Genomic DNA, 50,871 nt, shown 5'->3' with positions numbered 1-50,871 from the left:
ATCTGACTTTTTACCACCATCCTTCATTTTTGGGGTTGACTTCTAATAGTTAATCTTTCTTGTAAGACCGCCGCCGAGGTGACGGCCGTGATAACAGGCACCATATAAATATACACGCTCGTCCGAACCGACCCCAATATCTTTACCGCAAAATTCCACGTCACAAAGCATAAGGCGGATGCGCCCAATCCCAGGAACAGCAGATTCAGAAGAGTTCCGGCATGATAAAGCTGCTCTAATTCCACCTGAAACCCCATTACCGCCAAGACCGGGAGCATAAACAGCAGCCCGTAGAAAAAGGTGCGCCGTGTCGTCAGGATCGTGTGATATCCAAACCCGCTGATCTTTTTTGTGATAGTGGAAAACGCCGCCCAGACAACCGCCGCGACCACCGCAAGCAGATCCCCCAGCGGATTCATCCGCAGCGACGCTCCACCGCCAAAGCTGATCATGCAGATTCCGGCTATTGCGATCAGGAAACCCAGGAAAAAGCGTGCATTCGGACGTCCCTCCCGCAAAAACAACGCCGTAAAAATAGCTGTGAAAAATGGCGCAACAGATATGATCACGCCTACATTGGAGGCCAGCGTATAGGTCAGCGCAATATTTTCAAACAGGTAGTACAGCGTCACGCCGCAAAGCCCTGCGGCCGCGAAATACCACTCCTGCCGCTTGTCCGCCATCTGAAGCCGGCGCGGGCAGACGAGCCACAACGCCAAATAGCCGATGATAAAACGGATAAACAGGATCTCTATCGGTGTGAACACCCGGAGAAGCACCTTTGTGGAAATAAATGTCGTGCCCCAAATCAAGATTGTGACCAGCGCGGCCAGATGGCCCGCAGCAGTTTTGTTCGTCATGCGGTCACTCCTCCGCCGGCGCCGCGGGCAATGGCGCTTTGGTGAAAATCTTTTGATACTGTTTGGGCGTCAGTCCAATAAAAGTTTTGAAAAAGTTTGTGAAATGGCTTTGATCCGCAAAGCCCGACATATTTGCAGCGTCGACCGGCGCAACGCCCTGCTCCAGCAGCTTTTTGGCCTTGTCCAGCCGGATGGTCTGCAAATAGCGGTACGGAGATACGCCGACCTGCTTGGTAAACGTGCGGAGCAAATAGGATTTCCCAAAATCCGCCATCTTTAGCAGGTCGTCCAGCGTGATATTCTCTGCAAAATGGTTTTCCATATACGTGCATAACGTTTGTATCTGTTGGTTTGGGACGGATATCTCCGCCTCGTCAAATGGGCTTGCATACTCTTGAAGCACCTGTTCCAGCAGGAAGAAGAACGCCTCTTCCTTTTCCATTTTAGGCGCGTTTGAAACAATAGCCTGATAAAGCACGCCGACCAATTGTGCGGCATCGCTTTTGTATACGACGTTCACAGTGAACCGTGGGGCATACGCCTTTCCCGTGATCTCTTTTACCATTGCGCGCATAACCCCGGGCTCTATATTGACCGCCCTATAGTCCAGCAGTTCCCCGTTGACCGGCGCACAGTAATGGTTGTCCCGCGGGTTAAACAAAATCAAATCGCCGGCGGAAAGATCATATTCCCGGCCTTTGCACCAGAGGTGCCGGTTTCCGCCCTCCACAAAGCCGATCACATAATACTCGTGAAAATGGTTGGGAAACTTTTGGACAATGCCGCTCAAGTTGTAAATCTCAATGTTTAAATCCCGGTCGTAATAAACGCGGCGCTGTTCCTGCTCCTGCATCATAGGCGCTGCCTCCTTTTGCTGTTGTTTTATTGTAGCATGAAACCCGCCCGTATTCTTGCATGATATGACACCAAGTAAAAAAGCCGCCGTCCCCTTGGGACGGCTGGCTCTCCGGCGGCATATCTTTGATATGGATAGCAGCGCCGTGGTGCGATATGCGGCATTTAAGGTGTGGTACATCGAAGTTGTTTTGCCAAGCCGCTGCTCATATAGTTTGACATATCAATCGCCAGCCGCCGGCATATGGGGGCGATATCCACAAAAACCGTGTAATTTCGCGCGTGCAGGCTGGTAGCGATTTTATCCAAGAGGTCCGCTTCGTGGTTGATCATGGCCGTCCATTCTGCCGTCCGCCAATAGGGGTTCATCCTGCACAGCAAACGCGCAATCTGTTGTCCATTTTCCCTCCATTGCCGCTTTAGTATGCCCGAGTGTCCGCTGCCCTGCATTACACTGTCAGCATATGCAACGAACAGACGGTTGTTTTTTGCCATTGCTTCCACCAATTCTCCACCCTCTCCAGATGGATAGAAGCTGGAAATGATCGTGCCGCACATTTTCTTCATGCCCAGGAGCTTCTCCTTGGCTTCGATTTTAAGCGGCGTTTGAAATATCGCATTGTTTAAATAGACCAATTGCCAGAACAGGTTTTCTGTCGCAAAATTCGTGACTGCCAGATAGATCGCCAGTTCGTCCTGATTCATAATACATCTCCTTTCATGTCATTTTATGACAGCCAAAGAAGATGGGTTAAGCCGCGCCGGTTTTGCGCCAGAACAAAGGCCGCCCGATATAGGCGGCCTTTGCTGTTACCAATGATTATAGCGCAGAATGTCTTCGAGGGATTTGCGGGCTTTGGTTCTGGGCTTTCCCGCCGCTGCCGGATAACCGACCGTAATGATCAGGCGCACCGGACGCTCCGGTGGAATACCGAAAGAGTGGTGCAGCTTTTCCTGGCTCATTGTACCAATGATGCAGGTGCCCAGCCCCAGCGCCGTCGCTTCATAGCACAGCGCCATAGCGGCCATGCCGATATCCATTTGCGCAAAGTGCTGGGTGCCATACCGCTCTCCTACGCGCGGCATCAGCCGCGCTTCGTCTTCACAAATTAAAATGAATGCAGGCACATTTTCTCCCCATGGACAGCCCGTCAATCCGTCGTCGTCAAATGCGTCGATCAGCTTTTCCCGCGCTTCCGGCTCATCCACGATGATAAAGCGCCACGGCTGGGCGTTGCATCCGCTTGGGGACAGCCGCGCTACATCCACTAGGTGCGTCAGTGTTTCTCGGGAAACCGGCTTGCTGCTGTAAACTCTACAGCTTTCCCGCGCTGCCTGCAATGCCTGAAAATCCATACAAAGCTCCTTTTCTCCGTTGATCGATCATTATTAAAATTGGAATAGATTCAGACCCACTTCCTGATTAAAGCACCGGTCTACCGTTCCTTCAAAAATATGAATGACCATCTCACAGGTCGCGCTTACGACCGCACGGTTCAAATGCCCGCCGAACACTTCTCCTTTTTCATTCCCTGCGCTCATATGCAGATGACAGTAAAACTTGTCGTCCATGGTATTGATCGTCCCCGTCAAAGAAACGATTTCATAGTCGCCCGAAAACTCATTGGAAAGGTATTTCTTTTCTTTTGTCTTAAACACACCCACTGTAAACTGGCCGACAGCACCAAGCGCACTTACATCCGCGAGTTTTATATGCTCTGCTTCGGCAAGCTCTTTCACTTTTTCAACAATTTCTTCGCCCTTATCTATTCTTGCAATAATCGTTTGATCAAACCGCTTATATTCCATGTTTCAACACTCCATTGTCTGTTTTGTTTCAAAATCAGCCCGCCTGCTTTTGATACATAGTCATTTTAATCTCAATTCAGGAACTTGTCAAACAAGGAACAAGCAAAAGGCCGCTTCGGTTCCAGTCCAAAGCGGCTTTTTTTATTTTACACAACCGCTCGTTTCTTCGCCATAAACAGCACATAAGCGGCTAACAAGAAAATAGCTGAGGAGAGCCATGCGGCGCCATCTATAAAATACAGCCCTTTCGCTCCGATCACACGGGGCAGGAGCAGCGCCACGCCGACGCGCCCGGCAAACTCCACAAAGCCAGCAGCTGTCGGCGCCAATGCCGTGCCCATCGCCTGCAAAGTCGCCCGGAACGTATGCATAATATAGGCCGAAAACAGAAAAAGGCTCATCACAACCAGATATTCGTAAGCAATGTTTAATACCTGCGCTGCGTTTTCGGCTGAAGAGGAAATAAACAGGCTTACAATCTGTCGCCCGAACAACAGCATGATGACGGTGAGCACAAGCGAAAACAGTACCGATAACATCAGCGTTTTTCGAACTCCATCGCGGATGCGGTCCATCCGTTTCGCCCCCCAGTTCTGTCCGATATACGTTGATGCGGCGAAACCAAAAGCGGATGCGGAGCAATCCAGCAGTCCGTGCAGCTTGTTTGTCGCGGTAAACCCTGCAACAAACAGGAATCCGCAGCCATTTATGACCCACTGCGCAATGATGCCGCCTATCACAACGACCTGTTGCTGCAAAGCAAGCGGTATGCCCAGGTAAATCAGCTTTTTGATAATGATATAATCAATCATCCAGTCCGGTCTGCTAAAATGAAAAATTTCATTCTTACAAATCTCAGCCAGACAATAAAGAAAGGCCGCCAGTTGCGCCAACAGGGTCGCCAACGCCGCGCCGCGAATGCCCCATTTGAACACCACAACAAATACGATATCAAGACCGACATTCAAGGTACCCGCGATGCCCATTGCTATAAGCGGACTTTTGCCATCGCCGACCGATCGCAGGAACGCTGCCGACATATTATATGCGATTACAATTAACGTGCCTGCATACATCGTGCTGAGATAGGTAAATGCCTGATCCAATATATTATCCGGCGTGCTGAGCGCCAACAACAGCGGCTTTGAAACGCCAATGCTCAAAACTGTCAGCCCGGTGCCAATCACAGCGCAAAGAAGGATCGACATGGTGATCGTTTTCCTCATTTTTTCCCGGTCCTGAGAGCCAAAACACTGAGAAAACAACACTGAAAAGCCCTGAGTCATAGCCTGCACAGCCCATAAAACAAGCCAGTAGAGCCAATCTGTGGCACCGAGCGCGGCCAGCGCCTCCATGCCGATCCCCCGGCCGACGATAGCGGCATCCGTGATCTGATACAGCTGCTGTCCAATATTGGTCAATATTAGTGGGAACGCAAACCGGGCGATCAATTTTGTCGGATTGCCCGCTGTCATGTCCGTTGTTTTTGCCATATTTATGTCTACCCTTCCCGGGCCTGTGAGATTTTTTCTGTACCCGGCACTGATACTATTATAATAGCAAATTTATACATTGCAAGCCAAAAAATCAAGAAGTCCATATGCGATACCGGTTCAGACGGTTATACCCCACCACAGGCCACCGCACCTTTAGATCGTTCAAGTTCCTCTGATCAGCTATCAAGATGCCCGGATCGCCTATCTTATCGTGCGCCCCGAGACATGCGTCAAGCCGGTGGCCGCCGATTCCAGTTCGGACAGCTTTCTCTTTTCCTCCTCAACTTCCCAGTTCAGCCAGCATAGCAGGAATAATTCTTTTGAGGTCACATGTCCTCCTTTTCCATTTTTCCGCATACCTTTTACGGGGTGATTTAAATGGACGGAAATCAATTAGCCACTGCCATAACCGCGCTTGCCGTTGCCGTATCCAGCGCCAATACTGCCGAAGATACCGCAATGCTTGGCCTTATTTTTACACAGCTTGGCGATACGCTGGCAACGATTTCTGCCAAGCGCATTGCGGATGTCGACGTCGTCTCTCCACCCCGTCCATAAAGGACGAGGTGGTTTTATCCAGCGATTTCAATTTCTGTAATTACCGCAAAGACTGGGAAAAACTGCGGCGGCGTGACCATATCGCCTAGCGACCGCAGCCTATATTAATGAAATTATGGTTGGCTAGATTATTGCAGCATACGTCACATATGCACTGATTCATCGTCCCTAGCTGCGCTCGGCATCATGTGTATATCACGATCAATCAAATTATGGAATCGGTAGTCCAGAATGAATTGTGTGGGAAAAGCCCGTGTCGCGAAATCGGCATCGGGACGGATGACCCATTCCATGACCCCTAAAATGACCCATTTAAAATGTTTAACCATTATAAACAACAAAAAGCACCCAAAACGGGTGCTTTTCATAACTGGTGGGAGGTGGTGGATTCGAACCACCGAAGTCATAGACGACAGATTTACAGTCTGTTCCCTTTGGCCACTCGGGAAACCTCCCATATTTACTTAGCGCCGACATCCTGCCTAAAAAAGTGGTGGAGCTGGTGGACGGACTTGAACCCCCGACCTGCTGATTACAAATCAGCTGCTCTACCAACTGAGCTACACCAGCATTTCCGCAGGTTTTATTGCCGTTCGGCGACGTTAATTATGATACCATAACAAGCGCATGTCTGTCAACAGGTATTTTCGTTTTTTGTCATTTTCGCGCTTGTAGCCCGCCGCTGATGGTGTCGGACACTTGTTGGAGCACTGTCAGCAGCGAATTGGCAATAGCAGGATAACGCTTGCTGAGCTCGTTCGGGGACATAGGCTGATATTCCAATTTCTCAGCTTGCAGGCCAAACCCGCCTTGTCCCACGGCCGCAGTGCGGATGCGCAACTCATGCTGCTTCAGGCGCGCGTCGCACAGATAGTCAAACTGTTCCTTGCTTGTGCGGAACACCGCCTCTACGCCGCACGGGTCGGCAAGATATAGGTATCGATAGGCCTTATAGATCACGATCGACAGATAGGACTCGATCTCGTGCGGCAGCTGCACGCTTCCGGTCTGTTCCGCAAGCTCCAGCAGCAGCGACGCCGCCTCAACCACTTGGTTTTTCTTGGCTTCCTCGGTACGCTCCGCATCCAGCCGCTCTGCGGGCACAGCGGAACCGTCCCGTGCGAGCGATCGGCCCAGCAGATAGTCGCACGAAACGCCGTAATAATCCGCCGCACGTACCACAAACGGCAGCCCGGGCTCGCGCAGGCCATTCTCATAATGGCTGAGCAATGCCTGCGATACCGCCAAGTCGCCCGCGGCTGTTCTCTGGCTTATTTTCTTTTCCTTTCGCAGCAGCGCGAGCGTGCGAGAAAAATCACTGGCCATTTCTGTTACCCCGTCATAAAACTGTATCCATTATACTCGCTGTATTACCGTTTGTAAAGTGCAGAAAATATGCATTTTCTCTTTATTTCCCTCGTTTTTCCTGCGTTTTTCGTGCCATTGGCACCCTATTTTGCGACATCCAGCGAAGCCGTTCACTACATGTAGGGGCATATCGCGCGCAAAAAATTTTCCGCCAGCCGCCGCTCTTGACGTGCCTTGCGCCAGCCGATATAATATTTATATTAAGAAAAACCGGGCGCGGCAGCGGCAGGATAGCCGCCTGCCGCGCCGCGCTGTGTAAAAGGAGCGTTTCACTTATGATGACGACACAGGAAATCCTTAAATGGCGGCAGCAGGCCAGTGGGCTCAACCGCCTGATGAATATGCAAATCACCGAACTCAGCGAGGGGCACGCGGTCGTCGAGCTTTCACTCACGCCCGAGCTTTTAAACCCGCTTGGCATGGCGCACGGCGGCACGATCTATTCGCTGTGCGACGTGGCGGCGGGCACGGCGGCGGCTTCTCGCGGCCGGGTGGCGGTCACGCTGAACAGCTCGACCAACTATCTTCGTCCGGGCGGCCCCGGCCGCACGCTCCGCGCGGTCGCGACCGAGCGTAAGACCGGCAGGCGCACCGGTGTTTACCTTGTCGAGGTGTTTGACGACAAGGATACCCATATCACGGACGCGACATTCACCATGTACTATACCGGACAGACGCTGGAGGACCTGATATGCCGTCCGGCGGAATAAGCGCCAGCCTGACCGCGCCGCTGCTCAGCTGGTACGACGCCGGACACCGCGACCTGCCATGGCGCGCCGAACCCACGCCCTACCGGGTCTGGGTGAGCGAGATCATGCTGCAGCAGACACGCGTTGAAGCGGTGCGCGGCTACTTCTCCCGCTGGATGAAGGCACTGCCCACCGTGCACGCGCTTGCCGAAGCACCGGAGGACGTATATCTCAAGCTTTGGGAGGGGCTAGGCTACTACTCCCGCGTACGCAACCTGCACCGCGCGGCGGTCGAGCTCTGCGAGCGGTTCGGCGGCGAGCTGCCCGCAGATTATGACGCGCTTCTGAAGCTTCCTGGCATCGGGGAATATACCGCGGGGGCGGTCGCGTCCATTGCTTTCGGGCTGCCCGTGCCCGCGGTAGACGGCAACGTGCTGCGCGTCGCCGCGCGGGTCACGGACGACCGGACGCCGATCACCGACCCCAAATACAAAAAAGCGGTGCGCGGACAGCTTGCCGCCGTCATGCCGGGCGACCGGCCGGGCGACCTCAACCAGGCGCTGATGGAACTCGGTGCAACGGTCTGTGTCCCGAACGGTGCGCCGAAATGCAGCGAATGCCCGCTTACGCATCTGTGCGCCTCCTTTCATCACGGCACCACCGGGCTCGTTCCGGTGCGCTCGCCCAAGAAAGCGCGGCGCATCGAACGGCGCACCGTGCTGCTCGTTCGGTGCGGCAGTCTGGTTGCCCTGAACAAACGTCCCGCGGACGGTTTGCTCGGCGGATTATGGGAGCTCCCCTCGTTGGAGGGCCATCTGCCGCCCGGCAAGACCCGGCAGTTGCTGGAATCGCGCGGCTGGCAGATTCAAAAGCTGCTTTCGCTGCGGCCTGCAAAGCATATTTTTACGCATGTGGAATGGCATATGAACGGCTATTATATCGAGCTTGGCGACGCGCCCGAGGGGCTGACGTTGGTCACGCCCTCCGCATTGCGGGTGGATTATGCGCTGCCCAGTGCGTTCCGTGCTTTCTTAACTATCATCGAGGACGAAGTATGAAAACAGAAACCGTCATCCACAACATCCCGCCGCTCTTTGACGAAAATTCCCGTGTGCTTTTGCTGGGCTCGATCCCCAGCCCCAAATCACGCGAGGCCCATTTCTTTTACGGCCATCCCCAAAACCGCTTTTGGCGCGTGCTGGCGGCTGTTTTGGGCGAGCGCGCGCCGGAGACCATCGAAGAAAAGCGCGCCATGTGCCTTGCGCACCGGGTCGCGCTGTGGGATACCATCGCCCGCTGCGACATTGCGGGCGCGTCCGACGCGAGCATCCAAAACGCCGTGCCGAACGATATCGGCTGGCTGCTCTCACAGACCAAGATCGACCGCATTTTTGCCACCGGCGGAAAATCCGCCGCGCTTTACCGGAAGCTGATCGAGCCCCATACCGGCGTGCCCATCACGCAGCTCCCCTCGACCAGTCCGGCCAACGCCGCGTGGACGCTCGACCGGCTGATCGAAGCCTACCGGGCCATTCTGTGAAAGAAGGCGAAAAAAACGAACACCGAACTTTTTCCCAAGCGCGCGCTGCAAATGCTGATTTGGCCGCTTATTCTGGAGCAGGTGCTCGCCATCACGATCGGCCTGGTCGATACGATCATGGTTTCGTCGGTGGGCGAAGCGGCGGTGTCGGGCGTATCGCTCGTCGATATGGTCAATGTGCTGATTATCAACATCTTTGCCGCGCTGGCGACGGGCGGCGCGGTCGTCGTCGCCCAGCTGCTCGGTGCGAGGGAGCGCGAGCGCGGCTGCGGCGCGGCAAAGCAGCTTCTGTTCGTCGTCACGCTGATTTCACTGCTGATCACCGCGCTCGTTCTGCTGTTCCGCGCGCCGATCCTGCGGCTGCTGTTCGGCGCGATCGAAGACGATGTCATGCAAAGCGCTCTTACTTATCTGACCATCAGCGCATTTTCCTACCCGGTGCTTGCGCTGTATAACGCCGGCGCAGCGCTCTTTCGCGCGCAGGGCAATTCTCGTGTGTCCATGCTGATTGCCGGCTTGGTCAACGTGATCAATATCGGCGGCAACGCTCTGCTCATTTACGGGTTCCGCTGGGGCGTCGCGGGTGCGGCGCTCGCTTCGCTCTTCTCCCGCGCAGCCGGCGCGGTGGCCATTTTGCTGCTGCTGCGCGACCCGTCGCACGAGATCTCCATCTCCCGCGGCGAACGCTTCCATCCGGACGGCGCGCTGATCGGCCGCATCCTCAACATCGGCATCCCAAACGGCCTGGAAAACAGCCTGTTCCAGCTCGGGCGCGTGCTGGTCGTCAGCATCATCGCGCTGTTCGGCACGACCCAGATCGCGGCAAACGCCATCGCCAACAATTTAGACGGCGTGGGTATCATCCCCGGGCAGGCGATCAACCTCGCTATGATCACGGTCGTCGGCCAATGTGTCGGCGCGGGCGACGCCGCACAGGCGCGGCGCATGGCGAAAAAGCTGGTCAAAATCACCTATCTGATTCTCGGCGGCACCTGTCTGCTCACCATCCTGCTTTGCCCGCTAATTCTGAAGATCTACAACCTGTCCCCCGAAACGCTGCGTCTCGCGCGGACGCTGGTGCTGATCCACAACGGCTGCGCCATCCTGCTCTGGCCGGTATCGTTCACGCTGACAAACGCGCTGCGCGCCGCGGGCGACGTGCGCTACCCCATGGTCTGCGCCATCGCCTCGATGATGCTCATCCGGCTGGGCGGGGGCTATGTGCTGGCCGTGCAGTTTGGGCTGGGCGCGATCGGCATCTGGATCGCCATGGTGGGCGACTGGCTTTGCCGCACCATCTGCTTTACCGTCCGGTTTGCAGGGAACAAATGGCTTTCTTTTGCGCCGGAGCTGCAAAAAACGGAATAAAAGAACGAGCGGGAGGCGATCGCCTCCCGCTCGTTTTTCTGTTCTCCGTTAAACGGCTTCCCGCTCCCTTGCGGGCAGCATGTGGTAAAATTTCAGCACCAGCTTCATGCCAAAATAGGTCAGCGCGATCTCCAGCGGCAGCAGGAGCAGGTTTTTCGGCACCCGCGCTGCCAGCAGCAAGCGCATCGCGTCGCCGCCTGTGATGGTCAGCCAAAGCGTATTCAGCCCAATATTGCAAAGACAGTTGATGCAGGTTTTCGCGCCGACCGCGCGCCACACCGTCACTTTCCTCGGATACAGCCACAGGCCCCACAGCAGCCCGCCGACGACCGCGGTGAGCGTATAGCCCGGAAAATAGCCGCCCATCGTGAAATTTCCCGCAAAATAGCCCAGCACATCGGTCGCGACGCCGCCCATCATGCCGACCGCCGGCCCAAACAGCATGCCGATCGACGCGTTGCACAGAAAGCCGAAGCCAATGCGCAGGTTGGGCGGAATCCGGATAGTCAGCCCGAGCAGATCGAGCGCGATGTTGACCGCGATAAGCAGCGCGGTCAGTGCGAGGCAGCGCGTGCTTTTTAGCTCGCGCAGCGAACGGAGAAAAATATTCTGCTTTTTTTGCATGGAAAAAGACACCTCCAATCAAAAATTTCTGTTGCCACAGCAATTTAGGAGATGCCTAAACAGTTGCAGCAGCGGGATGCGACCACGATACCGCAAGGAAACGTTCCCTTTCGTCCGCCGGACAACTCCCCGTTCCGTCGGCACTTAACGCATCATGGTCTACTCTGCTTTTTCCGTTTTCATTGTATCACGGAATTTTCACTTGTCAATACCGAGCACGCGGCGAATGGTGCGGCACACGCCATCGTCGTCGTTCGAGGGACAGACGTGCTTTGCGATCCGCTTCAGATCGGGATGGGCGTTGTCCATCGCATAACTCTCGCCGACCGCGCGCAGCAGCTCCACATCGTTCAGATAATCGCCAAACGCCATGCACTCGTCCGGCGTAATGCACATCGACCGGCACAGCGCCCCGATCGCCTCGCCCTTGTTCATGCCCGGGCGCATCAGGTCGACCCAGTCCGCGCCCGACAGCGCGACCTGCGAGGTCTTTTCAAATTTCCGGAACGCGGGAAGGATGACTGTCTCCGCCTTTCGTGAGCAAAACAGCGCGATCTTGCACACCGGCAGGCTATGCGCGGCCTCCATCAGATCGGGGACATAGCGGCGGCGAGCGTAATAATACGCCATATTCTCCAGAAACACGCCGTCCTGCTGGTTTTCGTACAGCGCGCCCTGCTCACCCGCAAGGATGACCGACACTCCCGGCAGCGTGCGCGCCAGCCCGACTACGCGGGCCACCTCGTCCGCCGGCATGGCGGCAAATGAAAGCAGGCGCTCGCCGTCACACACCATGGCGCCGTTTTCGCTGATATAGACCAGTTCGTCCGCGATCGGAGCGAACATTTCGCGCAAATTGAAATACTGCCGCCCGGAAGCGGGCGCAAAGCGCACGCCGCGCGCGTGCAGCGCGCCGATCAGCGGGAACAGGTCGTCCGAAAAGCGGCGCTCGCTCGACAGCAGCGTGCCGTCCAGATCGGCCGCGATCAGTTTAATTGCCATTTTCCTCTCCTTTTTACACAAACAGGCTTCCCACCTGAAAAACCGCAAGCGCGATCACATAGGCCAGCCCGGTCTGGAACGCCGCCGCGCCGAACGCCCAGCGCCAGCCGCCCATTTCCCGGCGGATGGTCGCAAAGGCGGACATGCAGGGCATGTACAGCAGCGTGAACACCAGAAACGCATAGCCTGAAAGCGGCGTGAACACCGTGCCGATGAGTGCAGAAAGCGCGGCGGAATCCCCCGCGCCATACAATACACTCATTGTCGACACGACGGCCTCCTTCGCGACCAGCCCAGTCAACAGCGCAACGGACTGTTCCCAGCCGGAAAATCCGAGCGGCGCGAACACCGGGGCGATCCAGGTGCCGACCACGCCGAGGATGCTGTCCGCCGAGGATGCCGCAACCGTGAGCGCGGGCGTGAAGTTTTGCAGCAGCCAGATGACCACGCTCATCAAAAAGATGATCGTGCCGGCCTTGGTGATAAAGTCCTTGGCCTTTTGCCACATATTCAGCACCGTGCCTTTAAAGCTCGGCATACGGTAGGTCGGCAATTCAAGCACAAAGCCCGACGACACGCCGCGAAACACGGTCTTTTTTAAAATGAACCCGGCAAGGATACCGACTAGAATGCCCAAAACATATAGGCTTACGACGACCAGCCCCTGATGCTCCCGGAACAGCGCGCCCGCCACCAGCGCATAGACCGGCAGCTTTGCGCCGCACGACATAAACGGCGTGAGCATGATGGTCATGCGGCGGTCTTTTTCGTTTTCCATCGTGCGCGCGGCCATGACCGCGGGCGTCGTGCAGCCAAAGCCCATCAGCATGGGCACGAACGACTTGCCGGACAGCCCGATGCGGCGCAGCAGCGTGTCCATAATGAACGCGACGCGCGCCAGATAGCCGGTATCCTCCAAAACTGAGAGGAAAAAGAACAAAATGACGATCTGCGGCAGAAAGCTTAAAACGCCGCCCACGCCGCCGATCACGCCGTCGCACACAAGGCCGGTCACCCAACCCTGCGCGCCCACGGCGGCCAGCCCGCCCCGCACGGCGGGCGCGAGCAGGCCCTGGATCAGATATTCCATGCAATCGCCCAAAAAGGAGCCGAACGGGCCGAACGTGCACCAGAACATGAGAAACATGAAAAACGCAAAAATGGGCAGCGCCCAGAACCGGTGCAGCACGACCCGGTCGATCCGCTCGGTGACGGTCAGCTTCTTTTCCCGGGGGCGCTGATAGCAGCTTCGCACCAGGTCCTCTATGTAATCATACAGCGCGTCAGCGAGCACCATTTCATTGTCGGTCGAGTTGGAGTGGCTGTGCATCGCGTCCGCGATCGACGAAAGCTCGCGCCCCGTCGATGCGGGGATATCCAGCCGCGCCCACATCTTCTGATCGCCCTCAAGCAGCTTTGCCGCATAAAACGGCAGGCTGCATTTCCGAAGCGGCAGGGGCGCGAGCAATTCGGCCGCGCGGCGGATCGCCGCGCCCACGCCATGTAGATATGCAGGCTGCCGGGCGGGCGGCTTCATCTTGCCCGCAAGCGCATCCAGCAGTTCATGCATGTTTTCGCCCTTTTTTGCCGAGATCGGCACCACCGGCACGCCCAGCCGCTTGGAAAGCTCCTCGCAGTCGATCCGGATGCCCTGTCCGCGCACATCGTCCATAAAGCCCAGCGCGATCACCATGGGCAGGCCAAGAGCGATAAGCTGCAGCGTCAGATACAAGTTGCGCTCAATATTCGCGGCGTCTACAATATTGAGAATGCCGTCGCACTCGTCCGACAGCACGTATTCGCGCGCGATGATCTCCTCCTGTGTATAAGGCGACAGCGAATAAATGCCGGGCAGATCGACCAGATCGACCGGCACGCCGTCGTGGCAGACATGCCCGGTTTTCCGATCCACGGTCACGCCCGGCCAGTTGCCAACATGCTGGTTCGACCCGGTCAGCCGGTTGAACAGCGTAGTCTTGCCGCTGTTCGGGTTGCCGATGATGGCAAGCGTCCTATTCCTCATGCGTCCGCTCCAATACGATCTTTTTTGCCTCTTCCCGCCGCAGCGACAGGCTGTATCCCCGCAGCCGCACGGCGACCGGGTCGCCGAATGGCGCGATGCGTTCCATCATCACGGGCACGCCCTTGGTGATGCCCATATCCAAAAAATGGCGTTTAAGCGCCCCCTCGGCCGTGATGTGATCGACCACGCCCACCTCGCCCGGTTTCAGATTCCCCAGCGTTTTCATCCGCTTCCCCCTGCCTTGTTTGCATTTGCTAACGTTATTATTGTATGGCACTAGACAGGTAATGTCAAGCAGCGAGGGGCGCGCGCCGTGCCGGCCACAGCAAAAAAGCACGGCCAAAGCCGTGCTTTTTTCGTCATATTCACTGTAGCAGCCATTCCGTCCCGTCCAGCAGCACCTGAGGCTGTCCGGATGCAATACCAAAATGCGAAAAATTATACGCATCGATCAGTCCGCCGACATTGAGCACGCATAGCAGGCAGACAAGTACCGCGCCCGCAAACACTGCGAAACGCACCAGATCGAACCGCTTAAACTGCCAGGCGATCACGCCCAGAAACACGAGCGCCAGCCAGACCAGCAGTGTCGTGGCGAGCACGCGCTTGGCCGTCAGGCCGTAGGCCGCGATATACAGCCCCATTTTGCTCAGCGCGGTCGCAACCAGCAGCAGCGACAGCGCGCTGAGCGCCAGATTGAGCAGCCGCAGCCGTTTATTCTTCAGGCGCGGCGTTTTGGAAAGCAGGTTGGCGCCCGCGAGCAGGCAAACATTGATCGCACCGATGCGGCAAAGCTCAAAGAAACCCTGCCGGGCGTATTCGGCATAGGAAAATGAAGCGGGCAGATGTCCGAAAAAACCGGAGAACAGGTAGCCGCCCTGCAGGGCGGTGAACAGCGCGTACACCGCGCACATGACCCCCAGTGCGACCGCGACCGCGGCATCCGGCAAAAAGCGCATTGAATCAGCGCCTTTTTCAATTCCTTCGCGCGTCGTCCAGTCCGTACAGCTGCGGTGCGCCGCGCCGTAGCACAGGCCATAGAGCACGCAGGTCACCGGTACCGCGAGCACCAGCCGAATCAGCGCGTCGATCACGCTGCCGCGCACGACCCACCGGAACGCATGATCCAGCATGCTCTGAAAATTCTGATCCGCGCTCGACAGCAGCGGCAGCACGAGACACAAAAGCGGCACCGCGATCGCCAAGCCCAGCGCGGCCATCAGGACTTTGCGCCGCCACGCGCCTTTGGCGCTATTCGTCCAGCGCACCGCGCGAAACGGCGCGAGCCAGTTACCGAACGGCACCACGGCAAATGCCGACATACAATCGTACACCAGCAAGTTGCCGGTCTTGCCGTCCATCAGCGCGCCGAACGCGCAGAGCGTCCAATACAGCGCGGCCAGATGCAGCAGCACAATCTGTACAAACGGCGCGAGCGACCATAGGCTGACCGGCACGCCCAGCGCCAGCATGACCGCCAGCCAAAACCAGCTTTCCGCCGCCGGCTTTTGCTTTTTCAAATACAAATAGCCCAGCACGCATGCGGCATAGGCGGCGGTGAACAACGCGATATGCGGCGTGCCCCAAAAGCGGACATAGCCAAACACCTGTTCGCTCATCCAGATATAATAATAGCTCAGCGCCCAAAACACAAAAACAAACAGAAAATCGATCTTATCGCAGGCAAACGGCTTTTTTGCAGGCGTTTCTCGCACGGCCTGCGGCCAATCGGACGCGCCGACGGACGGCGGGCAGGATGGACTGCCCGCCGGAACGGGATTTTGATTCATTTGTTACTCCTCCAAATAATCCAGCAGGTCGGCGGGCTTGCAATCGAGCGCACGGCACAGCGCCTCAAGCGTTGAAAAGCGGATCGCCTTGGCCTTGTTGTTTTTCAGGATAGACAGGTTGGCCGGCGTGATGCCGATGCGTTCGGCCAGTTCGCCCGCGCTCATCTTGCGGCGGGCCATCATCACGTCGATATTGACCACAATGGGCATGACGGCACACGTCCTTTCTAGATGGTGAAGTCGTTCTCGTTTTTGAGCGCGACCGCCTCGGCGATCACATTTTTGACGACCCGCAGGATCAGCCCCATAAACGCCGCGCAGGCGGACAGCACAAAAAACAGAAAATCATAAAATCCGCTGATGAACAGGACAATCCCCGCCCCAATACACAGCCATGACAGCGCGCGCAGACACCGCACATTTTCCGGAACGAATACGGCTTCCCTGCCAATGTTGCCGAGCAGCCTGTGCAGCTTCCAAAGCACTGCCGCCGCGAACGGCGCGCAGCAGTACAGACTCGTCAGGTAATACGGCAGCTTTCCGATGGAGCGCCCGCCGTTCGTCGCCAGCCGCCAGCGCAGTGCCCCCGGCGCCGCGCAACAGACTGCCACCAGCGCGAGAAAAAACAGCACGACGCATACGCGGGACAGCGTCAGGCTCTTGCCTTTGGTCCAGTTCATGTCGTCATCCTCCTTGCTTCTTTATCAGAAGTATACCATCCATTTTATTGATATGCAAGTATTATTTATCGATTTTCAATAAATTTTTATCTTTGTATAGAAAAAGAGCTGTCTCAATCAAGACAGCTCTTTTCTGTTTTTCATCAGCCTAGTGCATATTCCTTGACAATCGCGTCGGAGACACCGGACTCGCCAGACTCTGTCTGTTGTTCGGCCTCTATCCGATATTTCTCTATAAGTGCCTTAGGCGTCTTGCCCACTGGATAGCGGAGCGTGAACGAGGTGTATTTCGTCTCTGCGACGATCGACATATGATAATTGTCGTCTTCGTCAAGATAAAGGCCAATGTTCTCCTGCCCGTTATACACACGCATCATATCCGAATTGATCGCGTCCTGAAGCAGCGCCTTCTTGTCGGCCTCGTCGGTTACCTCAATGTAGGCAGAGTGTTCTTTTCCCCAGAAACGCAGGCTGATCCCTTCGATATCAGCAGGGTCGATTGCAGTGGGCACAACGCCGGTCAGCTGCTCGATGAGCGCAAGCGTTTTGGTGTCTTCCTCGGTTACATACGCCTCGCCAACGCTCGCGGTATACCGCCGGTCGCTTCTGGCCCAGTCATACCCGGACGCCTCATATTGCAGTGCAAGGCACAGCGCTGGCGCCGCCGAATCCGAATGGGATAGCGATTCCTCGCGCAGCGTCTCGAGCACCTTATCAATTTGTGCCGGGTCGATGATCTGTACCTCACTTGCATCAGCCAGACCGCCGCCGTTGGTGATAACGCCAATGCTTGCGGTGTCCCTGCCGTCTGCATCTTTGTAGTCGGCCGGGTTAAAGGTATACAGCGGCCATTTAACGCGCTTATATTCCTCGGAGGCTTTCACCTGGTTGAGCAAAGAATTCACCTCGTCCACCATCGGCAGCAGATAGCTGCGTGCGGCCGTGCGGCCGCTCTTTAAACGGTAGACAATGGTATAGCTTTCGAGCATCGGGCCTTCTCCATAGGCATAGCCCTCTTCATCGATACTGCCAATGCCGATTTCAGCCAGCCGACGTACCGCAACGATATTTTCCGCGGTCTCCATGGCGGGGTTTTCCATGTCTACCGCCCAATTGAGGTCGACCGCCGCGATGTCTTCCTCCCCCGGCAGCCAGCTGTCATAGCCAAACACATCGAATTGCATAAGCTGTAAGCCCGCCAGCATGGCCACCAGAACGGCGATTAAATGCATTGGTTTACCAAAAATCGCGTGAAAATCAAATGCATAGATGATCTCAATCAGCCAGTGGAACAGCACGACGCCGATGACCAGCCCCGGCCAGAACCAAAAGCCATTGCCGACCGTGTTAAAAAGCAGCGCAGCGGCAACCCCGCCCACAACGCACATAAACACCTTGACCGGCACCTTGATCGGCTCAAATGCCAGCGCGGTACCCGCACGTTCGCTTTTGCGAATACGGAACAGGTAGCAGCCCAGCGCGATAGCAAGCACGGCACACAGCGCGTAGGCGCCGAGCAGCAGCCCGGCCGAACCGTGAAGCCCATCCGCAAACCGCAGGCCGTCCATAAAGAAATACTGCATGACCGGGGAAAGCCTAAGCGTACTTTCCATATACATCGAGGCGCCAACATAGGTCGAAAAGAATTTCTCAAACAGCCCGCCCTGCAGCAGGCGCACGGCTGCGGGTGCAAAGTAGATCCAAAGCAGGAGCAGTAGCGAAATGATCGTGTTTCCGCACAGGATGGCCGCCAGTGCCGATAGCGCATACAGCAACAGGAAAAACACGACATTCCCGATCACCGCGCCACCGATGGACGCCCAGTCGACCGCGGCGCCAAAGCCCATCGCATACGCACACGCGACCGTGATCGCTTCCATAATTGCCCATGCGGGCAGCACACACACGATGCCGGTCAGAAAATTGGTCGCAAACAGGCGCGCACGGGACACCGGCAGGCTGTGATAAAAGTCGACCTTCTGGCGCGAATGTAAATAAGAGAAAAGCGCCACGCCGCAGACAACTGCCAGCACGACCATGACCAGTTTTGGAAGGGGGTTCGCGCCGCCCAGCATCTTGTGCACGTTTTCGACCGCGCGGGCCCACATATCGGCCAGCTGCTCCGGCGTATTCCCCACTGTGTATTGCTGCTGCTCCAGCGCGCTCTGCATGGTCATCAGCGTCGGCAGCAGCAGCGAGAAGAAAAAGCCGAGCACCGAAAGCACTATGCTCCACAGGTTACGGCGCAGACCGTCCCGCAGTAGACCGCGCTCAGACAAGGAGTTTTTTGATGTCATAGCCGGCCACCTCCGTTTCATTAATGAAGATCTCTTCGAGCGTGAGCGGGAGAAGCTCAAAGAACGTCGGATTCATTTCCGCGACACGGTTTTGCAGCTCCTCGCGGCTGCCCCGCGCGGTCAGCGTATACAGCGAGCCGCGCTGTTCGAGGCGCAGAATATCAAAGCCGCTCCATGCGTCGGCTTCGAGCTGTCCGGGGAAAATGCACTGCATTTTGAACATGCCGAGCTTCATTTCGTCCAGATCGCGGGAAAACAGGATGCCGCCGCGGTGCAAAAGCCCCACATGGTCGCAAATATCCTCAAGCTCGCGCAGGTTGTGGCTCGCGATCACCGGGGTCATGCCGCGCTCGGCCACGTCCTCGGCAAATAGGCTTTTCACCGTCTGCCGCACGACCGGATCGAGACCGTCGAACGTTTCGTCGCAGAACAGGTAGTCGGTGCCCGCACACACGCCGCAAATGACCGAAACCTGCTTTTTCATGCCTTTGGAAAACGTGCGGATCTTGCGGTTTTCATCTAAGCTGAAGCCGGCCATCAGCTTGTGGTAGCGCGGCTCGTCGAACTGCGTATAATACCGCTTATAAAAATCCTTCATCTCCGCGGGCGTACAGTTCGGGAAAAAGAACTGCTCATCCGAAATAAAAAAGCACCGCTGCTTGAGCGCCACGTTTTCAAATACCTCGTCGCCGTCGATTGCAACCCGGCCCTCGTCAGGCTGCAGGATGCCGGCCAGCATGCGCAAAAACGTCGATTTGCCCGCGCCATTCGAACCGATGAGGCCGAAAACCGAACCGTCCTTAATCTCTGCGCATACATGGTCGACCGCGGTCAACGCGCCGAAGCGTTTGGTCGCACCTATTGCTGTAATCATGGCTTCACCTCCCCTTTCTTCGCCGTCCATACGGCGATCTGCGCGTCATCTGCGCCAAGCTCGCGCGCCGAACACACCAGTGTCGTCACCTGCGCGCCAATTTCCTCGATTCTGCGTTTGCGCAGGCCGCCCAAATCGCCCGAAATAAAGTTTCCCCGCCCGCGAGAGGCATAAATCACGCCGCGCTGCTCCAGTTCACCGTATGCACGCTGGATCGTGTTCGGGTTGATCGAAAGCTCCACCGCGAGCTGCCGGACGCTGGGCAGTTGGCTGTCCGGCTCAAGTACGCCGCGCAGCGCAAGCCGCTCGATACCGTCCACCACCTGCTCGTAGATCGGCCGTCCGTCCCGGTAATCGATCTGTATCACAAGCGCGCCTCCTTTCTTCCTTAGTGTATCATCCGTACTATCCGTATTAGTACACATCAAATATACGGTATTTCCATCTCCTTGTCAATAGCTTTTTGTCGAAACCTGTGGTATAATTTTTAAAACTTATTTGATGGAGGAAGCCAATGGTAGAGTTGGGAAACGATTGGAACGACATTCTTGCCGGCGAATTTTCGCAGGAGTATTATAAAAAGATCCGTTATTTTTTAAAGAAAGAGTATGCGGAGCAAACCATCTATCCCCCGATGAACGATATTTTCAACGCCCTCCGGTATACCCCATATGCGTCCGTCAAGGCCGTTCTGCTCGGACAAGACCCCTACCATGGGCCCGGGCAGGCGCACGGCTTATGCTTTTCCGTCCAGCCGGGCGTGCAGTCGCCGCCGAGCCTGCAAAATATCTTTAAAGAACTGCAGTCCGACCTTGGCATCGCGCCGCCGCCGGGCGGTACGCTGACCGGCTGGGCCAAGCAGGGCGTGCTGCTGCTCAACACGGTGCTCACTGTGCGGCGCGGGCAGGCCAACAGCCACAAAAACCTGGGCTGGACCACCTTTACCGATCATATCATCCAAAAGCTGAACGATCGTGAGCAGCCCATTGTCTTTCTTCTGTGGGGAAGCAACGCCCGCTCGAAAAAGCAGTATATCACCGCGCCGCAGCATTTGGTGCTCGAGTGCGCGCATCCTTCACCGTTTTCCGCTTATAACGGTTTTTTTGGCTGCAAACATTTTTCCAAATGCAATACGTTTCTGGAGCTGAACGGCATCGAGCCAATTGACTGGGATCTTACCCACGGCGCATAACAAAACGCCCCGCCATTTCTGGCGGGGCGTTTTGCTTTTCCCTATTCATCGATGTAAAAACAATTCATCCGCAAACAGGCCGCGCATGATGGCGAGCAGGCCCTGCGCGATCAACACGACCGCGACCAGCACCGCGATCGCGACCGCTGCCACCACGGGCTTAAACAATGCGGCAACTCCCAGCACGGCCAGCAGCAGGCCGATCACCATGGACCATCCCCACGCCATTGACCCGCATTTCCGCAGGATCGATGCGTTGACCAGCTTGTTGACACCCGAAACAATTGCCCAGACTGCGAAGATCATGGGCAGCAGAGATGAGGCGATCCAGCGGTTGCACATAAACACCAGACCGATCACCACGTCGATCAGGCCGTCGGCCAAAAACCAGCCCGACGCGATAAATTTTTTTCGGCCCATCAGGTAGGCTGCCAAATCGGCGATACCCGAAACCAGCATAGCCAAACCGAGCATGAAAGCGATGGACACCATGGTGGCGTCCGGACGGATGATGCAATAAACCCCGGTGACTACGAGAAACAGTCCCGCAGCGCTCCACAGCACCCTGCTCAGCGAACTTTTCACATGTATTCCTCCTCACCCGTATTCTTCTCTTCCATTATATTACGTTTTTTCCAACATGTCCATGAACTCTTCTCCGGTGATCGTCTCGTGTTCGAGCAGATACGAAGCAAGCCGGTGCAGCGCATCCAGATTGTCCTGCAAAAGGCCGACGGCCTTTTCATGCGCCGCCTTAACGGTCGAAATGACCTCCTCGTCGATTTTGGCGGCGGTCTCTGCCGAGCATGCGAGCGACGCGTCGCCGCCCAGATACGCGCCGTTCAGCGTTTCCAGCGCAACCATATCGAATTTCCGGCTCATGCCATAGCGCGTGATCATGGCGCGGGCCAGTTTGGTCGCCTGCTCGATGTCGTTCGACGCGCCCGTCGTCACAGAGCCGAATACCAGCTCTTCGGCCGCGCGGCCGCCGGTCAGTGTCGCGATCTTGTTTTCCGCCTCCGCCTTGCTCATCAGATACCGCTCGCCCTCGTCGACCTGCATCGTATACCCGAGCGCGCCTGAGGTACGCGGCACAATGGTGATCTTGGTCACGGGCGCGGAGTCCGACTGCTTTGCCGCGACCAGTGCGTGGCCGATCTCATGATAGGCGACGATCTCCTTTTCCTTGGGGCTCAAAACGGCGTTCTTGCGCTGATAGCCGGCGATAACGGTCTCGACGCTCTCCTCCAGATCGCTCTGCTCGACCGCGCTCCGCCCCAGCCGGACGGCGCGCAGCGCGGCTTCGTTGATGATATTTGCCAGATCCGCGCCCGAAGCGCCCGAGGTCGCCCGCGCGATCGCGGTGAAGTCTATGCGTCCCGACATGTGCACGTCTTTTGCGTGCACACGCAGGATCGCCGCGCGCCCTTGCAGATCGGGCAGCTCGACCGGGATGCGCCGGTCGAACCGGCCCGGGCGCAGCAGCGCGGGGTCGAGTGTTTCCGGGCGGTTGGTTGCCGCGAGGATGACGACGCCCTTTGCGCCGTCAAAACCGTCCATCTCGGTCAAAAGCTGGTTTAGGGTCTGCTCGCGCTCGTCGTTTCCGCCCATGCCGCCCGTGTCGCGTTTTTTACCGATGGTATCGATCTCATCGATAAACACAATGCAAGGGGCTTTTTCGCTCGCCTGTTTGAACAGATCGCGCACCTTCGCCGCGCCCATGCCGACAAACATCTCGACGAACTCCGAGCCTGAGATCGAGAAAAACGGCACATGCGCTTCTCCCGCGACCGCTTTTGCAAGCAGCGTCTTGCCCGTGCCCGGCGGGCCGACGAGCAGCGCACCCTTTGGCAGCTTGGCGCCGATGGACGCGTATTTTCCCGGGTTGTGCAAAAAATCGACGATCTCGGTCAGCGCTTCCTTGGCCTCGTCCTGCCCCGCTACGTCCTCAAAGGTCTTGCCGGTCTCTGTTTCGGCATAGATCTTGGCGTTTGCCTTGCCGAACGTCATGGCGTTTCCGCCGCCCATGCGCTTCATCATCTGCTTCATAAACAGGTTGCCGACCACCGCGATCAGGATGAACGGAAATACCCAGGTCAGCAGGAAGTTGAGCAGCGGCGAGTTCTGCGTCGGGATTTCGGCCGCAAAGCGGACGCCCGCCTCTTCCAGCCGCGCGGTCAGCGTATAGTCCGGCATCAGTCCGGTCTTATAAATGGCTTCTTTCCCGTCTTCATCCGCACCCTTGAACACGATCTGGCGGTTCTCCTGCTCGTAGGCGACCTCATTGACCCGCCCATCGTCCACCATGGACAAAAATTCATTATAGGGCACCTCGCTCACGCGCTTCTGCATGAGCGACGGAAACAGCAGTGCGTTCAGCAGCATTAAAATCACAAGTGTGACGGCATAGTAAAATATCAGCGGTTTTTTCGGTGCGCCGCCGGACTTTGTTGGTTCGGTCATTCCAGGTTTTCCTTTCTTTCTTCGGCTTCCAGCAACGCGTCCAGATTGCGCTGCATACGTTCGATCAGCTGCGCGACGTGTGTAAGCTCGTCCGGCGGGATGCCCTGCTGCAATTGCTCGGCCACGCGCCTGCGGTTTTCGCTGAGCTTTGCCGCAATGCTGCGGCTGCTGTCGGTCAGATGCAGATGCACGACGCGGCGGTCGCGCGCGTCCCGCTCGGTGGTTAAAAAGCCGCGCGCAGCAAGCGCGCTCACCGAACGGGCGACTAATGCTTTGGAGATGCCGCGTCCTTGCGCGATATCGGTCGCCGTGTCGCAGGCGGGGGCATGCTGGAACAAATAGACCAGCACCGCGATCTCATTGGGGGAAAAATGAAATTCCGCGAACGCGTCGCAAAAGTACCGGCGGTAAAGCTTTTCCAGCTTGGCAGCACCCAAAAACAGGCACTCCTCCAGATTCACCATTGTATCGCACCCGCTTTCTGCATATTTGTTGCTTTTATGATAATTCTAAATAGTTTATAAGTCAACCATTCAATTGTGAACAATATGCAAACAAAAACAAAGGCCGCTCTCCTACCGGAAGCGGCCTTTTACGTCTCTTATTTCATTGAACCCAGCGTGCCCCAGTTTTCAAATTCGCTGTAGGTAAGATAAATGCCATCCTGCGGCAGGCCGAACTCCTGCTGCACCGCCTGGAACGCGGCCTCGGTAAACGCTTTTTTATGCGCAAACTCGGTTTTGCCGTAGCATTTGACATCGAGATACGCGAGTTCGCGCTGCTGGCCCGCGAAATACATGGTATGTCCATCCGAAATGTCGATCATCAGCTTGCTCTCGCCCTTGCCCGGAATAAGCGTGATTTTTTCACCCAATGCGCTCTTGAGCGCGTCCTTCTGCTGCTGGGAGAGTGTTTTTGAGGTGTTGATCCCGATATAAGGCATGTTTTTGCCCTCCGTTTCCCTGATTTGTTCCCATTATAACATCGGCGCGGCGGTGTGGCAAGCCGGGGAATTTATAAACGCTTTGTTAATTTTGCATATTTCCCGGCACAAACGCGTGCAAATGTGATATGATATTGCCAATGAAATCTGCCTCGCCGAACGGAAGTGTGCTCTATGAATATCAAGTGTACTCAAAATATTTATAAAAGCGCCAACGGCGTATCCAATGTTGCCTATTATATCCTGATCCCCGAGGATGTGGAGCCGCGCGCAATCATCCAGATTTCGCACGGCATGTGCGAATATTTTTCGCGCTATACGGCCTTTGCCAAATACCTCTGCGGGTTGGGGTTCATTGTTTGCGGGAACGACCACATCGGTCATGGCTCGTCAGTCGCCCGCAATTCCGAACTTGGCTTTTTTGCCACCAAAAACGGATGGAAGTATCTGGTGGACGACGTCGCACAACTCACCGAGCTGATGCAGTCGCGCTATCCAGGGCTGCCATATTTTCTGTTTGGGCATTCGATGGGCTCGCTCATCGCCCGCTTGTATCTCGCGCAGCACGGCGACAAGCTCTCCGGCTGCATCCTGTCCGGCACGGCAGGGCCCAACCCCGCCGCGGTCACGGCTGCGCATCTCGCCGACTCAGTCGCCCGCTCGCGCGGCATGACCTACCGCAGCGGTTTTCTCTCCAATCTGACGTTCAAGGGCTGTAACCGCAAGATCAAATGCCCACAGTCGGTATTCGACTGGCTCAGCCGGGACGAAAGCGTGGTCGCGCTGTACGAATCGGACGCTAAGTGCAATTTCGTCTTCACAGCGACCGGCTTTCGCGATTTGTACACGTTGCTCTTCAAAGCCAACGCCACACACACATTCCGCGTCACGCCGCGTACCCTTCCCCTGCTGTTCCTCACCGGGGACAAGGATCCCATCGGTAAATATGGCGAAGGTGTGCGCCGGGTAGTCAACCTATACCGCGGCGCTGGCCTTAAGGATATCGAAGTCATTTTTTATAAGGACGCCCGCCACGAGATCCTGAACGAGCTAAACCGGCTCGATGTTTTCGGCGATGTTTCCCGCTGGTTGGAAAAACAGCTCGCCGCTATTGCTGAAGCCAGCGAGCAAGCCGTCAATTAAGCTGTCCCACCGCGCGCCGCTTTTTGTCGAAGCGGCGCTTTTTTGTAACTTCTTTCCAAATACGCGCGTTTAATTTGTACAATTCCGTATAAACACACCCTGTTTTTCCGGTTTGTGCTGCTTTATAATGAAAATACTAGAAGAGAGAAAAACGGACCGTTTGGAGGTGCCCCATGCAAGAAAGCCACCGCAAGGCGCTGCTCGAGGTCGACAGTTACGGCTGCCTGTTCATGTATGCGACCCATAAGGACCTGACCACGTCCCCCCGGCATATTATCCGCATGACCGAGCCGGTCGACCCCGCCGTCCTGCTGGACGCGCTCAAGACCGCGCTCATCCGTTTTCCGCAGTTTGGGCTTGGGCTCACCCGCGGCGATAAGCGCTACGCCTACCGGCTACTGGACAAGCCGCCCGTCGTGCTGCCCATGGACGACCGCTCGCCTTATTACATGGGCTCGGAGGATACGAACGGCTATCTGTTCTTATGCGGCTACCGGGACAGCACCATCTATCTCGAGTACCACCACTGCACTTCGGACGGGCGTGGATTCGACCAGTTTATCCGCTGCGTGCTGTTCTATTATCTGCGCTTCATGGGACATCCGGTCGAGAACGACGGCTCGATCCGCACCCTTGAAACCGAATTTACCCCGCTGGACTGCGAGGACGGTTATCTGTTGTTGCGCGGCATGCCACAGTCGGATGCCGACCATCATGAGGATATCCCCTCGTTCCACCTGCCGCAGTTTGACAGTGAAAACGACGACGATGAACTGACCACCGAGCTGACGTTATCGCTTTCCGATGTGCTCGACTATACGCGCACACACGGCGTCACGCCGGTCACATTCCTGATGACCGCGCTTTCCATGGGCATGTACCGCACCTATTATGAGGGGACTGGGCGAAAAGAACCGATCATCGCCGAGATCCCGATGGATCTGCACGCCTACACCAAAACCCCGACGACCCGCTTTTTCCTTTCCCTGCTGGATCTGCCGTTTTTCTATGAATATTTCAGCCTGCCGTTTGTGGACGCCTGCAAGGCGTGCAAGGCGTATTTTGATACCCAGCGCAGCCTGCCCCACGCGGTCTACTGGGCGCTCAAAAACGCAAGGCGCGTGGCGGCAGCCCACAAGAGCGGTGAAACCACGGTCGGCGAAAAGGAACGGCTGATGCGCCAGCAGGCGCGCGATTATATCCGCCGCGACAGCTTTATTCTGACCAACGTCGGCGCATTCAAGCTGCCGTCCAGCATGGAGCCTTTCGTGGACGACTACGCCGCCATCCTGCCTTGTGCGTTCCAGCCCTTCGGCGTGCTGGTCAGCTCCTACCGGGACACGCTCAAGGTTTCCCTTTCCCAGCGCGATTTTAACTATAAGCTGGTGGAAAACGTGCGCGCGGTGCTGCGCGAAAACGGCTTTGAAACGACCGCGCTGCCCTATACGTTCCACGTCACCCGGTACGATGGACTGCATCTCGCCAAATAACAAAACAGCGTCCCATTCGGGACGCTGTTTTCTTTATAACGCCAGCACCTCGCTCGGATGCGAAAGGCGGTGGTCAGCCGTCAAACGATCGGGCTCGTGGCAGCCCCAAAGCGCCAGCGCGCTTTCCACACCCGCTGCCTCGGCGCACTGCATGTCGTACAAGCTGTCCCCCACGTAAACGGCAGCCTCCGGCGTGCCGCCCAGCCGCGCGACGCATTCGGTCAGCCCATCCGGCGCGGGCTTGGGGCGCGGCACGTCGTCCGCGCACACGATCTCGTCAAAATACGGCTCAATGCCGAGCGGCGCGACACCGTCCCGGAATTGCCGGCGCGTTCGCGAGGTCACCACACCGAGCCTGCCGCCGCGCGCGCGAAGTTTGGTCAGCGTTTCAAATATGCCGTCATACGGCTTGATTTCGTGTAAGTGCTCATAAGCAAGGCGCTCCCACAGCGAAACCGTTCCTTCAATGTCCGTGACGCCCAGCTTTCTAAGCGCCTCGCGCCCAGGCATGCCGAACGACCAGCGCAACTCTTCGAGCGCGTACTCGTGCCCCATTTCCCGCAAAGCGGCCTGAAACGCGCGCTGGTCGACCGCTGCGCTGTCGATCACCGTACCATCGATATCAAAAATAAACAGCTCTTTCATCAATGCTCCTCCAGCAGGCTGCGGGCGCAGGTCAGCAGCCCTTGTTCATAGTCCTCGTCAAAATCGCGCGACAGCTCGATCTCCGGCATGGCCTGCGCGGGCAACGTCTGCGCGCACGCACGGCGAATCCGATCGGCCCTGCCGTCCAGCAGGCTGTTTTCATACAGCACGATCCTGTCCGGGTTGACGAGCGCTGCATAAGCGCGGATGACCTGCATGTAGTATGCGACCATATCCGCGCCCTCAAAATGCGTTTTGGCATATTCCAGATTATTTTTTATCGGCAGATAGTGCAGCTCGCCCGCAAACGAGCCCGCGCCCTCAAAGGGCCTGCCGTCGATATTCAGGCTCGCGCCCATGCCAGCCGCGCCGAGATACACGCAGACCAGCGCCCGCGGTTTTTCCTCGCAGCGCGCATAGTGCCCCGAAGCCACGATGTGCATGTCTCGCCCGGCGGCGGCTGGCACGCCGCTTTTATCGGAAAGATACGCGGACAGGTTTACGCCCCGCAGCTCGTTGTAGCCAAAGCACTCGCAGACCGTGCCTTCACGCACAGAACCGTCTATGCCAAGAGCAATACCGCCAAGCTGCGGGTAACGCGCCCGTACACGCATCAGAAGCGTGTCAAGTGTCTGCAAAACGCCACCGCACGGCGTCTGCCCGTTTTCTACGATCATGCCCATCAGATCGCGCACTGTATAACGGATCTGATGCGCTTCCAGCCGCAGGCAGAGCAGCATGCGGAACGCGGGGTTGAGCGCATAGCGCTGCGCGCAGCGCCCGCCCGTCGATTCTCCGGTTCCCACGGCGTTCGCTTCACCCGTCTCCACCAATGCGTCGACCGTGCGGCCGACCGTCGGGAAGCTGAGCCCAGTCTCTCTTGCGAGATCGTTCTTGGTCTTCGCCCCGCCACCGCGCAGTGCGTGCCTTACCAGCGAAGTGTTGATGCTTTTCAGCTGTCCTGCGTCCGCCATTGCATCCTCCTATGCGGTTTAGTTATTAACATTCTTTTAATAAGTTGATTATACCTTCTCAATCGCCTTTTGTCAAGCCGCAAAAAAGCCCGCCGGCATACCGGCGGGCTTTTTCTTCTGTTTATTTGCCCCAGGACGCTTTGGCCGTGCCTTCCTCGAAGACCTCGTGGAACGCCTTGACGTTTCCAGCGATGTCGCCGCCAAATACGGCCGACCCCGCGACGATCACATCAGCGCCCGCCGCAACAATGTCGGCGGTATTCGAGAGTTTGGCTCCGCCGTCGATTTCGAGTTCGCAGGCATAGCCGTGCTTCTCGATCTCGGCGCGGACGGCCTTGATCTTATCCATGCATTCCGGGATGAAGCCCTGGCCGCCAAAGCCCGGCTCGACCGTCATAATAAGCACCATATCGCAGTACGGCAGCAGCGGGAACAGCGCGTCCGCCGGCGTGCCGGGCTTTATCGTGCAGGAGGCTTTCACGCCCGCCGCGCGGATTTTCTTAAGCTGGTCCAGCGTGTCGCCGTTGGATTCATAGTGCACGGTGATGATATCCGAGCCCGCTTTAATAAAATCGTCTAAGTACTTATCCGGATCCGAGATCATCAGGTGCACGTCGAGCACCTTGTCAGTCGCTTTGCGCAGCGCTTTCACGACCGGCGCGCCAATCGTGATATTGGGGACGAAATGACCGTCCATCACGTCGACATGCACGTATTCCGCGCCTGCATCGGTCGCTTCCCTGATATCGCGCGCGAGGTTTGCGAAATCCGCCGAAAGGATGGACGGGGAGAGTTTGATTTCCATATCGGTTCCTCCTGTGACCGCGGGCCATGCCGCGGCATATTCTGATGATAAGCGGGTCTGCGGGCGAAAGATCGCCGCGCCGCTTTTTATGATACGGGGAGCGGTGCGCGCGGCGCACCGCTCCCCCTTTGACTTTATTATACACGTTCCCCCGCGAATTTCAATTGAATTTGTGTGGACAACCGATTGATTTGCGCACGAAAAACCAGTACAATAGAAGCAGTGTGAAAAACTTAGCGATTTTTGAAAGAGAACGGGGAGTTTACGAATGAGCGTCAATCGTTGTTATTCCGAAAAAAAGCTCGGTTTCGATGTGGAAGCGCGCGGCCTTTTCCAAAGCCTGCACGACCTGCTTGAAATCAAGGGCATCACTCATGTGCGTTATCTGTGCCGGTACGATGTCGAGGGCCTCTCACCCGAGGCCTATCAAAAAGCCAAGGGCATCGTATTTTCCGAGCCCATGGCCGACCAGTGCTACGATGAGGATTTCCCCCGTCCGGCGGGTGCGCATCAGGTGCTGGGAGTCGAGCCGCTGCCCGGCCAGTTCGACCAGCGCGCCGATTCCTGCGCCCAGTGCATCCAGCTACTCACCGGCGGCGAGCGTCCGGCGGTCGCCGCGGCGAAGATCTATGTGCTGGAGGGTGTCCTTTCCGCAGACGATATGGACAAGGTGCGCTCCTACCTCATCAACCCGGTCGAAGCGCGCGAGGCTTCTATGGACAAGCCCGAAACGCTGCACGTCGATTACGCCATCCCGACGGCCGTCGCGTCCGTTGTAAGCTTTACGCATATGGATGACGCGGCGCTCTCCGACCTGCTGCAAAACATGGGGCTTGCGATGGATCTTGACGATCTGCGGTTTTTGCAGGCGTATTTCCGGGACGAGGAAAAACGCGACCCCACCATCACCGAGGTGCGCATGGTCGACACCTACTGGTCCGACCACTGCCGCCACACCACGTTCCTGACCGAGATCGACGGCGTCAAAATCGACGATCCCATGGTACAAGATGCGTTTGACCGCTATCTTGCCGCGCGCGTCGAGGTATACGGCGAGGAAAAGGCCAAAAAACGCCCCGTGACGCTCATGGACATCGCAACAGCCGCAGCCAAGGTGCTCAAAAAGCGCGGATATCTGAAAAACATCGACGAATCCGAGGAGATCAACGCCTGTTCGATCAAGGTCAAGGCGCTGATCGACGGCAAATTTGAGGACTGGCTCCTCATGTTCAAAAACGAGACGCACAACCACCCGACCGAGATCGAGCCTTTCGGCGGCGCGGCCACCTGCTTAGGCGGCGCGATCCGCGACCCGCTCTCCGGGCGTTCCTATGTCTATCAGGCCATGCGCGTGACCGGCGCGGGCGATCCGACCGTGCCGCTTTCCGAAACCCTGCCGCATAAACTGCCCCAGCGCAAGCTGTGCCAGACCGCGGCGGCGGGCTATTCTTCCTACGGCAACCAGATCGGCCTTGCGACCGGGCTGGTGCATGAAATCTATCATCCGGGCTATGTCGCCAAGCGCATGGAGATCGGCGCGGTGGTCGGCGCGGCCCCGGCGGAAAACGTTGTCCGTGAAGTGCCCGACCCGGGCGACATCGTCATCCTGCTCGGCGGCAAGACCGGGCGCGACGGCTGCGGCGGCGCGACTGGGTCTTCCAAAAAACACACCGAGGAATCGCTCGAGACCTGCGGCGCCGAGGTACAGAAAGGCAACCCGCCCGAGGAGCGCAAGATCCAGCGCCTGTTCCGGAACGGCGAGGTGACGAAGCTTATCCGCCGCTGCAACGATTTCGGCGCGGGCGGCGTATCGGTCGCCATCGGTGAATTGGCCGACGGACTCGACATCGATCTCGACGCAGTGCCCAAAAAATACGACGGGCTGGACGGCACCGAGCTTGCCATCTCGGAATCGCAGGAGCGCATGGCGGTCGTCGTGCGCGAAAAGGATGTGGACGCGTTCATCCGCGCCGCACAGGAGGAAAATATTGAAGCGGTCGTCGCCGCCAAGGTGACGGACAAAAACCGCCTGCGCATGACGTGGAACGGCAACGTGATCGCCGACGTGTCCCGCGACTTCCTCAACACCAACGGCTGCGCCAAGCACGTCACGGCCGAGGTTGCGCCGCTTGCCGCGCCGTCCATTGCCTGCGAGCCCGCGGGCGATACGCTGAAAGACAAGCTATTGAACCACGCGTCGGCTCTGGGCATCTGTCTCGAGCGTGGCCTCGTCGAGCGGTTTGACGGCTCGATCGGTTCCAACTCGGTCTTCATGCCCTTCGGCGGCAAATATCAGCTCACGCCCACGCAGGTCATGGCGGCCACACTGCCCGCGCTGCACGGCCAGTGTGTGACCGCGTCGGTCATGGCGTTCGGCTTTGACCCGTATTACACCGAACAGAATCCGTTCCTCGGCGCGTCTGCGGCGGTCATTGAATCGGTGGCTAAGCTGGTTGCGGCGGGCTGCGATTTTGAAACGGCTTATCTCACTTTCCAGGAGTATTTCGAACGCCTTGGAAAAGACCCCAAGCGCTTTGGCAAGCCGCTTTCCGCACTTTTGGGCGCGTATAACGCGCAGGAAGAGCTCTGCCTCGGCGCGATCGGCGGTAAGGACTCGATGAGCGGTTCGTTCGATGATATGGACGTGCCGCCTACGCTCGTTTCGTTCGCCATCGACCCGCAGGACGCTTCGCGCTTGATCTCCCCCGAGTTTAAAGCGGCCGGCCATCCGGTCTACTTCTTCGACGCGCCCTACCATGCGGACGGCTCGCCCGACTATGTGACGCTCAAGCACATGTGGAACGAGGTCGCCGACCTGATTGCGGAGGGCAAGGCGGTATCGGCTTGGGCGCTTTCCGTCGGCGGCATCGCCGAGGGCGTGTGCAAAATGGCGCTCGGCAACAAGATCGGCTTTGCGTTCGATCCGTCGTTCCCTGTCGACGCGCTGTTCCTGAAAAACTTCGGCGGCATCCTGATTGAAGCGATGGAAGATCTGCCCGCCTACTGGCTGGTCGGCCATACGACCGGCGACGAGGCCGTGACCGCTGCGGGTGAAACCGTGCCGCTTGACGAGCTGACGCGCGCCTTTGAAGGCCGTCTGGAAAGCGTGTTCCCGACGCGCGCAGACGCGTCGGACGAGCGTTTGACCACTGTCTGCTGTGCCGAACGCAGCGCGGCCGCTCCCGCGGTCAAGACCGCGAAGCCACTCGCGGTCATCCCGGTCTTCCCGGGCACCAACTGCGAATACGACACCGCACGGGCGATCGAGCGCGCGGGCGGCGAAGCTGAGATCGTCGTGGTGCGGAATTTCTCGCCAGACGTACTCGCACAGAGCGCGGAACGCCTTGAAAGCGCCATCCGCCGCGCGCAGATGGTCATTCTGCCGGGCGGCTTCTCGGGCGGCGACGAGCCAGACGGCTCGGGCAAATTCATCGCCTCTTTCCTGCGCGGCCCCGGCATCAAGGACGCGATCCATGAGCTGCTGGGACAGCGCGACGGCCTGATGCTCGGCATCTGCAATGGCTTCCAGGCGCTCATCAAGCTCGGCCTTGTGCCGTATGGCGAGATCCGTGACGAAATGACCGGCGACGACCCGACGCTGACTTTCAACCTGATCGGCCGCCACCAGTCGCGCTATGTGACGACCCGCGTCGCCTCGGTCAAATCGCCGTGGCTGTCGTCCTGCGAGGTCGGGGATCTGCATTCGATCGCCGTTTCCCACGGCGAGGGTCGCTTTGTCGCCCCGCAGCACGTCATCGACAATCTGGTGAAAAACGGGCAGGTCGCCTTCCAATATACCGATCTTGCGGGCAATCCGTCCATGGATATCGCATGGAACCCGAACGGCTCCATGTGCGCCATCGAGGGTATCACAAGCCCGGATGGCCGCGTGCTCGGCAAAATGGGCCACACCGAACGGTATAGCCCGTTTGTTGGCCGCAATATTTACGGCGATAAATATCAGCCTATTTTTGAAAACGGCGTCCAATACTTTAAATAACAAACGAAAAGCAACCGTTTTTACGGTTGCTTTTCCCTACCCCAGACAAGGAGCGATCCAACATGCAGCCATATGAACACAAGGCGCAATATTATGAAACCGACGGAATGGGCATCATCCACCATTCCAACTATATCCGCTGGTTCGAGGAAGCCCGCGTCGACATGCTGGAGCAGCTCGGCATTGGCTATGACCGGTTTGAAGCCATGGGCTGTTCCAGCCCGGTCCTGCGCGTGACCTGCGACTACAAGCATATGGTGCGCTTTTCGGAGACTGTGACGATTGAGGCCCGCGTACTGTCTTATTCAGGCGTCAAAATGACGATCGGCTACGAAGTCCGCGACAAAGCCTCGGGCGATCTCCGCTGCACCGGCGAAAGCCATCATTGTTTCCTTGGAAATCATGACTTTCCGGTTTCTTTAAAGCGGATCTGGCCGACAGCACATGAAATTCTCACATCCGAGCTTTTTAAACGTTAAAAAAGCGCCGCCGGTTTCCAAATGAACCGGCGGCGCTTTTCTCTTATTTTTCCTTTTTCCGAACTGGGTAGCATACTTCGGTCACAAGCTCGTCGGGGTTCTGCGTCTCATGCGGGCTGACATGGTAAATGCAGAACGACAGTCCGTCAAACTCGTAGCCGTTTTCCTGCACCCATGCGGCCACGTCGGCATTGACCTCATTGACCTTTTCATAGCTGCCCGTATAGGTGGCGGAAGCCATAAAGATGGGCGGCACGGTCTTGAATTTTACATGCTCGGTGTCCTGGTATTTGCCCTTGACTGACATCTGGATCTCCACATCCACGTCGCGGTCGCGGTAGTCGGTGTCGTGATAGACACCGACCGCATAGCACGGCCCGTCCGGCTGCATGTTCATGCACGCTGTCTCCTGCATCATAGTGTGCCACAGGCGGCCCTCCTCGTAGTAGCCCGGCAGAATATCGCGCACGCTCGCCACATAGCGTTCAGGCAGGGTCTTGCAAGTCACTTCGTATTTCATATGGATATCATCCTTTCCAAGTCGCTGCAGCGCGCTGTCCAGACGTATCAATTGTTCGCTCACCAGCTCCCGCTGACCTATCAGCTCGGCGCGGCGCACGCGGAGCGCATGTTCGAGCGCCTCTTTGCCGCCGCCAACGACCTCCCCGATAGCCTGCACGCCAAAGCCCATGTCCCGCAGCGAAGCGATCCGCCCCGCGTCGGCCAGCTGACGCTCATTATAATACCGGTAGCCCGTTTGCTCATCCACATGCTGCGGCTTGAGCAGGCCAACCTCGTCATAGTGCCTGAGCATGCGGATACTGATACGCGATAATCCGGAAAACTCGCCGATCTTCAGCATAGTTTGTTCCCTCCCACAGATCTGTGTTCTTCTTGAGCTCAATACCAGTATAGGGTCTGCCATCATGTCAGAGTCAAGAGGTTTTTAAAAAAAGCGCCCTGCCAAAGCAGGACGCTTTTCTTTATGCTGGAATGTAATAAATGGCAGTAACTTCGCCGTCCACCACCGAGGGATAGCAATAACGGTACCGCACGCCGGTACTCGCGAGCGAGTCCATCTGGTGATATGGCGCCACGTCGATCGCCACGCAGTTGGAAGCGACCAAATAATCGACCATTGCGCCGTCAATACCGGCATCCGGGTCGTTCAGCCGGAGAAGCCCCGAGGAATACGTGCCCGTGCGGTCGATCGGTTGGTTCTCCTCCAGCGTCACATAGGTCGTGCCGCCGGCCTGGCGCAGCTTGGTATAGCGCATCAGCTCGCCGTAGTATTTGCTGGGGTCGTAGTTTTCGATCACGACATCCGCATAGACCTGCGCGCCCACGCACAGGTTGATCACGTCGCCGCGCTTTTCATAAAATGTGCCGCTGTCCTGCTCGGTCAGGTGCGTGGCGCGGTACAGCATGACCGCCATTTCCGCGCGCGTGACCAGCGATTTCGGCGTTAGTTTCCCGTTCGAGCCGCCGATCACCCGTGCGCTGACGAGCGAACTGACCGCCTCCTTTGCGTAAGCGGAGACCTGTCCACCATCGCTGAAGCCGGACATGGAACCGCTTTGCAGCTTGATCTGCGTGCGGTCGATCGTGCGTTTGAGGAACACCATCGCATCCTGCCGGGTCATGTTGCTCATCGGCTGGAACTTGTTGTCCTCCGATCCGTTGGCCACGCCAAGCGCCTTGGCAGCGCGGATTGACTTTGTGTAGTATGTGCCGGCCGGGACATCGCTGAAATTGCCCTTGTCCGCCACCATGCCGGTATCAAGCGCCGCGCTCATATTGTAAGCGCGGTCGAGCATCACGATAAAATCCGCGCGGGTGATCGGATTGTCCGGATAAAACAGATGGTCGCCGCCGCCCTTGATGACGCCGTTCAGCGCCAGAGCATCCACCTCACGGTGTGCCCATGCATAGCCCTTTGTTACATCATAAAAGTAAACAGAGTGATCGGGCAAATACGCATAGGTCTGCGTGTTGTCGGTCGCGAGCGCGATCGTCACGCCGCTCACTGAGACAACAACGACCAGCAGCACTAAGGCTACCAGCTTACGCGTTCTTGTCATAATCTTCTCCTTGCAGTCGGTTTACGCACAGTGCTCATTCACCACCTGTGCGAACTTACTGCAAAATTATAACACACTTGTCCCCACTCATCAAGTTAAAAGTTGACTAAAAATGTCGGGCGTTCATTTTTTTCTAATTAATTACAGCTTTCCCTGCACGGATCCGGACGATTTTTGTCGTCCGCGCCACAGCAGTACAGCAGCGCACAACAAAAGCGGCAGACCGCCTAAAAGGCCTGAAACTGCCGGCCCCAGCAGACGGTTCCCCGCTTCTGCCGAGGGCAGCAGCATCTGCGGCGCAGCCGCGATCGCGTTCACTGCGCCGTGCGCGAGCGCTGCAGGCCAAATGCTGCCGCTTTTCTGCGTGATCCAGTGCAGCAGTGTACCCAGCCCGATGCAGAACACACACATCATGAGCACACCGGCCCACGGGAATCCCGGATAGCCAAGCCCGTAATTATGGCCGCGCATCGTGACCGGCGCATGCCAAAGCCCCCAGATCACGCCACCAGCCAGGCACACCCCGGCGGGCGACAACTTTTCCTGCAATGCCGGATAGAGGAAGCCCCGCCAGCCGACCTCTTCGCCCGCCCCTGCCAGCACGTTCAGCAGCGGTCCCACCACGACCGCCGCCACGATCTGCAGCGCCATGGACGACGCCATCTGCGCCTGGCTCATGGAAACGCCCTGCGCCGCTCCAAGTTCGCGCAAGTAACCCATCTGAGGGTCCAACTGTGACCGAAACACCAGAAAATACAAGGCGCTCCCTGTCAGCGTCAAAAGCGCGGGCATAAACCACGCAACCACATACCATTTCCCGTTTCCGCGAAAATGCGGACGGAACGGTATATGAAACGGCTGTTTCTTGCGAAACATAAGCCACGTCACCAATACGCCAAGGGCAGGGCAGAACATGCCCAAACCAATTAACAGCTGAGAAGCCATTGGCATCCCGACGACGACCGAGCCGCTGACTGCCGTACCCCACAGTATCCATGTTAAGGCAAATGTTGTAACCAGATAGCAGACGATCCGCTTCATTTGGCTTCCCCCTGTTCCCTGCGGTACCAAATATAACTCATGATATTGGGGATCAGCACTGCCGCAATCAGGACGCAGAAAAATACGGCGAACCGAGGTTTTTCCGGCAGGAAGCAGCTGAACAGGCCAATAATTCCGGCGGCAAACAGCGTTTTCCCTCCCAAGCGGTGCGTTTTCACCCATACCGTCTCGCTCGCCAGCGTCCACGGGTTTTTGAGGCCGCTGAAATAGTTTTGCCGAAATTTTGGCAGCATATTGCCCAGGACAACAAACAGCAGGCTGACCAGCCCGGTCACGACCGTGCCGACGTTGACCGTACCCGGATGAAAGGTTTCGACTATGGTGATGCCGGTCATACCGATCATAAACAACATCATAATGACCTGAAACAGATCGTACGAAGAGAAAAACTTGTCATAGTTTTTTCGGCGCGGATCGATACGCGGCAGGATCGGAAACAATACCGCGAACGGCACCGTGATCCCGCCCAGCATCCACAGCGTCGACTTTGCGCCGTAGGTGACGTTCCCATCAAGATCCCAGTGCGTAGGTACCTGGTCAGGCAGCTTTCCATACACCACGGCCACCATTACCAACGGCACAAACGCCAATATCCATGCAAAAACCTGCATTTTGCTAAATTTCTTCATCATCGCTATCTCCTTTCAATGCGCTGAACCAGCCGAGGATCTCCTCCACGACCGACATATTGAGTTCATAATAGATGTATTTCCCCCGCTTTTCATCCAGCACTAAGCCGGCGTCCCGCAGAATGGATAAGTGGTGTGAGATCGTCGCGCCCGATACGTCGAAATGCGCTGCGATATCGCCCGCCGCCTGTGGCCCCGCGCGCAAGAGATGCAGGATCTCCCGCCGGATGGGATCAGAGAGAGCTTTGAAGCTTTGTTGAAAGCCCATGCAATCACCTCATTTAGATGTTTGTCTAAATATAAGATAGCGCTTCGTCCGGCAAATGTCAAGATATATTTAGATGATCATCTAAATAATATTTTCCATCTGTTCCGGAACATATAAAAAAAGACCCAAGGCAAAGCCTTGGGTCTTTTCAAGCGCTTATGAATTTTACGCCATACCATTGAGCTTGACAGTCATCTTGCTCTTCTTGTTGGCCGCGTTGTTCTTATGCAGAAGGTGCTTGGCAGCCGCCTGATCCACCGCCTTGACCGCAGTCGCGTACGCATCAGCAGCCTGCGCCTTATCACCCGATACAACAGCACCGTCGAACTTCTTCAGCACGGTCTTGAGCGCGCTCTTGGCCATTTGGTTATTCAGCGTCTTAGCCGCGTTCACCTTGACACGCTTCTTCGCAGATTTAATGTTGGGCATTCCGAAAACACCTCCTTACTTATCCCTATTCGTCAGTAGTTCTATTCTAGCATTCCTTTTTCCAAATTGCAAGTATTTTTTTCATCTTTCGTATAAGAATTGTTTGCCGCTGCAAAATAGTGCAAAAGGAGTGGTTTTGCATGGCATTTCGCACCGACCTCGCTGTTGAGGCGCTGGAAAACATGGAAAAAGCGGCGGACGAACAGCAGGTCCGCCAAACCGACCGCGATCTGGAGGGCTTTTCTGTCCGCGAGGTCGATATTCTGAGCGAACACGCCGCGCGCGACATTGGCAAGCCGCGCGGGCGCTATTTGACGCTGGAGCTTGCCGCACTCATGCGCCGCGAGGAGGATGCGTTCCCCCGCGCGTGCCGCGCGCTCGGCACGCTGCTCGCCGAGCTGCTGCCCGAAACTGCGGCGCAACGGCCCATCCTGGTCACGGGACTGGGCAACCGCATGATCACGCCCGACGCGATCGGCCCGCAGGCGATCGACCATGTGATCGCAACGCGGCATCTGGTCGAGCACGAGCCCGATATTTTTTCTTCCTGGCGCGCTGTCTCCGCGATTGCGCCCGGTGTGTTAGGCCAGACCGGTGTGGAGACCGGCGAGGTGGTGCAGGGCGTGCTCGACCGCATAAAGCCCGCCGCCGTGCTGGCCGTCGATGCGTTGGCCGCCGGCCGGCTCTCCCGCCTTTTGCGCACCGTCCAGCTCGCGGACACCGGTATCACGCCGGGGGCAGGCGTCGGCAACGCCCGCTCGGCGCTCAATGAGGAAACGTTGGGCATCCCTGTGATCGCCATTGGCGTGCCCACCGTGGTGGACGGCGCGACGCTCGCCCACGAGATCAGCGCGCAGCTTGGCGAGCCGCAGTGCGAGGCGCTTGAGGATCTTTCCCGCCCGGTCATGATCACAACGCGGGATATCGACCGTGAGGTCGCCGACATTTCCCGCATGATCGGCTATGCGATCAATATGGCGCTGCACCCGCATTTGACGGTTTCCGACATCGACCTTTATCTGTCATAATCGCGCCCCGGCAGGCGTAAAATAAAAGCACATGCAAGGAGGTGACCGGCTTATGGCGCGGCGAATCAAAAAATATCGGCGGCGCAGGCCGGTCACGGTGCCCGCCGCCGTTACGCTGTGCCTTGCCGCATCCCTGCTGCTGTTTTCCCATACGGGCGGAGAAACGACCGCCCGTTCATTTTTTGATGCTTTAGCCCGTAACGGCGGCTTTATCGCACATGCGGTCAGTTTAGAGCTCGGCCTTTCGCCTGAATCGGACGAGGTATACGCTCCGCGTACACCCTCGAACGCGCGTAGTGAGAACGCCGCCGACCCAGTTTCCGAGAGCACCTATGTCCCGCTTGCCGACCCGCCGGACGACGACACGCCAGTCCTATCCGCCGCGGACAAGGCCAAAACCCTTACCATCAATAATGATACCAGTTATACAGTCGATGTGGCGGAATGCCTGGCCGACCCGGTCAATATCCAGGCCGATATCCAAAGCGGCGAACCGCAGGTGCTGATCGTACATACCCATGGCAGTGAGAGCTATAAGCCCGATGCCGCGTTCCCCTATACGCCGACTGAAAACGAGCGAACGACTGATACGCGGTTCAATGTTGTCCGTGTCGGCGACGAACTGGCGGGCGTTTTGGAGGCGCAGGGCATTAAAACGATGCATGTGCGCGATATTTTTGATACCCCAGCCTATTCCGGCTCTTATGACCGCTCGCTTGCAGCGATCCAGGCCGCAATTGAGGAATATCCCTCCATCCAGATCGTGATCGACGTGCACCGCGACTCGATCCTGACCGACAGCGGCGTAGCCTATAAAACCGCCTGCACCATCGGCGGCGAGCAGATGGCGCAGCTGATGTTTGTCGTCGGCACCAACGACGGCGGACTTGAACACGACAACTGGCGCGATAATCTGCGCTATGTCACGGGTCTGCAATACGATCTCAACCAAACCTATCCCGGACTGATGCGTCCGGTCAACCTGCGCACCCAGCGCTTTAATCAGCACGCGCGCGTCGGTTCGATGTTGGTCGAGGTCGGCTCATCCGGCAACACGCTTTCCGAGGCGCTTGCGTCCATCCGCCTGTTCGGCGGCGTGCTCGCCGACAACCTGCGCGGCGTATAACTTTTACGCGAAATGCACATTCTACCCCTGATAAGGGGTGAAAGCATGGACGAAATCGTATTTTCCACCGATCTGGAACACAACATCCGCCTGATGCAGGATCTTTTCCAAGGCGATAACACCATGGTCGTGCGGCGGGCGCAAAGCCCCAAAGGGCTTACGTGCGCGGCGTTCTTTTTCGACGGCATGGTAAACGCCATTGCAATCAACCAAAGCGTCATCCGTCCCATCGTCTCGAGCGAGCGCAAGCGCGCCACAGCCGAAGAACTTGCGCAGACCATCCTGCAGGTCAACGACAGCCGGGTCGAAACCGACCTTTCCAAGCTATTTGCCTCCTTTTTATATGGCGACACGGTCGTGTTCACCGAGGGCGACGCACGGCCGGTCGTCGTCAATACCAAGGGGTTTGCCATGCGCTCGACCTCAGAGCCTGAGAATGAACGCGTGCTGTCCGGCCCGCGCGAGGGCTTTACCGAATGCTTTATGCCCAATTTAGCGCTTATCCGCCGCAGGCTGAACGATAAGCGCCTGAAATTTACCTTTCTGCGCATCGGCTCGCGCACCAACACGGTAGTTTGCCTGTGCTACCTGCAGGGCGTATGCGAGGAAAAGCTGGTCAAAGCCATTCAGAAACGCCTGAGCAAGCACGCGCCTGACAGCATCCTCGATTCCAACTACCTTGCCGAGCGTATCCGGGACCACCGCGCGTCCCCGTTTCCCACCATGGGCACGACCGAGCGGCCCGACGTGGTCGCGGCGCGGCTGGTCGAGGGGCGGTGCGCCATCGTAGTGGACGGCAGCCCTGTCGTGCTGACCGCTCCCTATCTGCTTCAGGAATGCTTTCAGTCGAACGATGATTACTACGTCAGCTATCTGCAGGCCAACATTTCACGCCTGCTGCGGCTTTTCGGCTTTTTCTTTTCCATCTGTGTGCCCGCAGTGTATATCGCGCTCATGCTGTACCATCGCGAGCTGGTGCCCGCGCGTCTGCTGTTCGCCGTATCGGCCGCACAGCGCGGTGTGCCACTGCCCGCGGGCTGGGAAACCTTTTTGATGCTGCTCGTGCTCGAAGCGCTCAAGGAAGCCGGCGCGCGTACGCCGGGCGCCATCGGGCAGACGATGAGCATTGTCGGCGGCCTGGTGCTCGGACAAGCCGCCGTTTCCGCGCGGTTCGCTGCTGCACCGACCGTCATCGTCGTCGCCATCGCGGGCGTGACCGGGCTGATGGTGCCCAAGCTGCAAACCGCCGTGCTGTACCTACGTTTCCTGCTGCTTGCCGCCGCCGCGGCATACGGGTTGTACGGGGTCGCCATCGCGCTCGCGCTCATTCTGGCGTGGCTGTGCAATATGCGCTCGTTCTCGGTGCCGTATCTGCTCAATCTGGTGCCCCGCGTCGGCATCGAGCACGAGGATGCTTATCTGCGCGCGCCCTGGTTTATCATGCGGCACGACCGCTTCCCTGTGAAAAAGGAGGACAAACGTTGAAAAAGCTGCTTTTGCTGCTCGCCCTGCTGCCGCTCGCCGGCTGTGCACGCGAGGTTTCGCCCGTGTCCGGGCTCGCGCTCGACCAAGTCGACGGCGGCTACCGCCTGACCGCCGAGGTTGTGCGGCAGGACAGCCCTGAGGACGCGGCATCCCCTGCTTACCTGTCTGCGAACGGACGCGATATGGACGAGCTGCTAAGGAATATCGAGCGTGTGCTCGGGAACGAGCTGTACCTCGACCACGCGCAGGTCGTGCTGATCGACGAAAAGGTGGCCAAAGAGGGTATCTTGACGCTGGCGGACTACCTATGCCAGCACGACGACATGCGGCTCTCGCTGCGTGTCGCGGTCGTGCGCGACAGTGAGGCCGCCGCGCTCCTGCAGGCGGACGACGAGGTATTCGCACTTTCCGACCTGCTTGACCTCGCGGCCGAGCAGCACACTATGCCCGACATGCCGCTCTACCGCGCAACCGAGGTGCTACACGCGGACGGTACGGCCATCCTGCCCGCGCTACGGCTAGATGAATTTGAACAAATCGCGCCCGCCGGCGTCGCGGTGTTTGCAAATGAAAAGCTTTCCTGCTATCTGGACGGCGAGATGGGAGGCGGGCTGAATGCGTGAACGCCTGTTCCCTCGTTGGGGCGCCGCGCTGTTCGCGCTGCTTCCGTTTTCTGAGATCCTATATGCCCGCATTGACGGGCAGACGGCGTATGCCGCCGCCATCGCCAGCCTGTTTTGCGCGCTTGTGTGTGCGGGCTGCGTAAGGCTTGCGCCCTTTTGGCGGCAATACCGCGTGCTGGTATGGGGGCTCGCTCTGTTTTCCGTATGGCCGCTGACCCGCTCGCTCGCCCGCATGGGCCTGTTCGTGCAGCGCACCGCTTTCCCCACGCGGCCGCTCTGGAGCTTGATTTTACTGCTCACCGTCGCCGCGCTGCTGCTCGCCCGCGTTGGTCTGATCCGCTGCGCGATGTGGTCGCTCCCCACCGCGGCAGCGGCGGGCGTCATCCTTGCGCTGAGCGGGCTGTTGACGCTCCGCGAACATAACATGGCCTATTTTGAAGCGCCGATGTGGTCGCTTTGGACGCAAACTGGCGCGCTGATCCGGTCGATGCTGCCCGCCGCTCTCGCGCTTTCGCTCGCTATGCCTGAGGGCCTGTCGGCTGCGGCGGTGCGCGGCTTTTCCGCCGGCGGCGCGCTGTTCGCGCTCATCAGCCTGCGCGCCGTGCTGCTGCTCGGCGCACACACCGCCGCGCTCCTGCCCTATCCCAATTTCGCAGCCGCCGGGTTGGCCGCGGTCGGGGATTTTGCCCGCCACGGCGAGGTTTTTTTTGCCGTCCCACTCGTGTTGTGCGACCTTGGGCGCGCGGCCGCACTCGCCTGCGTATTGATCGGACCGTTCGCGCAGGCGCAGAAAGCTTTCCGGGCACAAAAAAAGGACGCGTAACGCGTCCTTTTTTCTTTACCGCCCAAGCAGCGAGGTGATGATCGCAAACAGATAAACATGCGCCGGATAATAAATATAAAACAGGTATTTCATGCCGCGGCCGCGCTCTCCATTGTACAGCAGCATAAACGGCAGCGCAAGCCACATGAAAAACGCATATTGGATATTAAACGCGTTTACGCCGCTCAACAGCACCAAAATGACCAGCAGCGCCGTATAGAACACGGCAAGCGCCGCTTTGCTGCGGCGGCAGTAATATAGGCCAATGCCCATCAGTACGAAAATGACGCCGCCCTCCACCATCATCGGCATGGGCACCAGATACAGCAACGCCTGCGCGCCCGGAAGCCAGATCGAAAAAAGTGCAAAACAAGCGATGTTGGCTGCAATCGGCGCAATCAGGCCGAGCACCCACAAAAATCCCGCGCCGGCATTCCGTGTGCGCACTGCCTCGCGCAGCTTTTCGATGCACAGCAGGTAGAATACGATCAGCGCCATGGTCGAAAAAATGCCGTTCATCACAATAGCGCCGTCCGGCAAAGGAAAAAAGTGGTTTACCAGTAGGTTGCCGAACTGCATCAGCGTACCGCCGATATAAAGGCGGAGCAGGTATTTGCCCCGGTTGTGCGTATGGGCAAACCCCTCCGCCACCATAAAGACAAACAGCGGCGCGGCGATCCGGCCGATCAGCGTTAAAATCAGCGGCAAATCATAAAGCGTGCAGCCAAAATAATGAATATGGTCGATCGTCATAATGATGAGCGCGATCATTTTGATCTGGAACCCATCCAGCCCCCATCTGCGTTTGTCCAATGCTGTCTGCTCCATAATAGCGTTCTCCTTATTTGCGGATTATTGTTCTACTTCAATAATACAATAATTCATACAAATTGTCAACACTTGTCTGCAAGGCAGGTGTCTGATATAATGGAACAAAAGGAGCGGGGAAGCTATGAATATCCAGATTTTCGGAAAAACCAAATGTTTTGATACCAAAAAAGCGCAGCGTTGGTTCAAAGAACGGAATATCAAGTTTCAAATGATCGACCTTGCGCAAAAGGGCATGTCCAAGGGTGAGCTGGACAGCGTGCGCAAGGCGGTAGGCGGGCTGGAGCCGCTGCTCAACCCCAAGGCTAAGGGGTACGCCTCGCTCGCCTATCTGGCCTTTGACGAGGATAAATATCAAAAGCTGCTCGAAGATCCGTCGCTGCTCCGCACACCTGTGGTGCGGAACGGCAGGCAGGCAACGGTCGGCTTCCAGCCCGACATATGGGAAAAATGGGAATGAAAAAACGCCTCGCGGCATAGCCGCGGGGCGTTTTTATGTCTTTCACCGGTATTGCTCCGCCCAGACGGGCGCGCCCTCCGCTAAAGATTTGGGCACGTCAAGCACCCGCTGGTTTGCGCTGCCGCGAAAGCGCAGCTCGATATCCCGCTCGGCAAGGATGAACGGCCCGTCGACCAGCAGGTCGAGCATGCCGATCAATCTTTGCACATAAGGATCAGGCAATTCGAGAAGCTGCTCGAACGTATAACCCGTGAACGCCATCAGATGCCGCCCGTCCTCCTTGAGCGCCTTTGCAAGCGTAAAGAGCGGCTCCGCCTGGCAGAATGGCTCGCCGCCCGACAGCGTAACGCCCCGGACGAATTTGTTTTTCACGATATCGGCAAACAGCACCGAGAGTTTCATCTCGGTGCCGCCGTCAAAATCATGCGTCTGCGGGTTGTGGCAGCCCGGGCAGTGGTGCGGGCAGCCCTGTGTAAACACCGTGTAGCGGAATCCGGGTCCGTCAACAATCGATTCGGCGACCGTGCCCGCGATCCTGAGTTTGCCCTCCATGGGCTTACGCGGTGTGCTCTTCGGTCAGCGAGCAGCAGGAAGACAGGCCGTGCTTGACGCGGTCGTTGACCTCGGCGCGCTTGGCATTGTTGAAGCGGTCGAGCGTGCCTACCAGGTAGCCCGTGATGCGGCGGATGCGCTCAAACCCTACACCCTCGCCAATCAGCGTCGTATTCGTCTTGTTTTCCATGATAATGCCTTCCTTTCGTTACTCCCTGACAATTTTCAGTTCATTCGGCTGACGGTCGGCCTCCTCTGCGGGGTCGCCGTGATAGCCGAGCGTTGTGCTGTTCAAATTCCGGTACAAGCCGAGCTTTTGCAGCTTTTCCAGCGGTACGCCCTCGCCCTCCTTGCGGCCGCAGCGCGGGCAGGCTTCGCCAATAATGCCCGTATAGCCGCAGACCGGGTCGCGGTCTACCGGGTGGTTGATCGAACCGTAGCCGATGCCAACCTCCTTCATATACCGCACGACCGCCTCGAAAGCCTCGAGGTTCTGCGTCGGGTCGCCGTCGAGTTCGATATAGCTGATGTGGCCGCCGTTGGTCAACTCATGATAAGGCGCCTCGCGGCTGAGCTTTTCAAACGCCGAAATCGGGTAGTATACCGGGATGTGGAACGAGTTGGTATAATAGTCGCGGTCGGTTACGCCCGGGATAAGGCCGTATTTTTCGCGGTCGATCTTGACAAAGCGGCCGGACAGCCCTTCCGCCGGGGTCGCGATCAGTGAGAAGTTAAGCCCGTATTTCTTCGCGGCCTCGTCCATGCGCGCGCGCATATGGCCGATGATCTCAAGCCCCATGTTCTGCGATTCGTCGCTCTCGCCGTGGTGCTTGCCAGTGAGCGCCTTGAGGCACTCGGCAAGGCCGATGAAGCCGATGGTCAGCGTGCCGTGTTTGAGCACTTCGCCTACCATATCGTCCGGACCGAGCTTTTCCGAATCAATCCAGATGCCCTCGCCCATCAGGAACGGGTAATTACGCACCCGCTTGTTCGATTGGATGCGGAACCGCGCCAAAAGCTGGTCGATTACAAGGTCGATCTTGCGGTCGAGATCCTCGAAAAACCAATCCACGTCACCGTGGCTGCGGATGCCAATGCGCGGCAGGTTGATTGATGTGAACGACAGGTTGCCGCGGCCGTTTACGATCTCGCGCGACGGGTCGTACACATTGCCGATTACGCGCGTGCGACAGCCCATGTAGGCACATTCGGTCTCCGGATGGCCGGGCTTATAGTATTTGAGGTTAAAGGGCGCGTCAATAAAGGAAAAGTTCGGGAACAGGCGTTTGGCCGACACGCGGCACGCCAGCTTGAACAGGTCGTAGTTGGGTTCTCCCTCGTTAAAGTTGACGCCTTCCTTGACCTTGAAAATGTGGATTGGGAAGATCGAGGTCTCGCCATTGCCCAATCCGGCCTCAGTCGCTAGCAACAGGCTTTCGACGACGAGGCGCCCCTCGGGCGAAACGTCGGTGCCGTAGTTGAGCGAGGAAAACGGGATCTGCGCGCCCGCGCGGGAGTGCATCGTATTAAGGTTATGTACGAGCGCCTCCATCGCCTGATAGGTGGTGCGGCGCGTCTCCTTGACCGCGTGGCGGCGGCAGAACGCGGTAATCTTGTCCGCAATCTTGTCGTCAAACTGTTCCTTGAGCTTTTCGGTCAGCTTGTCCTCAAAGCCGTTGTCGCCAGCCAAAATCGGCGAAAGGCCATTCTCCTGCTCGACCGCTTCAAACACGGCCTTCGCCCCGGCGGACTCGTCCTCATCGTCCTTATAGATCTCCATGGCGCGTTCCAGATTGCGCAGAAACGCCTTGCGGTAGGTTTTCTTGACACCGGGTGCCATACAATAGTCGAAATTGGGCACGGATTGGCCGCCGTGCTGGTCGTTCTGGTTGGACTGGATCGCAATGCACGCAAGCGCCGAATACGAACGAATGTCATTGGGCTCACGCAGAAAGCCATGACCGGTCGAAAAGCCGCCGTCGAACAGTTTGAGCAGATCGATCTGGCAGCATGTCGTGGTCAGCGTCAAAAAATCGAGGTCGTGGATGTGGATATCGCCCTCGCGGTGCGCTTTGGCATGCGCGGGGTCGAGAATGAACATCTCGTAAAACTGCTTGGCGCCCTCCGAACCATACTTGAGCATGGTACCCATCGCAGTGTCGCCGTCAATGTTGGCGTTTTCACGCTTAACATCGTTTTCCAAAGAGGATTGAAAAGTCAAATCCTCATAGACTTTCATCAGCTTGGTGTTCATATCGCGCACGCGGGTGCGCTCGTTGCGATAAAGGATGTACTTTTTCGCCGTGCGCGCGTGCCCGTTGTTAATGAGCACCTTCTCCACTGTATCTTGTATCTGCTCCACAGTGGGCACCTGATCGGCAGCAACGGTCTCCAACTCCCTTTCCACCTGGTCGGCAAGCTCCTTGGCCATCTCATAATCCTGGCCGCCCGAGGCCTGCGCCGCACCAAAAATCGCGTTTGCGATCTTGTCCAGCTCAAAGGGGGCTTTTCGCCCGTCTCTCTTGATAATCTGCCGTATCATAAACCTGTCTTTCCTCTCCATCCGCGCCGCAGTTTGCAGCAGGTTACTAAACATCGTATCCTTTTGACACAATCCGTACAATATCTTGTGCCTATACTCATTATTTTACCGCGCCCCCCGCGCAATGTCAAGGGCAGGATACTTTTTTGGTGGATTTGCGAGAACGGAAATTTTTTTCTTGTAGAAAGCTCCAAAATTCGTCAAATTTCGCCTGTGGAAGCTTGGGATATCTTCTTGTGGATAACATCATTCTGTGCATCCTTTTGTGGAAAAGCTGTGGATGCTCTGTGGACAACTCCCCTACCGCATAAAAAGACGCCTGCCACTAGATATAGTGGCAGGCGTAATACCGCTTCTGTCAATCAGCAAGCCCAATCGCGCTGGACACTGGCAACGACAATACAATGCCATGGCTCTCCGTATTTAGGCCAGCCGCTTTCATGATTTCAGTCATAATGCGCTGCTTCTCGCCGCTCCGGACGACCAGAAACACGATCTCCTTTTCCGCCTGGATTTCAATACCGAAAAACTGCCGCACCTCGTCCTCCGCGATACCGCGCGCCGTGATCACAGTGCCGCCGCGCGCACCCTCGCGCCGCGCAACGTCCATGATACGGCTGGTGTATCCTTGGTCCAGGATCACGGCGACCACGTCGTAGCCCTCATTTTTCCCGGTGCTGTTCATCTCCTGTCCCTCCTTCGGTTCTTCTTGTGTCAGCAGCTTATGCAAACGGACACCCAGACTGCCCACCGGGATGGTAAACGCAATCCCGCGGCCTGGGTAGCGCATCTTCATATCGCTTCCCAGCCTGCCCAGCAGCCGTCGCGCGGCCGTCTCCCCGGTCAGGCAGATAACGACCTCTTTCGGCGTCTCCCCCAGTCCCAGCAAATCGAGCATTTCAGTGCGCGCCGTTCCGTGTGCCATGCAGACAAAGTCAAGCAGCACATGGTTTTCTCGGCAGATATGCAGCACTCTAGCGCCCTGCCCGCTGTCCACGATCGCAACCACGGCGTGCACGGCGCTGTGCAGCGCCATCTGCGGCTGGTACTCATGCATGCGTGTCTTCCTCCAGTTCAATGATCTCTTCCACTTCGCCCTCGCTGGACACAGCCGCTTTGCCGTCCTGCTCACGGCGCCGGTACAGAATGCCCAGCGCTTGGATCGTCAACAACGGCGTCATGGCGACCATAGCGACGATGCCAAACGCATCGGTCAGCACATTGCCGCCAAGCGCCTCGCATGCGCCCATAGCGAACGGCAGCAAAAAGGTAGTCGTCATCGGCCCAGAGGCCACGCCGCCCGAGTCGAACGCAATACCCGTAAATATGCGCGGTACAAAAAACGTCATGATAAGCGCGGCCGTATAACCTGGAATCAGGATATAATAAATCGAAAGCCCTGTCAAGACGCGAACCATAGCAAGACCCACTGAGAGTGACACGCCGACCGACAGGCTCAGCATCATTGCACGCTGCGAGATACCGCCATTTGTGATCGTCTCAACCTGCTTATTGAGCACGTGGACGGCCGGTTCGGCGGTGACCAAAAAATAACCGATTAACATACCGAGCGGCAACAGGATCCATGGATGCTGGCTCTTTGCAAGCTGCTGACCCAGATAGTGGCCGGCGGGCATAAAACCCACGCTCACGCCTGTCAGGAATAAGGCCAATCCAATAAACGTATAAGCAAAGCCGATACCGATCTTCTGCAATTGAAGCTTGTGAAAACGCCGGAACACCAGCTGAAATACGGCACAAAAAAGAATGATTGGCACCAGCGCCGCGCACACCTCGTGAATATAATCGGGCAATGCGTGCACAAATTTCCCGGCCAATGCGCGCGTACTCTCTACCGTGGGAACCGATACCGGCGTATAACCCGGATCCCCACCCCGGAAAAAAATCCCGAGAAGCAGCACCGCCAAAATCGGGCCGATGCTGCATAGCGCGACCAAGCCGAAAGAATCATCCTGCGCATCGCGGTCGCCGCGGATAGACGCAAGGCCGATGCCAAGCGACATAATAAACGGCACGGTGATCGGTCCAGTCGTCACGCCGCCTGAATCGAATGCTACAGAAACGAACTCATTAGGCACAAATGCGCTCAGCACAAACACCACGATATAAAACAGGATCAGCAGTCTGGATAGGCTGATCTTGAATAATGTACGCAGCATAGCAATGACAAAAAACAGGCCCACGCCGACTGCGACCGTCCAGATCAACACCGCATTGGGGATAGATGGCACCTGTCCGGCGAGTACCTGCAAATCCGGTTCGGCAATAGTAATCAGAATGCCAATCAACAGCGTGACCAAGATTACAGCGCCTAGGTTTTTGGTCTGCGGCAGCTGCGCGCCAATGCCGTCTCCCATGGGGATCATGGACACATCGGTGCCCAGAGAAAAGAATGCCATGCCCAAGATGAGCAGCGCCGCGCCCATCAAAAACAGCGCAAGTGTGCCGACCGGCATGGGCGCGATCGTCATGCTGAGCAAAAGAACGATCGCAGTAATCGGCAATACGGAAGTCAGCGCTTCATATAATTTTTCCCATAGAATCTTGTTCATCGACGGCCCCCTTATATATGATAATATTCATATTTATATCATACCATACCCCAGGGCGCACCGCCATCCAGCCAGAGAAATCTTAACGAAAACAAAACGCCGACCCTTTCGGATCGGCGTTTTTTGATGTGCGCGTCGAGTTATCTTCCCGGGCCGTCGCCAGCCAAGTATTGTCACCGTAAACGAGCTTAACTACTGTGTTCGGAATGGGAACAGGTGTACCCTCGTCACCATTGACACGCACTTTTCAGAGTTATACCCTGAAAACTGAACAAGAACTACTTGCAAGCTATAAGAGTTTGAGGTTACCTCTAATAATGAGGTCAAGCCCTCGGCCTATTAGTATCAGTCCGCTGCACGTGTTACCACGCTTCCACTCCTGACCTATCAACCAC

General features: G+C 57.2%; 51 protein-coding genes, 2 tRNA genes, 1 rRNA gene, 1 pseudogene and 1 riboswitch. Of the genes and pseudogenes, 16 read left to right on the top strand and 39 right to left on the bottom strand.

The genetic code is table 11. The features are described 5' to 3' along the window. Window positions 1–23: 23 nt before the first annotated feature. The 6 genes from SO058_RS00370 to SO058_RS00345 all read right to left on the bottom strand — a co-directional run bounded on the left by SO058_RS00370 (window position 24) and on the right by SO058_RS00345 (window position 5,017). Window positions 24–860 (bottom strand): DMT family transporter, encoded by an 837-nt coding sequence (locus tag SO058_RS00370; protein WP_320841031.1) that lies wholly within the window; start codon window positions 858–860, stop codon window positions 24–26. 4 nt (window positions 861–864) lie between these two features. Further along, window positions 865–1,716, bottom strand: coding sequence for an AraC family transcriptional regulator (locus SO058_RS00365; RefSeq protein WP_320841030.1), 852 nt, complete (start codon window positions 1,714–1,716; stop codon window positions 865–867). A gap of 164 nt (window positions 1,717–1,880) precedes the next feature. Continuing rightward, the gene (locus tag SO058_RS00360) at window positions 1,881–2,420 is read right to left on the bottom strand and encodes a hypothetical protein (RefSeq protein ID WP_320841029.1); all 540 of its coding nucleotides are present in this window, start codon (window positions 2,418–2,420) and stop codon (window positions 1,881–1,883) included. A gap of 105 nt (window positions 2,421–2,525) precedes the next feature. Further along, window positions 2,526–3,071 (bottom strand): nitroreductase family protein, encoded by a 546-nt coding sequence (locus SO058_RS00355; RefSeq protein ID WP_320841028.1) that lies wholly within the window; start codon window positions 3,069–3,071, stop codon window positions 2,526–2,528. 33 nt (window positions 3,072–3,104) lie between these two features. Then, on the bottom strand, window positions 3,105–3,524 hold the full coding sequence (locus SO058_RS00350) for a PPC domain-containing DNA-binding protein (RefSeq protein ID WP_320841027.1): 420 nt from the start codon (window positions 3,522–3,524) through the stop codon (window positions 3,105–3,107). Window positions 3,525–3,670: 146 nt separating this feature from the next. After that, complete coding sequence (locus tag SO058_RS00345; protein ID WP_320841026.1) at window positions 3,671–5,017, bottom strand: MATE family efflux transporter; 1,347 nt, start codon at window positions 5,015–5,017, stop codon at window positions 3,671–3,673. A gap of 381 nt (window positions 5,018–5,398) precedes the next feature. Between SO058_RS00345 and SO058_RS00340 the strand changes: the two genes are divergently transcribed. Further along, window positions 5,399–5,578 (top strand): DUF6774 domain-containing protein, encoded by a 180-nt coding sequence (locus SO058_RS00340; RefSeq protein WP_320841025.1) that lies wholly within the window; start codon window positions 5,399–5,401, stop codon window positions 5,576–5,578. Between the two features lie 371 nt (window positions 5,579–5,949). Here the strand turns inward: SO058_RS00340 and SO058_RS00335 are convergent. The 3 genes from SO058_RS00335 to SO058_RS00325 form a co-directional block, all read right to left on the bottom strand. Beyond that, window positions 5,950–6,034 (bottom strand) — tRNA-Tyr (locus SO058_RS00335). Window positions 6,035–6,072: 38 nt separating this feature from the next. Then, window positions 6,073–6,148 (bottom strand) — tRNA-Thr (locus SO058_RS00330). An 87-nt stretch (window positions 6,149–6,235) separates the two neighbouring features. Further along, on the bottom strand, window positions 6,236–6,904 hold the full coding sequence (locus SO058_RS00325; RefSeq protein WP_320841024.1) for a helix-turn-helix domain-containing protein: 669 nt from the start codon (window positions 6,902–6,904) through the stop codon (window positions 6,236–6,238). 317 nt (window positions 6,905–7,221) lie between these two features. On the opposite strand from SO058_RS00325, the gene SO058_RS00320 reads away from it, so the two are divergent. The 4 genes from SO058_RS00320 to SO058_RS00305 are packed head-to-tail and all read left to right on the top strand — an operon-like array spanning window position 7,222 to window position 10,543. Beyond that, a complete protein-coding gene (locus tag SO058_RS00320; protein WP_320841023.1) occupies window positions 7,222–7,656 on the top strand; it encodes a PaaI family thioesterase in 435 nt (144 codons plus the stop codon). After that, window positions 7,638–8,693 (top strand): A/G-specific adenine glycosylase, encoded by a 1,056-nt coding sequence (mutY, locus tag SO058_RS00315; protein WP_320841022.1) that lies wholly within the window; start codon window positions 7,638–7,640, stop codon window positions 8,691–8,693. The genes SO058_RS00320 and mutY overlap by 19 nt, the downstream gene beginning before the upstream one ends. Continuing rightward, entirely contained in the window at window positions 8,690–9,175 is a 486-nt protein-coding gene (locus SO058_RS00310; protein ID WP_320841021.1) for a DNA-deoxyinosine glycosylase, read from the top strand. The genes mutY and SO058_RS00310 overlap by 4 nt, the downstream gene beginning before the upstream one ends. A 45-nt stretch (window positions 9,176–9,220) precedes the next feature. Next, window positions 9,221–10,543 carry an MATE family efflux transporter gene (locus tag SO058_RS00305; RefSeq protein WP_331672802.1) on the top strand — a complete coding sequence of 441 codons (1,323 nt, stop codon included), beginning with the start codon at window positions 9,221–9,223 and terminating at the stop codon, window positions 10,541–10,543. Between the two features lie 48 nt (window positions 10,544–10,591). On the opposite strand, the gene SO058_RS00300 is transcribed toward SO058_RS00305, so the two are convergent. From SO058_RS00300 to SO058_RS00255, 10 genes are all read right to left on the bottom strand, one after another. After that, complete coding sequence (locus tag SO058_RS00300) at window positions 10,592–11,167, bottom strand: folate family ECF transporter S component (RefSeq protein WP_320841019.1); 576 nt, start codon at window positions 11,165–11,167, stop codon at window positions 10,592–10,594. 67 nt (window positions 11,168–11,234) lie between these two features. After that, a riboswitch (THF riboswitch) is annotated at window positions 11,235–11,336 on the bottom strand. A gap of 29 nt (window positions 11,337–11,365) precedes the next feature. After that, a complete protein-coding gene (locus tag SO058_RS00295) occupies window positions 11,366–12,169 on the bottom strand; it encodes a Cof-type HAD-IIB family hydrolase (protein WP_320841018.1) in 804 nt (267 codons plus the stop codon). 13 nt (window positions 12,170–12,182) lie between these two features. After that, window positions 12,183–14,192: a ferrous iron transport protein B gene (gene feoB / locus SO058_RS00290; protein ID WP_320841017.1), complete on the bottom strand. Its 2,010-nt coding sequence runs from the start codon at window positions 14,190–14,192 to the stop codon at window positions 12,183–12,185. Beyond that, window positions 14,182–14,418 (bottom strand): FeoA family protein, encoded by a 237-nt coding sequence (locus SO058_RS00285; RefSeq protein ID WP_320841016.1) that lies wholly within the window; start codon window positions 14,416–14,418, stop codon window positions 14,182–14,184. Before SO058_RS00285 ends, feoB begins: the two co-directional genes overlap by 11 nt. Before the next feature lie 139 nt (window positions 14,419–14,557). Further along, window positions 14,558–15,982, bottom strand: a complete 1,425-nt coding sequence (locus tag SO058_RS00280) for a DUF4153 domain-containing protein (protein ID WP_320841015.1) — start codon at window positions 15,980–15,982, stop codon at window positions 14,558–14,560. Between the two features lie 3 nt (window positions 15,983–15,985). Continuing rightward, the gene (locus tag SO058_RS00275; protein ID WP_320841014.1) at window positions 15,986–16,192 is read right to left on the bottom strand and encodes a helix-turn-helix domain-containing protein; all 207 of its coding nucleotides are present in this window, start codon (window positions 16,190–16,192) and stop codon (window positions 15,986–15,988) included. 17 nt (window positions 16,193–16,209) lie between these two features. Beyond that, window positions 16,210–16,662 carry a DUF2975 domain-containing protein gene (locus SO058_RS00270; protein WP_320841013.1) on the bottom strand — a complete coding sequence of 151 codons (453 nt, stop codon included), beginning with the start codon at window positions 16,660–16,662 and terminating at the stop codon, window positions 16,210–16,212. Window positions 16,663–16,805: 143 nt separating this feature from the next. Next, entirely contained in the window at window positions 16,806–18,959 is a 2,154-nt protein-coding gene (locus SO058_RS00265) for a hypothetical protein (RefSeq protein ID WP_320841012.1), read from the bottom strand. Beyond that, window positions 18,934–19,833 (bottom strand): ABC transporter ATP-binding protein, encoded by a 900-nt coding sequence (locus SO058_RS00260; RefSeq protein WP_320841011.1) that lies wholly within the window; start codon window positions 19,831–19,833, stop codon window positions 18,934–18,936. The genes SO058_RS00265 and SO058_RS00260 overlap by 26 nt, the downstream gene beginning before the upstream one ends. Next, on the bottom strand, window positions 19,830–20,201 hold the full coding sequence (locus tag SO058_RS00255) for a GntR family transcriptional regulator (protein ID WP_320841010.1): 372 nt from the start codon (window positions 20,199–20,201) through the stop codon (window positions 19,830–19,832). The genes SO058_RS00260 and SO058_RS00255 overlap by 4 nt, the downstream gene beginning before the upstream one ends. A 146-nt stretch (window positions 20,202–20,347) precedes the next feature. On the opposite strand from SO058_RS00255, the gene ung reads away from it, so the two are divergent. Continuing rightward, a complete protein-coding gene (gene ung, locus SO058_RS00250; RefSeq protein WP_320841009.1) occupies window positions 20,348–21,025 on the top strand; it encodes a uracil-DNA glycosylase in 678 nt (225 codons plus the stop codon). A 45-nt stretch (window positions 21,026–21,070) separates the two neighbouring features. Here the strand turns inward: ung and SO058_RS00245 are convergent, their stop codons facing one another. The 4 genes from SO058_RS00245 to SO058_RS00230 form a co-directional block, all read right to left on the bottom strand. Next, on the bottom strand, window positions 21,071–21,610 hold the full coding sequence (locus tag SO058_RS00245; protein WP_320841008.1) for an HdeD family acid-resistance protein: 540 nt from the start codon (window positions 21,608–21,610) through the stop codon (window positions 21,071–21,073). A gap of 39 nt (window positions 21,611–21,649) precedes the next feature. Then, the gene (gene ftsH, locus SO058_RS00240) at window positions 21,650–23,488 is read right to left on the bottom strand and encodes an ATP-dependent zinc metalloprotease FtsH (RefSeq protein ID WP_320841007.1); all 1,839 of its coding nucleotides are present in this window, start codon (window positions 23,486–23,488) and stop codon (window positions 21,650–21,652) included. Continuing rightward, window positions 23,485–23,952 (bottom strand): MarR family winged helix-turn-helix transcriptional regulator, encoded by a 468-nt coding sequence (locus tag SO058_RS00235; protein ID WP_320841006.1) that lies wholly within the window; start codon window positions 23,950–23,952, stop codon window positions 23,485–23,487. Before SO058_RS00235 ends, ftsH begins: the two co-directional genes overlap by 4 nt. 137 nt (window positions 23,953–24,089) lie before the next feature. Beyond that, window positions 24,090–24,431: a phenylpyruvate tautomerase MIF-related protein gene (locus tag SO058_RS00230; RefSeq protein WP_320841005.1), complete on the bottom strand. Its 342-nt coding sequence runs from the start codon at window positions 24,429–24,431 to the stop codon at window positions 24,090–24,092. Window positions 24,432–24,605: 174 nt separating this feature from the next. Here SO058_RS00230 and SO058_RS00225 point away from each other — a divergent pair, with 174 nt between their 5' ends. Beyond that, window positions 24,606–25,574: an alpha/beta hydrolase gene (locus tag SO058_RS00225; RefSeq protein WP_320841004.1), complete on the top strand. Its 969-nt coding sequence runs from the start codon at window positions 24,606–24,608 to the stop codon at window positions 25,572–25,574. A gap of 173 nt (window positions 25,575–25,747) precedes the next feature. Beyond that, the gene (locus SO058_RS00220) at window positions 25,748–27,064 is read left to right on the top strand and encodes a hypothetical protein (RefSeq protein ID WP_320841003.1); all 1,317 of its coding nucleotides are present in this window, start codon (window positions 25,748–25,750) and stop codon (window positions 27,062–27,064) included. 33 nt (window positions 27,065–27,097) lie between these two features. Here the strand turns inward: SO058_RS00220 and SO058_RS00215 are convergent, their stop codons facing one another. The 3 genes from SO058_RS00215 to rpe all read right to left on the bottom strand — a co-directional run bounded on the left by SO058_RS00215 (window position 27,098) and on the right by rpe (window position 29,488). After that, window positions 27,098–27,709, bottom strand: a complete 612-nt coding sequence (locus SO058_RS00215; protein WP_320841002.1) for an HAD family hydrolase — start codon at window positions 27,707–27,709, stop codon at window positions 27,098–27,100. Next, complete coding sequence (locus SO058_RS00210) at window positions 27,709–28,683, bottom strand: ROK family protein (protein WP_320841001.1); 975 nt, start codon at window positions 28,681–28,683, stop codon at window positions 27,709–27,711. The genes SO058_RS00215 and SO058_RS00210 overlap by 1 nt, the downstream gene beginning before the upstream one ends. A gap of 121 nt (window positions 28,684–28,804) precedes the next feature. Next, window positions 28,805–29,488, bottom strand: coding sequence for a ribulose-phosphate 3-epimerase (gene rpe, locus SO058_RS00205; RefSeq protein ID WP_320841000.1), 684 nt, complete (start codon window positions 29,486–29,488; stop codon window positions 28,805–28,807). Between the two features lie 268 nt (window positions 29,489–29,756). Here rpe and SO058_RS00200 point away from each other — a divergent pair, with 268 nt between their 5' ends. Further along, entirely contained in the window at window positions 29,757–33,488 is a 3,732-nt protein-coding gene (locus SO058_RS00200; RefSeq protein ID WP_320840999.1) for a phosphoribosylformylglycinamidine synthase, read from the top strand. A gap of 62 nt (window positions 33,489–33,550) precedes the next feature. Continuing rightward, the gene (locus tag SO058_RS00195; protein ID WP_320840998.1) at window positions 33,551–33,967 is read left to right on the top strand and encodes an acyl-CoA thioesterase; all 417 of its coding nucleotides are present in this window, start codon (window positions 33,551–33,553) and stop codon (window positions 33,965–33,967) included. Window positions 33,968–34,010: 43 nt separating this feature from the next. Here SO058_RS00195 and SO058_RS00190 read toward each other — a convergent pair whose 3' ends face one another. The 6 genes from SO058_RS00190 to rpsT all read right to left on the bottom strand — a co-directional run bounded on the left by SO058_RS00190 (window position 34,011) and on the right by rpsT (window position 38,436). Continuing rightward, window positions 34,011–34,829 (bottom strand): MerR family transcriptional regulator, encoded by an 819-nt coding sequence (locus SO058_RS00190; protein WP_320840997.1) that lies wholly within the window; start codon window positions 34,827–34,829, stop codon window positions 34,011–34,013. A 121-nt stretch (window positions 34,830–34,950) separates the two neighbouring features. Continuing rightward, window positions 34,951–36,048, bottom strand: coding sequence for an S-layer homology domain-containing protein (locus tag SO058_RS00185; protein WP_320840996.1), 1,098 nt, complete (start codon window positions 36,046–36,048; stop codon window positions 34,951–34,953). Window positions 36,049–36,189: 141 nt separating this feature from the next. Next, the gene (locus SO058_RS00180) at window positions 36,190–37,089 is read right to left on the bottom strand and encodes a CPBP family intramembrane glutamic endopeptidase (RefSeq protein WP_320840995.1); all 900 of its coding nucleotides are present in this window, start codon (window positions 37,087–37,089) and stop codon (window positions 36,190–36,192) included. After that, window positions 37,086–37,742 carry an SdpI family protein gene (locus SO058_RS00175; RefSeq protein WP_320840994.1) on the bottom strand — a complete coding sequence of 219 codons (657 nt, stop codon included), beginning with the start codon at window positions 37,740–37,742 and terminating at the stop codon, window positions 37,086–37,088. The genes SO058_RS00180 and SO058_RS00175 overlap by 4 nt, the downstream gene beginning before the upstream one ends. Beyond that, on the bottom strand, window positions 37,726–38,007 hold the full coding sequence (locus SO058_RS00170; protein WP_320840993.1) for an autorepressor SdpR family transcription factor: 282 nt from the start codon (window positions 38,005–38,007) through the stop codon (window positions 37,726–37,728). Before SO058_RS00170 ends, SO058_RS00175 begins: the two co-directional genes overlap by 17 nt. A gap of 165 nt (window positions 38,008–38,172) precedes the next feature. Continuing rightward, entirely contained in the window at window positions 38,173–38,436 is a 264-nt protein-coding gene (gene rpsT / locus SO058_RS00165) for a 30S ribosomal protein S20 (protein WP_320840992.1), read from the bottom strand. Between the two features lie 140 nt (window positions 38,437–38,576). On the opposite strand from rpsT, the gene gpr reads away from it, so the two are divergent. Genes gpr through SO058_RS00140 form a run of 5 tightly spaced genes read left to right on the top strand, consistent with a single transcriptional unit; the run spans window position 38,577 to window position 43,521 of the window. Beyond that, the gene (gene gpr / locus SO058_RS00160; RefSeq protein ID WP_320840991.1) at window positions 38,577–39,464 is read left to right on the top strand and encodes a GPR endopeptidase; all 888 of its coding nucleotides are present in this window, start codon (window positions 38,577–38,579) and stop codon (window positions 39,462–39,464) included. 52 nt (window positions 39,465–39,516) lie between these two features. Beyond that, window positions 39,517–40,590: a stage II sporulation protein P gene (spoIIP, locus tag SO058_RS00155; protein WP_320840990.1), complete on the top strand. Its 1,074-nt coding sequence runs from the start codon at window positions 39,517–39,519 to the stop codon at window positions 40,588–40,590. Between the two features lie 45 nt (window positions 40,591–40,635). Then, window positions 40,636–42,075 carry a spore germination protein gene (locus SO058_RS00150; protein ID WP_320840989.1) on the top strand — a complete coding sequence of 480 codons (1,440 nt, stop codon included), beginning with the start codon at window positions 40,636–40,638 and terminating at the stop codon, window positions 42,073–42,075. After that, window positions 42,072–42,698 carry a Ger(x)C family spore germination protein gene (locus SO058_RS00145; RefSeq protein WP_320840988.1) on the top strand — a complete coding sequence of 209 codons (627 nt, stop codon included), beginning with the start codon at window positions 42,072–42,074 and terminating at the stop codon, window positions 42,696–42,698. Before SO058_RS00150 ends, SO058_RS00145 begins: the two co-directional genes overlap by 4 nt. Continuing rightward, window positions 42,691–43,521 carry a hypothetical protein gene (locus SO058_RS00140; RefSeq protein WP_320840987.1) on the top strand — a complete coding sequence of 277 codons (831 nt, stop codon included), beginning with the start codon at window positions 42,691–42,693 and terminating at the stop codon, window positions 43,519–43,521. The genes SO058_RS00145 and SO058_RS00140 overlap by 8 nt, the downstream gene beginning before the upstream one ends. Window positions 43,522–43,536: 15 nt before the next feature. Here SO058_RS00140 and SO058_RS00135 read toward each other — a convergent pair whose 3' ends face one another. Further along, entirely contained in the window at window positions 43,537–44,349 is an 813-nt protein-coding gene (locus tag SO058_RS00135) for a TraX family protein (RefSeq protein WP_320840986.1), read from the bottom strand. 124 nt (window positions 44,350–44,473) lie between these two features. Between SO058_RS00135 and SO058_RS00130 the strand changes: the two genes are divergently transcribed. Next, window positions 44,474–44,809: an arsenate reductase family protein gene (locus SO058_RS00130; protein ID WP_320840985.1), complete on the top strand. Its 336-nt coding sequence runs from the start codon at window positions 44,474–44,476 to the stop codon at window positions 44,807–44,809. 42 nt (window positions 44,810–44,851) lie between these two features. On the opposite strand, the gene nrdG is transcribed toward SO058_RS00130, so the two are convergent. From nrdG to rrf, 6 genes and pseudogenes are all read right to left on the bottom strand, one after another. After that, window positions 44,852–45,361: an anaerobic ribonucleoside-triphosphate reductase activating protein gene (gene nrdG, locus SO058_RS00125; RefSeq protein ID WP_320840984.1), complete on the bottom strand. Its 510-nt coding sequence runs from the start codon at window positions 45,359–45,361 to the stop codon at window positions 44,852–44,854. Between the two features lie 4 nt (window positions 45,362–45,365). Beyond that, a pseudogene (nrdD, locus tag SO058_RS00120) lies at window positions 45,366–45,506 on the bottom strand (anaerobic ribonucleoside-triphosphate reductase); the annotation flags it as partial. Between the two features lie 63 nt (window positions 45,507–45,569). Next, window positions 45,570–47,903, bottom strand: a complete 2,334-nt coding sequence (locus tag SO058_RS00115) for an anaerobic ribonucleoside triphosphate reductase (RefSeq protein WP_320840982.1) — start codon at window positions 47,901–47,903, stop codon at window positions 45,570–45,572. 358 nt (window positions 47,904–48,261) lie between these two features. Then, window positions 48,262–48,960 (bottom strand): hypothetical protein, encoded by a 699-nt coding sequence (locus SO058_RS00110; RefSeq protein ID WP_320840981.1) that lies wholly within the window; start codon window positions 48,958–48,960, stop codon window positions 48,262–48,264. Beyond that, window positions 48,953–50,476: a DUF1538 domain-containing protein gene (locus tag SO058_RS00105; RefSeq protein ID WP_320840980.1), complete on the bottom strand. Its 1,524-nt coding sequence runs from the start codon at window positions 50,474–50,476 to the stop codon at window positions 48,953–48,955. Before SO058_RS00105 ends, SO058_RS00110 begins: the two co-directional genes overlap by 8 nt. Window positions 50,477–50,603: 127 nt before the next feature. Beyond that, a 5S ribosomal RNA gene (gene rrf, locus SO058_RS00100) occupies window positions 50,604–50,720 on the bottom strand. Window positions 50,721–50,871: the final 151 nt, after the last annotated feature.

The organism is Agathobaculum sp., from assembly GCF_034098985.1.
In the GTDB taxonomy this organism is placed as follows: Bacteria; Bacillota; Clostridia; order Oscillospirales; family Butyricicoccaceae; genus Agathobaculum.
The sequence above is the reverse complement of the archived record's forward strand: the minus strand, read 5'-3'. Positions and strand labels throughout refer to the sequence as shown.

Excerpts from the sequence above, each read along its gene's own strand:
- feoB (WP_320841017.1), bottom strand. The coding sequence starts at position 14,192 with ATGAGGAATAGGACGCTTGCCATCATCGGCAACCCGAACAGCGGCAAG.
- SO058_RS00110 (WP_320840981.1), bottom strand. The coding sequence starts at position 48,960 with ATGCATGAGTACCAGCCGCAGATGGCGCTGCACAGCGCCGTGCACGCC.
- SO058_RS00130 (WP_320840985.1), top strand. The coding sequence starts at position 44,474 with ATGAATATCCAGATTTTCGGAAAAACCAAATGTTTTGATACCAAAAAA.
- SO058_RS00140 (WP_320840987.1), top strand. The coding sequence starts at position 42,691 with ATGCGTGAACGCCTGTTCCCTCGTTGGGGCGCCGCGCTGTTCGCGCTG.
- SO058_RS00170 (WP_320840993.1), bottom strand. The coding sequence starts at position 38,007 with ATGGGCTTTCAACAAAGCTTCAAAGCTCTCTCTGATCCCATCCGGCGG.
- SO058_RS00355 (WP_320841028.1), bottom strand. The coding sequence starts at position 3,071 with ATGGATTTTCAGGCATTGCAGGCAGCGCGGGAAAGCTGTAGAGTTTAC.
- SO058_RS00260 (WP_320841011.1), bottom strand. The coding sequence starts at position 19,833 with ATGATTACAGCAATAGGTGCGACCAAACGCTTCGGCGCGTTGACCGCG.
- SO058_RS00225 (WP_320841004.1), top strand. The coding sequence starts at position 24,606 with ATGAATATCAAGTGTACTCAAAATATTTATAAAAGCGCCAACGGCGTA.
- SO058_RS00365 (WP_320841030.1), bottom strand. The coding sequence starts at position 1,716 with ATGATGCAGGAGCAGGAACAGCGCCGCGTTTATTACGACCGGGATTTA.
- SO058_RS00230 (WP_320841005.1), bottom strand. The coding sequence starts at position 24,431 with ATGCCTTATATCGGGATCAACACCTCAAAAACACTCTCCCAGCAGCAG.
- SO058_RS00150 (WP_320840989.1), top strand. The coding sequence starts at position 40,636 with ATGGACGAAATCGTATTTTCCACCGATCTGGAACACAACATCCGCCTG.
- SO058_RS00320 (WP_320841023.1), top strand. The coding sequence starts at position 7,222 with ATGATGACGACACAGGAAATCCTTAAATGGCGGCAGCAGGCCAGTGGG.
- SO058_RS00275 (WP_320841014.1), bottom strand. The coding sequence starts at position 16,192 with ATGCCCATTGTGGTCAATATCGACGTGATGATGGCCCGCCGCAAGATG.
- nrdG (WP_320840984.1), bottom strand. The coding sequence starts at position 45,361 with ATGGAGGGCAAACTCAGGATCGCGGGCACGGTCGCCGAATCGATTGTT.
- SO058_RS00340 (WP_320841025.1), top strand. The coding sequence starts at position 5,399 with ATGGACGGAAATCAATTAGCCACTGCCATAACCGCGCTTGCCGTTGCC.
- SO058_RS00295 (WP_320841018.1), bottom strand. The coding sequence starts at position 12,169 with ATGGCAATTAAACTGATCGCGGCCGATCTGGACGGCACGCTGCTGTCG.
- SO058_RS00180 (WP_320840995.1), bottom strand. The coding sequence starts at position 37,089 with ATGAAGCGGATCGTCTGCTATCTGGTTACAACATTTGCCTTAACATGG.
- ung (WP_320841009.1), top strand. The coding sequence starts at position 20,348 with ATGGTAGAGTTGGGAAACGATTGGAACGACATTCTTGCCGGCGAATTT.
- SO058_RS00325 (WP_320841024.1), bottom strand. The coding sequence starts at position 6,904 with ATGGCCAGTGATTTTTCTCGCACGCTCGCGCTGCTGCGAAAGGAAAAG.
- SO058_RS00210 (WP_320841001.1), bottom strand. The coding sequence starts at position 28,683 with ATGGCGGACGCAGGACAGCTGAAAAGCATCAACACTTCGCTGGTAAGG.
- SO058_RS00105 (WP_320840980.1), bottom strand. The coding sequence starts at position 50,476 with ATGAACAAGATTCTATGGGAAAAATTATATGAAGCGCTGACTTCCGTA.
- SO058_RS00370 (WP_320841031.1), bottom strand. The coding sequence starts at position 860 with ATGACGAACAAAACTGCTGCGGGCCATCTGGCCGCGCTGGTCACAATC.
- SO058_RS00135 (WP_320840986.1), bottom strand. The coding sequence starts at position 44,349 with ATGGAGCAGACAGCATTGGACAAACGCAGATGGGGGCTGGATGGGTTC.
- SO058_RS00360 (WP_320841029.1), bottom strand. The coding sequence starts at position 2,420 with ATGAATCAGGACGAACTGGCGATCTATCTGGCAGTCACGAATTTTGCG.
- spoIIP (WP_320840990.1), top strand. The coding sequence starts at position 39,517 with ATGGCGCGGCGAATCAAAAAATATCGGCGGCGCAGGCCGGTCACGGTG.
- SO058_RS00300 (WP_320841019.1), bottom strand. The coding sequence starts at position 11,167 with ATGCAAAAAAAGCAGAATATTTTTCTCCGTTCGCTGCGCGAGCTAAAA.
- SO058_RS00200 (WP_320840999.1), top strand. The coding sequence starts at position 29,757 with ATGAGCGTCAATCGTTGTTATTCCGAAAAAAAGCTCGGTTTCGATGTG.
- SO058_RS00220 (WP_320841003.1), top strand. The coding sequence starts at position 25,748 with ATGCAAGAAAGCCACCGCAAGGCGCTGCTCGAGGTCGACAGTTACGGC.
- SO058_RS00235 (WP_320841006.1), bottom strand. The coding sequence starts at position 23,952 with ATGGTGAATCTGGAGGAGTGCCTGTTTTTGGGTGCTGCCAAGCTGGAA.
- SO058_RS00190 (WP_320840997.1), bottom strand. The coding sequence starts at position 34,829 with ATGCTGAAGATCGGCGAGTTTTCCGGATTATCGCGTATCAGTATCCGC.
- SO058_RS00215 (WP_320841002.1), bottom strand. The coding sequence starts at position 27,709 with ATGAAAGAGCTGTTTATTTTTGATATCGATGGTACGGTGATCGACAGC.
- gpr (WP_320840991.1), top strand. The coding sequence starts at position 38,577 with ATGGCATTTCGCACCGACCTCGCTGTTGAGGCGCTGGAAAACATGGAA.
- SO058_RS00265 (WP_320841012.1), bottom strand. The coding sequence starts at position 18,959 with ATGACATCAAAAAACTCCTTGTCTGAGCGCGGTCTACTGCGGGACGGT.
- SO058_RS00280 (WP_320841015.1), bottom strand. The coding sequence starts at position 15,982 with ATGAATCAAAATCCCGTTCCGGCGGGCAGTCCATCCTGCCCGCCGTCC.
- SO058_RS00270 (WP_320841013.1), bottom strand. The coding sequence starts at position 16,662 with ATGAACTGGACCAAAGGCAAGAGCCTGACGCTGTCCCGCGTATGCGTC.
- rpe (WP_320841000.1), bottom strand. The coding sequence starts at position 29,488 with ATGGAAATCAAACTCTCCCCGTCCATCCTTTCGGCGGATTTCGCAAAC.
- SO058_RS00350 (WP_320841027.1), bottom strand. The coding sequence starts at position 3,524 with ATGGAATATAAGCGGTTTGATCAAACGATTATTGCAAGAATAGATAAG.
- SO058_RS00115 (WP_320840982.1), bottom strand. The coding sequence starts at position 47,903 with ATGATACGGCAGATTATCAAGAGAGACGGGCGAAAAGCCCCCTTTGAG.
- ftsH (WP_320841007.1), bottom strand. The coding sequence starts at position 23,488 with ATGACCGAACCAACAAAGTCCGGCGGCGCACCGAAAAAACCGCTGATA.
- SO058_RS00285 (WP_320841016.1), bottom strand. The coding sequence starts at position 14,418 with ATGAAAACGCTGGGGAATCTGAAACCGGGCGAGGTGGGCGTGGTCGAT.
- mutY (WP_320841022.1), top strand. The coding sequence starts at position 7,638 with ATGCCGTCCGGCGGAATAAGCGCCAGCCTGACCGCGCCGCTGCTCAGC.
- SO058_RS00175 (WP_320840994.1), bottom strand. The coding sequence starts at position 37,742 with ATGATGAAGAAATTTAGCAAAATGCAGGTTTTTGCATGGATATTGGCG.
- SO058_RS00345 (WP_320841026.1), bottom strand. The coding sequence starts at position 5,017 with ATGGCAAAAACAACGGACATGACAGCGGGCAATCCGACAAAATTGATC.
- SO058_RS00195 (WP_320840998.1), top strand. The coding sequence starts at position 33,551 with ATGCAGCCATATGAACACAAGGCGCAATATTATGAAACCGACGGAATG.
- SO058_RS00310 (WP_320841021.1), top strand. The coding sequence starts at position 8,690 with ATGAAAACAGAAACCGTCATCCACAACATCCCGCCGCTCTTTGACGAA.
- rpsT (WP_320840992.1), bottom strand. The coding sequence starts at position 38,436 with ATGCCCAACATTAAATCTGCGAAGAAGCGTGTCAAGGTGAACGCGGCT.
- SO058_RS00185 (WP_320840996.1), bottom strand. The coding sequence starts at position 36,048 with ATGACAAGAACGCGTAAGCTGGTAGCCTTAGTGCTGCTGGTCGTTGTT.